The following is a 57,671-nucleotide window of genomic DNA, read 5'->3' as shown; positions in this document are numbered from 1 at the left end:
TCGGCGAAATGGCGGGCGACCTCCTCCTGCAGCCGTCCGAGCCGGCCGTCGGGGTCGGCGATAATGCCGTTCATGCGAAAGCTGCCGGCGAGGTGATAGTCGGCCAGCACGGTCTCGGCGGAGGCGAGGTCGTCCCAAGCCAGCACCGTTACTTCGAGGAGCGCGCCGTCATACCGGAACTTCCCCGGCTTGAGCGGCGCCTCCGTTTCCCCCGTCACGACCACCACGTCGACGTCGGACGACGCCGGCAGCTCGGCTTCGTCCGGCATCCCGACCGTGGAGCCGCTGAAATACGCGCCGCGGAAGCTGCTCTCCCGCGCGGCCTGAGACCTTACCCATGCGGCCGCGGCCTGCTTGGCCCTGCCTACGTTCATGCCGTCTCCCCCTTTGCGGAAATGGGCTATCGCTTTCATCCTACCAAATGTCGGGGGATTCGGGGGAGATTTCCTTCGCTTTCGGCGCTGCTTTTTGCTTTTGTTCTCTAGCCGGACTTGTTTCCGCCGGATGGATTCCCGCCCGATTGGCCTTCGCCGGACGGACTCTTGCTAGCGCTGGCGCCGCCGGTATTGCCGCCGCCCGGCTGGCTGCCAACGGACGGGTTATTGCCGGAAGGGCTCTCGCTCTGCTGGTTCACGTTCGCCTGGCTCTCGTCAGGCCGGTTCCCGCCGGATTGGCCGCCACCGAGCGGATTCCTGCCCGCCTGGTTGTCGCTCTGCTGGCTTCCGCCGGACGGACTTCCGCTTGGCTGGTTCCCGCCCGACTGGCCTTGGCCGGACTGATTACCGCCCGATTGGTTGTCGCTCTGCTGGCTTCCGCCGGACGGACTTCCGCTTGGCTGGTTCCCGCCCGCCTGGCCTTGGCCGGACGGATTCCCGCCCGCCTGGCTGTCGCTCTGCTGGCTTCCGCCGGACGGACTTCCGCTTGGCTGGTTCCCGCCCGCCTGGCCTTGGTTGGACTGATTCCCGCCCGCCTGGCTGTCGCTCTGCTGGCTTCCGCCGGACGGACTTTCGCTTGGCTGATTCCCGCCCGACTGCCCCCCGCCGGGCTGGCTTCCGCCCGAGCCGCTTCCGCCGCCAGCCGCGCCGGCGGCAAGGGGCCGGAACCACGAGACCACGAGCAGCAGGAGCGGTAAGAACAAGCCGAAGGTGGCCGAGTAGAACGGCCAGATCTCGCCGGCGAACACCCGGAAATAGACGATGTTGGGGTAGACAATAATCGACAGGACGCCGATGAGAATGCCGAAGGGCACGATCATGGGACGGTACGATTGCAGCCGGAGCACCTGGGCGAAGCCGAGCAGCGCGGCGTAGAAGCAGAGCGACAGCTTGAAGAAGATCGTCAGGAACCAAATGATGGCGACGAGCACCTCGATCCGCTGGAGGAATTCGCCGACCTGGATTTTTTTCGCCAGCGTGTAGCTGGGGAACGTGTGCCGCGAGGCGAAGTCCCAGCCGAGGACGAACACGCACAGCAGCGTAATGACGATGATGACGAGCCCGCCCAGTACGGCTCCCTTCAGGAACGGCATGCCGATCTTCGTCTTGTTGACGGAGGGGATGATCATCAGGAAGACGGTCAGTTCCAGGTACGGAATGCTGATGACCGAGAGGCTGCCGTTGATGATCGCTTTCGCCCCCGCTTCGAAGACGGGCTGAATGCGGTCGAACTGGATCTGCGGCAACAGGAACACGATCAGGAGCAGCAGCATGGTCATGATCCAAGGCAAGAAGATCTCCGCCGTGCGCGCGATGACCTCGAGGCCCAGGCTGGCGCTCATCAGAATCGCCATGATGAACAGCAGATGCACGATCTGGATCGGCGTCTCCGGCATGACGATGGTCGTGATGAAGTCCCCGACGTTCCGCAGCACTAGGGAAGCGAGCAGGAAATAAAACGAGAAAAACAAAAGACCGACCAGCTTTCCGAGCCAGGTGCCGAGGATCTGCTCGGCGAATTGCACGAGCGTTTGGCCGGGATAGCGCTTGCTGAGCGTGACGTAGAGCCCGATGAGCAGCACGCCGACGCCGACGCCGACGATGGCCGACAGCCACCCGTCCTGCTTCGCGACGGCCGTCAGGCCCGAAGGGACGATCAGAATCGAGCTGCCCAAGCTGAACAGGAGCGTCAGGATCGCCAGCTGCCGCGCGTTGATTTTGCCTTGTTCGATCATCGTTCGGACGCTCCTCTCCGCCGGGATTATTTCAGCATGGAAAAAACGGCTTTGCTCATGGGCTTATAAATGACGGTCAGCCAGTCGAGCGGGTTGGGCAGCTCGACGCGGAAGCTCTGCAGCATGCTCAGCGTAACGGCCGCGACCAGCAGGCACGCCGACACCGCCAGCTCCTTCTTCTGCCCGCTCCGCTTCAGCCGCGTGTACTGGAAACGAACGACGAGAGCCGCCATGAACAGCACGATCCAAATCAATCGGACTCCTCCTCCATCCGTTCCAGGAACGACTCCACGACCGAGCCGGTGCGGCGAATCTTCGCGTTCACGGCGATATGGACGGGGAGATCGGCGAATTCCTGCGCCCAGCGGTCCTTCATCCGGTTCCACGCGCGGTAGTCGGCGCGGTGGATAGCGGAGCCGAAGCCGAAGATATCCGACTTGTAATACTTCGCCCGCGCGACGGCGGCTTTCATCATGTTTTCGATCTGATCGCTCAGCTCCTTCTCGAACAGCTCGATCGCTTCGTTGGTCGCGATGTTCATGCCGCATTCGACTTCGCCGATGTTGCCTTCCGCCTGGACGGTCACGTCGATCCGCGGCTCGCCGTTCACGACCCGTCCTTTGATCCGGTGGTTCGTGCGAATGAGCTCCACTTCCACGTCGTCCCCGCCGGTGCACGGCATCCGTACGATCGTGCTGCTGATGTTGCCGCGGATGAAGTTGTAGCCCATGCTCTGCTTGTCGTTGAGCCAGCCGACGAGCTTGTCCTTGCGGAACACGCCGAGTCCCTGATACTGCAAGTAGGCGGGAGCGGACACCGAATTCAAGTTTCGCCGGTTCCCGCCGATTCGGGGATCGCCCACGATCCGAATGCCGGTCAGCACCGGATCTTTGCCCTGGTCGACCAGGTCGTAGATCAGCTGATGCAGGTCGACCTTCGTCGAGACGCCCCAGTTGCGCTGCGAGGTTTCGAGCGAGGTGTACATCTTGTCCGTCGGCAGCTTCTCGAGCGGCGTGAGGATCTGAAGCACCTGGTTCGCGGTCGCGCCCCGGGCGACGATGATGTAGAAGTCCGTGCGAAGCTCGTGATCCCGGGACAGCCCGTCGAGCACCTTCGCGATCCCCGCGCGGGCCAGATCTTCCCCGATGACGAGAATGCGGAGATGGGAGGAATAAATTTTCCGCGGCGCAATGGTGCCCATCTCGCGAATCGATTCGAAAATCGAGCGTTCGTTGTTCGTCCGTACGGTAAGCACGGGGACGCGGCTGCCGGTTCCCTTGCCCGAGCCGATCTCGGTGGCGTTGATGATCTGGACCGACACGCCGTACCGGTCGCCGTTCTTGTCGAAGCCGTACGCCGTCGCGATCGAAATTTCATTCAGCTCCTTGCGGTTCCAGCAGCCTGTCAGCAGGAGCGCGCACAGAGAAATCAGGACGAGTTTGAGTGCTCGCGTTGCCGTCATGCCGGGTTCATCCCTTTCTTCGCGTCCACGCGGTTAGCCGCGGGAAGGGGGCTTATGCGGCGGATCGTCCTTCTGCCGGGTCCGGTTCGCCTGGCTGATGAGCCGCGGCCGGGTCAGCATCGCCCACTGCGGAACCCGGAAGATGCTGTCCTTCTGGTCCTCCGCGATGTACGGCGCGAACGGCGTCATATACGGAACGCCGAACGAACGCAGGCCGCACAGATGCAGAATCATGATAATGGTTCCGACGAGAATGCCGTACAGGCCGAACGACGCGGCCAGCATCATCAGCACGAAGCGAATCATGCGGATGGAGATCCCCATGTTGTACGACGGAATCACGAAATTCGAGATCGCCGTGATCGCGACGACGATGACCATGGCCGGGCCGACGAGCCCGGCGTCGACCGCCGCCTGCCCGATGACGAGCGCGCCCACGATCGACACCGCCTGGCCGACCGTGCGGGGCATGCGGACGCCGGCCTCCCGCAGTATCTCGAACGTGACCTCCATCAGCAGCGCCTCGATGAACGCCGGGAACGGGATGCCCTCGCGCTGGGCGACGACGCTGATGAGCAAGGGCGTCGGGATCATTTCCTGATGGAACGTCGTGATCGCGATGTACGCGGAAGGCCCGTACATGGCGATGAACAGGCAGACGTAGCGGAGAATGCGAAGCAGGGACGCGATGTCCGCCCGCTGGTAGTAGTCCTCCGGCGTCTGCAGGAAGTGCGCGAACAGCGCGGGCACGAGCAGGACGAACGGCGTGCCGTCCACGAGAATGGCGATGCGGCCCTCCAGCAGCCCGCCGGCGATCGCGTCCGGACGTTCGGAGTTGTACATCGTCGGAAACGGCGTGTACGTCTCGTCCTGAATCAGCTCCTCGATATAGCCGCTCTCCAGGATCCCGTCGATGTCGATCCGATCCAGCCGCCGGCGGACCTCCTCGACGATCTTATCGTTCGCGATGCCTCGGATATACATGATCGCGACGTCGGTCATCGTGACCTTGCCGATCTGCCGCGTCTCCATCCATAAGTTGGAGTCCTTGATCTTCCGCCGGATGAGGGCGGAATTGGTGCGGAGGGTTTCGGTGAAGCCTTCGCGCGGACCCCGAACGACCGATTGGGAGGAAGGCTCGTCGACGCCCCTGTCCCGGCACGCGCGGGTGCTGGCGACGATGCCTTCGGCGTGGCCGTCGATGAGCACGACCGAATCGCCCGACAGGATCGCGTGATACAGCGTATCCATATCGGACAGGCCGCCGATGTCGCCGACCTTCAGGATGTATTCCCGGATCAGCTTCAGAGGGTTGGTCTTATCGTCGGGTTGCAGAAACTGCTGCGTCTCGCTGCTTTCGACGAGCAGCGATTCGAGCAAGGACCGCGGATCCGACAGGCTTTCGATGTAGACGACGGCGGCGGCGTGCGGCTGCCGGTTCGTGCGGATGACGAAGCGGCGGATGACGAGATCCGTGCTGCCGCCGAGCTGCGTTTCGATTTGGCTCAGCGTCGCGGCCAGCGACGCGGGCAGCGCGTTCACGGCGTTCGTCCCGCCCGTGCCCGGCCCTTTCGGCTTCGAGGCGGATTTCGCCTTCAATTTACGGAATGCTTGATAGAAATCGACCATGCGTCATCACCCGGATGCTGTACTTTTTACCACTATCTCCATAACCGGAGGGTTTAAACCATCGCGGGCGGGTTTCGAAGCAGGGCCGCGGACGGCGGATCGGACGCGCGGGAGAAGGGGCGCCGGAGCGATTGGCGATGGAGGAAGTTGGACATCGTAGTAGGAAAAGGAGGCGCGCGGATGAATACGTACGTGGACGTGCTGTGCCGGTCCGTCATCGCCATTCTGCTGCTCCTGCTCATCGCCAAGCTCCTCGGCAAGCAGACGGTATCCAACATGACGTTCCTCGACTTCGTCACCGGCATTACGCTGGGCTCGATCGCGGGCAATCTGGCGTTCAACCTGAAGATCAAAGCGGTCTACATGGTGCTGGCGCTCGTCTTCGCGGCGGGCACGTCGTTCCTGCTGTCCGTCGTCGCCCTGAAGAGCCGCCGGCTGCGGAAGTGGATCTCGGGCTCGCCGACCGTACTGGTCGAGGGCGGCCGCATCCTCGAGGCGAACATGCGCAAGATCCGCTATTCGCTCGACTCGCTGGATCAGGCGCTGCGGGAGCAGGGGATTTTCGACATCGGCGAGGTGGACTACGTCGTGCTGGAGGATAACGGCACGCTGTCGGTGCTGAAGAAGGGCGAATTCCAAGTCGCCGTGAAGAAGGATCTCAAGCTGAAGGTCAAGCCGCAATCCTTCCCGGTCGAGCTCGTCATGGACGGCGCGCTGCTGGATGGGAATTTCGAGGCGAACGGGCTGACGCGGGAATGGCTGGAGCGCGAGCTGGACCGGCGGGGAAAGCGGCTGGAGGACGTGTTCTACGCGGTGCGGGGCACGCACGGGCAGCTGTTCGTCGACGGCTACGAGGACCGCGTCCGGCGGCCGGTCGACAAGGAGTGACGGCCATGACCGGCTGACGCGGGCGCGGTGTTTGCCGAATAAATGGCATTTAGAGGAATTCGGACTCCGGATCGCGAATAGAGGAAACGAGACTTGTCGGCGAATCGTTCTCAATTCCATTCGGAGGTGGCTAGTAATGAAAGCGCTGTTTATCGGAGGGACCGGCATCATCAGCTCGGCGATCACGCGGCAATTGGCGGCGAACGGATGCGAGCTGTACGTGCTGAACCGGGGGAACCGCAACGCGGCTCTGCCGGACAACGTGAAGGTGCTTCAGGCGGATATCAACGACGAGGCGCATGTCGCCGAGCTGATCCGGGAGCTGGATTTCGACGTCGTGGCGGACTTCATCGCCTTCGTGCCGGCGCAGCTGGAGCGGGACTATCGGCTGTTCCAAGGCAAGACGAAGCAATTCATCTTCATCAGCTCGGCCTCGGCATACCAGAAGCCGCTGTCCGATTACCGGGTGTCCGAAAGCACGCCGCTCGCCAATCCGTACTGGGAGTATTCCCGCAACAAGATCGCGTGCGAGGACTACCTTATGAAGCAGTACCGGGAGCAGGGCTTCCCGGTCACGATCGTGCGGCCGAGCCACACCTACGACGAACGCACGATTCCGCTCGGCGTGCACGGCCGGAACGGCTCGTGGCAGGTGGCGAAACGGATGCTCGCGAACAAGCCGGTCCTCATTCACGGCGACGGCACGTCGCTGTGGACGATGACGCATAACCGCGACTTCGCCAAGGGCTTCATCGGCCTCATGGGCAACCGCCGCGCGATCGGCGAGGCGGTCCAAATCACGTCCGACGAGACGCTGACCTGGAACCAGATCTATGAAGCGATCGCGGACGCGCTCGGCGTGAAGCTGCAGGCGGTCCGCGTCTCTTCGGAATTTCTGGCCGCGTGCAGCCGCGAGGACTTCACGGGCGGGCTGATCGGGGACAAGGCGAACTCCGTCGCGTTCGACAACGCCAAGCTGAAGCGGCTCGTGCCCGAGTTCGTCGCGACGACGCGCTTCGACCAGGGCGTGCGGGAGACCGTGGCGCATATTTTGGCGCATCCCGAGCTGCAGAAGGAGGACCCCGAATTCGACGCGTGGTGCGACAAGGTGATCGATGCCGTGAACGGCGCGATCGCGGCGGTGAAGGGCTAGCCGGACGACGGGCGCGTCAGGTCGGTTGCATCGGTTTCGGAAATATCGGATTGGGGACATCGGATCGGAAACATCGGATCGGAAACATCGGATCGGGAACATCGGTCCGGAAGTATTGGATCGGAAAGCAGGCGAAAACCCTTGGCGGGGTTTTCGCCTTTTTCTCGTTCGCGTGCTCAGGCGGGGCTGATAACACCGGATTAAGCTTGCGGCGCGGCGGCTTCCCGCTGGAAGCTGGTCACTTCGAAAAGGATGCCGCCGAGCGCCGTGAAATAAAGGGTGTACCCGTTCCGGATCCTCCGCGGCCGCTGCTCGGCCGCAATCCCGGCCGCCGCGAGCTTATCGTGAAAGCCGTCGACGTCGGCGATCGTATCGACGTAGAACCCGAGGTGGAAATCCTTCGGATACCCTTCTTCGCCGGGCCGCAGGCTGCTCAGCACGAGGCTGAATCCGTCGTCGTCCGTCATGGCGGCGATGGCGTCCCCGTGCCGGCCGTTCAATTCAAAGCCGAACACGTCGCGGAAAAACGTCACCGCTTCGTTCAAATCGGGCACGCATACATTCAAATGGTTCAGTTTCATGCAGGAATCGCTCCTTGCGTTTATTCTAATACCATTAGATTAATCTAAAGGTGTTAGAATGTAAAGCGAATGGTATACTGGTCACGTAAGAGAGGTGAGCGAACGTGGCGAGACGGCGAGTGTACGCCGATAAGCCGGGCGGCGCGGCGGACGGGCCGGCCCCCGTCTACATGCCGCTTGAACGCGGACGGATTTTGGAGGCCGCCCTTAAGCTATTGGACGAGCTTGGTTTGAAGGACTTAAGCATGCGGAAGATCGCCGACGACCTGCAGGTCAAGACGGCTTCCCTTTATTATCACGTCAAGGACAAAGAGGCCTTGATGCAGCTGCTGTCCGACCGTATCTGCGGAGGCATGGAACGGATCGATCCGTCCCTCCCTTGGCGGGAGCAGCTTTCCCAATGGGCGGGCCAGTTCCGAAACGTGCTGCTCTCCCGCAGGGACGCGTTCGAGCTGTTCCATCAGACGATCGCAAACGGCGACGAGCGCCTGACCCAGATCGAACGGCTGTTTCAGTGCCTGGCGTCGGCGGGCTTCCCGGACCGCCAAGTCCCTTGGCTGGCGTCCATGGTGAAAACGTACGTGCTGGGCTTCGCGGCGGAAGAGGCGCGGTTCCGGGCGCGCGCAAGCGGCTTCGCGTCCCGCGAGGCGATGAACGAGCAGCAGGAACAAGCGTTCCGCAGGCTGCCGGAAGAACGGTTTCCGAATATGGTGCGCCTCGCGGCCGTCACGACCTCGACCGATTGGGAGCAGGAATTCCGGTTCGGGCTGAGCGTGCTGCTCGACGGCTTCGCGGCCAAGCTTCCGGCGGGGGCGAACGACGAATAAGGGAAGAACGGATAAACGGCGGCAGGCGGCCAATCGCCCTTACAATGATGTTCTTGCCGCCCGGCTGCGTTCGGGAGCCGCCGCGCGATAAGGAGGGACGGACATGGACAACCGCATCACGATCGAAGTCGCGCAAGACGGAAATATCGAGCAATGCCGCGAGCTCTGCAACGAGCTCATGGCATTTCAGAAGGCGAACGCGCAGCTGCGCCCCGAGCTGTTCGACGCCATGAATTTCGACACGCGCATGAAGCGCAGCTATGAGCGCGCGCTGGCGAGCCAAGTCCTCGTCGCGAAGGAGGACGGCGTTCCGGTCGGGTACGCGTTCTCGACGATCGACGACATTTCGCAGAGCCGGCACGCGTATCCGGATTGGGCGCCGCGAGCGGAGCAGGGGGCGTACTTGGGCTTCTACCCGGACTGGGACGACCTGCCGGACAAGGCCGGCTGCCTGAACAATCTCTACATCCGCGACGGCTACCGCCATCTGGGCTTGGGCTCGAAGCTCTTCGGGATGGCGATGGACTGGCTGGACGGCTTCCGCGACGCGGACGTCGTCTTCATCTTCGTGTCGAACGGCAACGAGGCGGCGCTGAATTTCTATCTGAGCCGCGGGTTCGCGTTCAGCCACGACGTTTTCGGAGGGTTTATCCAAGCGACGTACCGGCGGCGGACGTAACGGCGGCCGGCAAGCCGCAAAGGGGGAGTCATCATGACGCAACGCGACAGGGACGCGGGTTCCACGTGGAACAGTTTCAACTTAAACCTGCACGGCTGCCGGTCGGGCGCCCGATCCCGCGGCCGCCCGCCCTAAAGGACCTCGAAATAGGATCTTGAAAAAGGACCTCGAAAGAGAATTTCCAAAAAGGACCTCGATCGAGGTCCTTTTTTGCGTTTCCCCCGAACTTCTATACAAATCGACCAGAAATCGAAGGATTGCCCGCTACAGCGGCGGAAGCGCGTTCACTACAATAAAAACACGACGGACCTAAAGAAGGTGAACGGACATGAGCAAGGCCGATATGGCGCTCGATAGCAAGACAGCCCCGCGGGAGCGGACGGGAAACCGCCGGTGGAAGCTGGTTCGCGGCAATCTCGACATGTACGCGCTGCTGATTCCCGGGGTGATTTTCCTCCTCCTGTTCAAATACACGCCGATGTACGGCATCGTGATCGCGTTCCAGGACTTCAACATCTTCGGCGGCATCAAGGGCAGCGACTGGGTCGGGCTGGAGCAGTTCCGCAAGCTCGTCCGCTCGGACGAATTCTTGCGGGTGCTATTCAACACGCTGCTCATCAGCCTGTACAAGATCGTCATCCTGTTCCCGATCCCGATCGTGCTCGCGCTCTTCCTGAACGAGGTGCGGCGGATGGTCTTCAAGCGGACGATCCAAACGATCATCTACTTGCCCCACTTCCTGTCCTGGGTCATTATCTCCGGCCTGTTCATCAACATCCTGTCCCCGATCGGGGGACTCGTGAACGAGCTGATCCGCTCGTTCGGCGGGCAGCCGGTCTCGTTCCTGACGGAAAATCACTGGTTCCGCAGCGTCGTCGTCTTCACGGCCGGGTGGAAGGAGATCGGCTGGAACGCCATCGTCTTCATCGCCGCGATCGCGGGGATCGACCAGGAGCAGTACGAGGCGGCCGCCATCGACGGCGCGGGGCGGATCCGGCAGATGGTCTCCATCTCGCTGCCGGGCATGCTGCCGACGATCATGCTCATGCTCATCCTGCGGATCGGCAGCCTGCTCGAGGCGGGCACGGAGCAGATTCTGACGATGTACAACCCGCTCGTCTACAAGAGCGGGGACGTCATCGGCACGTACGTGTACCGCATGGGCCTCGGCCAGCAGGATTACAGCTTCAGCACGGCGGTCGGCCTGTTCAATTCCGCGGTCGGCTTCCTGCTCATCGTCATCGGCAACATGCTCAGCCGAAAATTTCTGCACCGCAGCATCTGGTAGGAGGCGATAAACACGATGCGCAGCACATCAATCCGCGATTACGCGCTGGATGCCGTGATCTATATCTCGCTCACGCTCATGGGACTCGCGACCCTGCTTCCCTTCGCGAACGTGCTCTCGAAGTCGATCAGCGAGGAATGGGCGATCGTCGCCGGCAAGGTCGGCATCGTGCCGGTCGGCTTCCAGCTCGACACGCTGCGGTTCGTCGTCACGTCCGGACAGTTCCTGCACGCGCTGTTCATATCGGCGCTGGTGGCGATCATCGGCACGCTGGCGTCGCTGCTCGTGACGGCGATGACGGCGTACCCGCTCTCGAAGCGGGAGCTGCCCGGCACGGGGCCGCTCATCGTGCTGTTCATCTTCACGATGATGTTCAACGGCGGCATCATTCCGAACTACCTGCTCATCCGGCAGCTCGACCTGATCGACAACCTGGGCGCGCTCATCCTGCCGGCGCTCGTCAGCGTGTTCAACATGCTCGTCGTCAAGAGCTATTTCGAGAGCCTCCCGGCGAGCCTGGAGGAGTCCGCGAAGCTCGAGGGGGCGCGGAATTACACGATCCTCTTCCGCATCATCCTGCCGCTCAGCGGTCCCGTGCTCGCGACGATCGGGCTGTTCTACGCGGTGTACTACTGGAACGACTACTTCAACCCGATGCTCTACATCAACAGCGCGTCCCTGAAGCCGCTCCAGCTGTACCTCCAGGACATCGTCATGAACGCCGACACGTCGTCGGCCCTGAACCGGAGCGCGGACGATCTGATGAACGTGCCGGCGGAGGGCGTGCGCTCGGCTACGGTCATCGCGTCGACGATCCCGATCCTGCTCGTCTATCCGTTTCTGCAGAAATATTTCATCAAAGGGGTGCTGATCGGCTCCGTGAAGGGCTGATCGGTTCCCGAAAAGCCGCAAGCGCATTAATTCTTGGCGGCATGCCGCGAGATTAATGATATATACTACCATACAGGAGGGTCATGCAATGAAGAAGGTTGTGAAGGTCATGCTGATGGCCGCGATGGCGGCGCTGCTGATGGCCGCGGCGGCCTGCTCGTCGAACGGCGGCGGGAATAACGCCGGCACTAATGCCGGGAATAACGCCGGTACGAACGCCGGCGCGGCGGACGCGGGGGGCGGCGCGGCGGACGATGCGGCCAAGCCGGAGCTGAAGCGGCTCGACATCTGGCAGAACGAGGATTACAACGCGTATCCGGTCGCGAAAATGCTGGAGGAGAAAACGGGCTACAAGGTGCAGTACGACATGCTCCCGCAGGATAAGTCCGCGGAGAAGCTGAACCTGATCATGTCCTCGGGCGAGCCGTACGACCTCGTCACGACCTACAGCGACATGGCGCTGTACTCGGATTACGCGCAGAAGGGCGCGCTCGTCGACCTGCTGCCGCTGATCGACAAGTACGGCCCGAACATCAAGGCCTCGATCAAGCAGGCGTCGATCGACGCGCTCAAGGTCGACGGCAAGCTGTACGCGATTCCGACGACCGTCACGTACGCGATCAACAGCAGCATCCTGATCCGCACCGACTGGCTGGATAAGCTGGGCCTGAAGATGCCGACGACGACCGACGAGCTCACCGCCGTTTTGAAAGCGTTTAAAGATCAGGATCCGGGCGGCAACGGGGATCAGGACGTGCCGCTCACGATCCGCGGCGACCTGCCGATGCTCGACAACATCGTCGGCGCGTTCGGCATGCCGAACAGCTGGAACGACGTCGGCGGCCAGCTGGTGCCGCGCGTGCTCGACCCGGCGTACACGGACTACATTACCTACATGGCCGACCTCTACAAGCAGGGCTTGCTGGACAAACAATTCGTCGTCAACAAGGACGCGACGGCCAAAGAGAAGTTCTCGAGCGGCAAGGCGGGCGCGATTATCGTGCACTGGGCGGACATCCCGACGATCTCCGACGCGCTCGCGAAGAGCGCGCCGGACGCCACATTCGCCTTCGTGCCGGCGCTCAAGGGGCCGGGCGGCAAGGCGGGCTTCGCGGCCAACGCGGGCTTCGACCGCCTGACGTTCGTGCCGAAGGCGGCGAAGCATCCGGAGGACGCGGTCAAATGGATCAACGCGAGCCTCGATCCGGCGACGTTCAAGGACCTGGCCATCGGCGAGGAAGGCAAGCACTTCAAGATGGAGAACGGCGCGTACGCGCCGATCCTGCCGATCTTCAACGACGAGCGCAACCTCGCGAACAACTACATGGCGGGCACCGACGAGACGAACTACCCGCTCTACTGGCAGGCGCGCGTCCGCAAGAGCCCGGTCATGTTCGAGGCGTTCGACTTCCTGAACAACAAGCAGCCGGACGACGTCAAGATCCCGAACAAGCTCGGCCTCGCGCCGTACATGCCGGAATACGCCAAGAACAACCTGCAGCTGGAATCCATGGTCGGCGACTACACGATCAAGCTGATCGCGGGCGCGGAGCCGCTGTCCGGGCTGGAAGCGTTCCAGGCCAAGTACAAGGCGGCCGGCGAAGAAGCGAGCGCAAAGGAAATCAACGACTGGTACGCCACGGTCAAATAACGGCCGCGTAGTAGAAGCAGAATTATCGGACGATTCGCAATCCTACCGCTTAAGGGGGCGAAGCGGCCCGCGCCGTGCCGCGAGCGTGGCGCGGGCCGCTTCGCCTCGAATCGAAAGGAGTCCTCATTCATGGCAAGCACGCAGTATTCGTTCACCCGGAACGTCGATACCCATTCGCGCACGGACGTCGTCGTGATCGGCGGCGGCCCGGCGGGCACGGCGGCCGCGATCGCCGCCGCGCGTTGCGGGAAGACGGTCGCGCTGCTGGAGAAATCCGCGCAGCTCGGCGGCATGGGCACGCTCGCGAACGTCAGCATCTTCATGCCGGTCGGCAACGTGACGGGCATCTACCGCGAGATCATCGCGGAGATGCTGGCGGCGTTTCTGCCGGACGGCCACGATCAATCCATCGCGCCGCAGTATTCGCCGTTTCTGCTTCGGCAGTATTTGAACGAGAAGATGAAGAAGGAGAACGTGCAGACGTTCTTCCACAGCGAATTCGTCGGCTCGGTGACGGAGGACCGGCGGCTGAAGGCGGTCGTCGTCTCCACGCGCGAAGGGCTGCGGGCGTTCGAGGGCGGCGTGTTCATCGACGCCACCGGCGACGCCCGCGTGGCGATCGACGCCGGCGTGCCGTACCATGCCGGCCGCGAGTCGGACGGCCTGACCCAGCCGATGACGCTCATGTTCACGATGCAGGATACCGGCAAGCCGGTGAAGCAGGTGCTGCCGGAGGGCTGCTACTTCTATCACGACGTGGCCGAGCTGCCGCAGGGCCGGCGGCTGTACTGGGAGCAGCACGGCGACGGCACGCTGCTCGTCAACATGTCGCGCGTCAAGGCGAACGGCGCCAAGCTCGCGGACGTCAATTTCGCGGAGACGGAGGCGCTGCGTCAGGTGTTCTCCATCGCGCATTACTTGCAGCGCACCGGCTTCGAGACGTACGCCATCGCGCATATCGCGCCGCAGACGGGCGTCCGCGAGACGAACCAGATCGAGGGCCTCTACACGCTGACGGAGCGGGACGTGGTCGACGGGGCGCGGTTCGCGGACGTGGTCGCGCAGACGAACTACGAGATCGACATCCACAGCCCGGACGCGCAGAAGACGACCGACGAGCGCAAGGTGGACGGCTACGACATCCCGTACCGCTGCATGGTGCCGGCCGCGTACGACAACCTGCTCGTGGCCGGCCGGGCGATCTCGGCGACGCACGTGGCGATGTCCTCGATGCGCGTGCAGGCGACCTGCTACGCGCTCGGCCAGGCCGCCGGAGCGGCGGCGGCGATCGCATTGGACGACGGGGATGCGGCGAAGGACGTGTCCATGGCGAAGCTGCACGACATCCTGGAACGGCAGGGCGTCCGCTTCCGCGTGACGACAACCTAACCAAGGCCGAAGCGCGAAGCGAGGGCGGTCTTCCGGCAATGGCGGTGCCCGTAAGGGGCGCCGCCTCGTTGCCGTTTTGCGAGCGCGGGCGGCCGTTCGCGCCGCGGAAGGAGGCCGGTGCCTTGCCGCGCCGTCGGCGCCTACATCATGAGAAGGAAGGGGACTCGGGTTCATGTACAAACTGCTGATCGTCGACGACGAGCCGACGGTGCGCGCGGGCTTGCGCGCGTATATCGATTGGTCCTCCTTCGGCATCGAAGTGATGGACGAAGCGGACGACGGGGACGCGGCGCTCGAGATCGTCGGGCGGGAGACGCCGGATCTGGTGCTGACGGACGTCCGGATGCCGAATCTGGACGGCATCGCGCTGTCGCGGGAGATTTCCGCCCGGCATCCCGGGACGAAGATCGTGTTCGTCAGCGGGCACGACGACGCCGATTACTTGAAGTCGGCGCTGAAGGTCAGCGCGGTCGACTATATTTTCAAGCCGGTGAATCTGGAGGAGCTGAGCGCGGTCATCCGGCGCGTCGTGGCGGAGCTCGACGCGGAGCGCGCCGAGCGGCGACGGAAGGAAGAGCTGGAGGTCAAGCTGAAGGAAGGCATGCCCCTGCTGCGGGAGAAGCTGCTGCTGTCGCTGGTGGAGGGCGGGGCGCCGAAGCAGGGGCTGGGCGAGCGGCTCGACTTCCTCGGCCTGCGCCTGCCGGCCGACGCGCCGTATTGGGTCGCGGTCCTCTCCGTCGACGACATGGCCGGCGTGCTGGCGAGCCGGACGGAGACCGACCGCCAGCTGCTCTGGTACGCGGTGCTGAACATCGCCCAGGAGCTGATCGACCGCCATCTGGCCGGCTACGCGTTCGAGCGCCGCGCCGGGGAGTTCGTCGGCATCCTGCGGGCGGAGCCGGCCGACGAGTACGCGTCGGACGCGGCGGAGGCGCTGTTCGCGTTCGCGGGCGACGTGCGCGGCAACCTGGAGCGCTGGCTCAAGATCGGCGTCACGATCGGCATCAGCGAGCGGGTGACGTCGCCGTACGCGCTCGCGCAGGCGTACGGGCAGGCGCGCGAGGCGGCCGACCACAAGTGGTACCTCGGCAAGAACCGCATCATCACGATGGACAGCCTGCGGGGGCCGGAGACGGAAGCGGGCGGCTATGAACGGAGCGGCCCCGCCGACCGCGAGGGGCTGATCCCGGCGCTCAAAGCCGCGGACCCGGACAAGCTGCGCGCGGGGCTCGACCGGATCTTCGCCGATTTGGCCCGCAGGCGGCGCGACGGGCTGAAGTACGGGCGCAACGTCTGCCTGCAGATCGCGCTGGCGGTCGACCAGCTGCTGCTGGAGCTGAACGTGCCCGCGGGCGGATCGGACGCGGACGCGCCGGCATCCGGCCTGTGGGAGGCGCTGTTCGAGCAGGAGACGCTCGGCGACCTGCGGCGGCTGCTGGAGTCGCGGCTGCTGGACGCGTGCGGGCGGATCCGCGAGAAGCGCACGGGCAAGACGGCGAACGTCGTGGAGCGGGTGCGCGCCATCATCGACCGGGGCTACGCGAACGGCGGGCTTACCGTGGCCGAGATCGGCAGGGAGGTGTACCTGACGCCGACGTACGTCAGCCTGCTGTTCAAGCAGGAGACGGGGCAGACGGTGAACGAGTATCTCACCCAGGTCCGGGTGGAGAAGGCGAAGGAGCTGCTGCGCGACCCGCAGTACAAGTTCTACGACATCTGCCATGCGATCGGCTACACGGACCCGAGCTACTTCACCAAGCTGTTCAAGAAAGCGACGGGCGTCACGCCGAGCGCGTACCGGGAAACCCATGCGTAACGCCGCCGCGTTCGTCTGGCGCCGGCTGGCCGCCGCCGCCGGGGCGGGCCTGCGGCTCGTTCGCCGCTTCGCGATGCCGCGCCAGTGGCTGATCGCGTACCTGCTGCTGATCGTGCTTCCGGCGGCCGTGTTCCTGTACGGCTATTACGAGCGCTCGGCGAAGATCCTGAAGGACGAGGTCGTCCGCACGATGCAGCAGACGGTGAAGCAGGCGGGCAGCAACCTGTCGTACCGGCTGGAGCACCTCGAGGATATCAGCAACGCGGCGTTCATGAACGCCAACCTGCATACGTACCTGTCCGTCGGCGCGGACGATCAGTCGATCGCCGTCCAGCTGCAGGTCGTCAAGGACCTGCGCAACCTGGTCGATACCGTGCAGACGAATTCCGACGTCTACCACGTGCGGCTGTTCGTCGACAAGTCGAAGCTGTACGCCGCGGAGCGGATCAATTTCTTCACGCTCGACAGCCTGAAGGACCGGCCGTGGTACGTGCCGATCATCGCCGCGAACGGCGGCATCGTCTGGACCGGCGACTACACGGAGCATTTCCTCGACGCGGGCGACGCGCGGATCTTCTCGCTCGCCCGCATGCTGCGCGATCCGAACCGTTACGACAAAATCTCCGGCGTGCTCATGATCGACGTCAAGGAGAGCATGGTGTCCGGCATCCTGTCGGCGCTGCAGTTCGCGCCGGGCACGCAGGTGTACCTCGCGGATCCGAACGGGACGATCGTCTACCATCCCGACCGGTCGCGAATCGGCACGAGCGTCGATCCGGCCGTGCTGGCCGTGCTGGGGCGGGGAAGCGAGGGCATCGGCGCGGTGAAGCTGAACGACGAAGTGAACGACGTCATGTACGCGACGCTCGACCCGACCGGCTGGAAGCTGGTCGCGCAGGGGACCGAGTCCCAGCTGTCGCGCCGCGCGGTGCAGCTGACGCAGCGGTCGGAGTGGACGTCGCTGCTGGAGTACATCGCCCTCTTCCTGGCGCTGCCGTTCGTGCTGATGGCCATCATCGTGCGGGGCATGAACCGCCGGGTGAAGCAGGTGATCACGGTCATCCGCCGGGAGGGCACGGAGACGAGCCTGAGCGAGCTGCCGCCGGTGAACGGCGACTTCCGGCTGCTCGAGCGGAGCGTCGACCATCTGATTCTCCGGGTGCGGACGCTCGTCGAGGAGAAGTACAAGGCGCAGCTCCTGGAACGGGAGGCGCAGCTGCAGGCGCTGCAGGCGCAGATCAATCCGCATTTCCTCTACAACACGCTCGACACGATCAACTGGATCGCGATCGGCAAGGGCGCGACGGACATCAGCCAGATGATCGACAGCCTGGCGAAATACTTCCGGCTCAGCCTCAGCAAGGGCCGGAGCATCGTCAGCGTCGAGGACGAATTCCGGCTCGCGCAGGTGTACCTGGAGATCCAGCGGAGCCGCTTCCCGGATACGTTCGATTTCGAGCTCGACATCCGGCCCGGCCTCGAGGCGTGCGCCATGCCGAAGCTCATCCTGCAGCCGATCGTCGAGAACGCGCTGCTGCACGGCATCCGCAAGGCGAAGGGCAGGCGCGGCGTCATCGCCATCGCCGCCCGCGAGGAACGCGGGGACCTGGTCCTGACCGTGGCCGACAACGGCATCGGCATGGACGAGGGGCTGGCGGCGCGGCTGCTGACGGAGGCCCCGTCCGAGGCGAAGGACGACGGCGCCGGCGGCAGCTCGTACGGGCTGTTCAACGTCAACGAGCGGGTCAAGCTGTACGCCGGCGACGCGTACGGCCTCTCCATCGCGTCGGAGCTCGGCGCCGGCACGACCGTGCTCGTCCGTCTGAAGGCGGAGCGCCCTCCGCACGATAGCAAGCAAGGCGATTCGGGATAATGACGTCCCTCGTCCGTGCTGCCGGCGCGCGGAGAGGCAGGGAAACGAACGCTCTGCAGCCGCATGCAGCGAGCAAAGTTCAACCCGGGCGCGAACGGGAAACGAAAACGCGCGAAAGCCGCTCCTTCAGGGGGCGGCTTTCGCGCGTCCTGCGGCACGATGTCCCGCACCGCGATTCAGCGATCCTAAAACTTGTGTAAAGAAGGTTGCAATCCTCGGACAGGCATGTTAAATTACGTACATGAAATTAAATTGTATTCAATTAAATTTAGTTAAATTAAAGTTAATTTAACGTAAACGTTACATTAGCTTAAATCGAAGGAGCGATCATTCATGGAAACCTTGTACACGGCAATCGCAACGGCGGAAGGCGGACGGGACGGACGCGTGACGTCCTCGGACGGCGTGCTTGACTTGAACCTGACGATGCCGAAGGAACTGGGCGGCAACGGCGCAGAAGGCACCAACCCGGAGCAGCTCTTCGCCGCAGGCTACTCGGCCTGCTTCCACAGCGCGCTCAAGCTCGTTGCCCGCATGCAGAAGGTTCAGCATGAAGGCACGGACGTCACGGCGCACGTCAGCATCGGCAAGGCGGCCGACGGCGGCTTTCAGCTCGCGGCGCAGCTGCACGTGAACATCGACGGCGTCTCGCAGGAGACGGCCGAAGAGCTCGTCAAAGCGGCGCACGGCGTCTGCCCGTACTCCCGCGCGACCCGCGGCAACATCGACGTGAAGCTCGTCGTGAACGGCGTTCACTAAGCGAAGCCGGGCCCGCGGACGGCGGGCGGGCGCCCGCCCATAACGCCGGAACGCGCGAAGCGCCAGCCGTCATCCCCGATCATCGGGGGAGACGGCCGGCGCTTTTTTCGCTTTCCCGTACCGCAACCGGCTTTCCCGCATAGCAGCGGGCTTGCCGACCGACCGCGCGAAGCGTTCAGGCGAACTGGCCGATAATGAACGAACGGAACAGTTCCGCGGCCGGCGACAGCGTGCGGCCCTTCTGCCAGGCCAGCCCGATCTCCCGGCGGCAGGCCGGCTCTTCGACCCGCAGCTTCTTGATCTTGCTCGGCGTGATCCCCCGGAAGGACGGGATGAGCGTCACCCCGATGCCCGAGGAGACGAGCACGGAGACGGTGGCGACGTCTTCGCCCTCGAAGACGACCTGCGGCGCGAAGCCGGCCTGCGCGCAGAACCGGTCCGTCAAGTCGCGCATGCCGTAGCCTTTCTTGAAGCCGATGAACGGCTCTCCGGCCAGCTCCTCGAGGCGGATCGACTCGCGGTCCGCGAGGCGGTGCTTGGCGGGAACGTACGCGAACAAGTCCTCGTCGAGGAGCTTATGCCATTCGAGCTGATTGCGGTGATCGAGCGAGCCGACGATGCTGAGGTCCGCTTCGCCGTCCTGCAGCTGGCGCGCGATGGCGGCCGTCGTGTTCTGGAACAGCTGCAGCTTGACCTGCGGATACAGCCGGTTGAACGAGCTGATGAAGTCCGGCAGGAAGCTGAGCCCGAAGGTCATCACGAACGAGAGCGATACCGTCCCCGTGTACGGGTCCCGCAGCTGCTGCAGCTCGGCCATGCCGTCCTGGATCTCCTGCAGCGCCCGCTCGACGCGCTTCAGGAACGACGCGCCGTACGCGTTCAGCTTCACCGACCGGCCGACGCGGTCGAACAGCGGCACGCCGAGCGTCTCCTCCAGATGCGTGATCGACCGGCTCAGCGCCGGCTGCGAGATGGCCAGCCGTTCGGCGGCCTGCGTGAAATGCTCGGTTCCGGCGACGACGCGGAAGTACTCCAACTGCTGCCATTCCATCCGGGCAAGCCTCCTGACGTTGAATCGAATCGATAATGAAAAGGCATCGTTCGCATACCTATAATAAATTGGACGTTATGAATTGTCGAGGCGTACACTTAGACTCAGTTCAACGAGAGAAGGAGTCCTTACGCCATGACGCATATCGCCAAAGGAAGCGCGACCTACCGGCGGACGCTGCTCGCCATGCTGCTCGGCAGCATCGTCACGTTCGCCGTTCTATACAGCCCGCAGACGCTGCTCGGCCAATTCTCGGAGGAGTTCGGGGTCTCCCCGTCCTCGGCCAGCCTGGTCATCTCGGTCTCGACGATCAGCCTGGCCGTGTGCATGATGTTCATCTCCGCTTTCTCCAACGCCTGGGGCCGCAAAAACATCATGGTCGCGTCGCTGTTCGCGACGTCGGCGCTCGCCATTCTGTCGTCCTTCGTCCACAGCTTCCAGCTGCTGCTGGCGCTGCGCCTGCTGCTCGGCATCAGCTTGTCGGGCTTCCCGGCCGTCGCGATGACGTACTTGAACGAAGAGATCGCGCCGGACAGCATCGGCAAAGCGATGGGCGTCTACGTCGGCGGCACGGCCATCGGCGGCTTCGTGGGCCGGGTCATCGTCAGCCTGCTGACGGACGCGTTCGACTGGCACGCCGGCCTGCTGACGCTCGGGGCGTTCAGCCTGATCTGCAGCGCGCTATTCTGGCTGTACCTGCCGCAGTCGCGCCGCTTCCGGCCGTCCGGCATCTCGCTGCGCATCTGGGCGGGCGGACTGAAGGCGGGACTGGCCGACAAGCGGCTGCTCCCGCTCTATGCGGCGGGCTTCCTGCTGCTCGGCGGGTACGTGACGCTGTTCAACTACATCGGCTACCTGCTCGCCAAGCCGCCGTACGGCCTCAGCCAGTCGGTCATCGGCTGCCTGTTCGTCTTCCAGCTCGTCGGCTCCTGGAGCTCGTTCTTCTTCGGCCGGATGGCCGACCGGTACTCGCGGGCCGGCTTGATCGCGGCCGGCGTCGTCCTGTCGCTCCTCGGCGCGGGACTTACGCTGGCCGGCAGCCTGACGCTCACCATCGCCGGCATCGTGCTGTTCGCGTTCGGCTTCTTCGCGGGCCATACGGTGGCGAGCGGCTGGGTCGGCAAGACGGCCGCGCCGCCGTACAAGGCGTACGCCTCTTCGCTGTATCTGCTGTTCTACTACCTGGGCTCCAGCGTCCTCGGCACGGCCGGCGGCTCGTTCCTGTCGGCCTACGGCTGGCCGGGCGTCGTCGGCATGATCGGCGTCCTGCTCGTGCTGGTCGCGATTCTCGCGGCGGCGCTCGCCGGCCGCCGGTCATCCGCCTTGCGTCACGCGCCGGCCGGCCGCCGGCAGCCGCGCTGAGGCGCGCGGCCCGGTGCCGCGGTCCCGGTTGTCAAACCGCCGCCGGAACGTATACACTAAGAAAGAACGCGATTCAGCAAAAGGAGGCGAAAGGATGAAGCGGACGAGGCAGCGCGAGCAGCGAACCGGCGTCTTCTTCTTATTTTCGTCTTTCGAAGCACTAAAGCATTCCATGCTTTAGTGCTTTTTATTTTATCGGAGGTGTGGAAGATGGCCAGATACGGAAGAGTGCTGATCAAATTAAGCGGCGGCGCGGTCGCCGGCAATTCGGAGTTCGGGTTCGAGCCGGACCGGTTGGAGCATATCGCGCGCGAAATCATGTCCGTGGTCGACCTCGGCGTCGAGGTGTCGGTCGTCATCGGCGGGGGCAACATCTTCCGCGGCAGCATGGCGGAGTCGTGGGGCATCGAACGGGCGGAGGCCGACAACATCGGCACCCTCGCCACGGTCATCAACAGCCTGATGCTGCGCGGCGTGCTGAAAGCGAGAACCGACCGGGAAGTGCGCGTCATGACGGCCATTCCGGCGACGTCGGTGGCCGAGCCGTACATCCGGCTCCGGGCCATTCACCACCTGGAGAAGGGCTACATCGTCATTTTCGCCGGCGGCAACGGACAGCCTTACGTCACGACGGATTACCCCTCCGTCCAGCGGGCAATCGAGACTAATTGCGACGCGCTGCTGGTCGCCAAGCAGGGCGTGGACGGGGTATTCAGCGCCGATCCGAAGCGCGATCCGGAAGCCCGGAAGTTCAAAACGCTCCACTACAACGACGTGCTGCAGCACGACCTGAAGGTGATGGACCAATCGGCGTTCATCCTGGCCCGGGACTACAACCTGCCGATGCACGTGTTCAATTTCGACCGGCCGGGCTGGATGAAGGAGATCTGCGAGGGCATCGACCACGGCACGTACATCAACGGCGATACGAGGCTGGCCCTGGAATAGCCGCGCGGCGGACCGCGAACCGCGAGGACAGCCAATCATGTGAAGGGCACCCGATGAGGGTGCCTTTTTTGCCGTCCGCGGCCGGCAGCGGCCGGCAGCGGGCTAGGTCTTGGGACTCTGATATTTTGACAGGCTCTGGCAGAATAGCGCGGCAAATTTCGTATCCGGAGAACAACGCCGACGGTTCCGGGAGACTTTGTCAAGATTTAATTATTCTTTAGACAGGAAAATCGTATTTATTGTAGAACTTTGTAAGGAAGTCGGTAACAAAGCGTGAATCGGGAGCGGGGTTTAATGGTGTATAAGGAACAAATGCGGTATTCGCGTCTTGCGCATCTTACAAAACTGATCAATACGAAGCTTGAATTGCGTGAAGTCCTGGAGCATGTGACCACCGCGATCTCCGAAGAGATCGTCCAATGTGATTCCGTCGGCATCTATCTGCCGCAGGAAGATGGGACCTTCAGGGGATACGTCGGCAAGCCGCAGGTGATCAACGGCTGGACGCTGGATATGCACGTCATCGACATGGAAGTGGACCTGCTGGCGAAGGAAGTCGTCGAGACGAAGAAAGCCGTGTACATCCCGGATACCTCGAAGGACACCAGGCCCGATCCGAGAGCCGTCGAAGGCTTCCAGATCAAATCGCTGCTGGTGTTACCGATTTCGTTCGAACAGGAGCTGTTCGGCCTCGTGTTTCTGTTCGACTACGGCATTCCGATGAACTTGACGCAATCCGAGATCCAGACGGTGGAGGCCTACGTCAACATGGCGGCCGTCGCGATCCAGAACGCGCGCAACCTGACGCACAAGGAGAACCTCATCGCCGAGAAGCAGCTGCTGCTCGACGTGACGAGCGATCTGGCGATGTGCTCCACGCTGCAGCAGAGCCTCGACATCTGCTTCTCCTACCTCGGCAAGGTGCTGGGCAACTACAACATCGGCGTCCATCTGCTCGATCCGCTCACGGAGAGCCAGATCAAGCCGGCCAAGCTGAGCAAGGACAGCGACTGGTCGGAGGAAGACTGGATGCGGACGCACAGCAAGATCCGGATCGACGAGAGCAACGACCCCGTCTTCCAGGAGGTTATCCGCACGAAGAAGGCCGTCCTCATTCCGGACGTGTTCGCGGACGACCGGCCCAATCACGATCTGTGCCGCACGTTCGGCATCAAGGGGCTGTTCATGCTGCCGCTCGTCACGATGGGCGAAGTGCTCGGCGTCATTCCGGTCGTCCGGCTCGAAGAGGGCAGCCTCGGCTACCCGGTCGCCAAGAAGGAGCTCGCGCAGTCGATCGTCGACGCGACGGCCGCGACCTTGTCGAACCTGATGTACATGGAGAAGCAGGAGAACATCATCCAAGAGCGGACCTCTGAGATCACGGTCAAGAACCAGGAGCTCGAGCGCGTCGTGGCGGAGCTGCAGCAGCTGAGCCGCGAGAAGGAATTGATCCTGAATTCGGCGGGGGAAGGCATATTCGGCCTGGATCTCGACCGGAGGATCACCTTCTGCAATCCCGCGGCGGCGGCCATGCTGGGCTACGACACGAAGAGCGAGCTGATCGGGCAGCCGTCCAGCATCATTTTCTACGGCGCCCACATCGGCCGCGACAGCCTGCAGTACGTCGCCACGGCCTCGGACGGGAATTGGGACAATTACGGCCAGGACGAGCGGTTCTACCGCAAGGACAACTCCAGCTTCCCGGTGGAATTCGTCATCTCCTCCATCCGGGAGGGCGACGAGATCGTCGGCGACGTCGTCACCTTCAAGGACATCACGCAGCGCAAGCAGATGGAGGCGGAGATCAAGTACCACGCGTACTTCGACAGCGTCACCGACCTGCCGAACCGGGTGCTGCTGAAGGACCGGCTGAACCAGGGGCTCGTGCAGGCGCAGATCAACGGCGAGAAGCTGGCCGTGCTCTATCTGGACCTCGACCGCTTCAAGTTCATCAACGATTCGCTCGGCCACAGCTTCGGCGACCTGCTGCTGCGCGACGTCGCGCAGCGCCTCAGCCGGTGCGTCCCGAAGGGGGCGACGGTCTCGCGGATGGGCGGGGACGAATTCACGATCTACCTGCCCAACGTCAAGAACGAGCACGAGGTGCTGAAGGTCGTGCACGCGGTCATCGACACGTTCGACGAGCCGTTCCAGCTGCTGGAGAACGAGATTTACATCAAGGCGAGCATCGGCATCAGCCTGTATCCCGACAACGGCGACACGACCGACACGCTGGTCAAGAACGCGGACACGGCGATGTACAAGTCCAAGGAAATCTCCGGCAACAGCTACCATTTCTTCAGCGAGGGAATGGACACGCGTACCTTCGAGAGCGTCAAGCTCGAGAACGCCCTGTACCGCGCGCTGGAGCTGGACGAGCTCGAGCTGTACTACCAGCCGCAGATCCATTACCAGACGAACCGGCTGGTCGGCGTCGAAGCGCTGCTGCGGTGGAACCATCCGAAGCAGGGCATGATCGCGCCGGACCAGTTCATTCCGATCGCGGAGGAGACGGCGCTCATCGTGCCGATCGGCGAATGGGTGCTGAAGCAGGCGTGCCGCCAGCTGAAGGCGTGGCAGACGGAGGGGTATCCGCCGTTCAGCGTCTCGGTCAACCTGTCGGCCCGCCAGTTCGAGCAGAACAACCTCTTCGCGATGGTCAAGAACGCGCTGGAGGAAGTCGGGCTCTGCCCGGATTACCTGCATCTGGAGCTGACGGAGAACCTGATCATCAAGAACAAGGACCTGACGTTCGAGTCGATGAAGGCGCTGAAGGGCCTCGGCATCCAGATCGCCATCGACGACTTCGGCACGGGGTATTCCTCGCTCGGCTATCTGAAGAGCCTGCCGATCGACACGCTGAAGATCGACAAGTCGTTCCTGCAGGACGTGACGGAGGACGACGCCAACGCGGCCATCATCAACACGATCATTACGCTGGCCCAGAACCTCAATCTGAGCGTCATCGCCGAGGGCGTCGAGACGCGCCAGCACGTGGATTTCCTGTCGTCGCGCGAATGCTTCCTGATGCAGGGGTATTATTTCGGCCGCCCGATGCGGGCGGCGGAGTTCGAGGCGAAGTTTCTGGCGGCGCCACGCTGATTTTTGTAGATAAGAGAGGGGATAGAAGATGAAAGCAGCCCGCGCGGTATTGGAGTTTTTGAAGAAGAGCGGCGTCCGTCATCTGTTCGGCATTCCGGCCGGCTCGGTCAACGCGTTCTTCGACGAGCTGTACGAGATGCCGGAGATCGAGACGGTCGTGGCCAAGCATGAGGGGGCGGCGTCGTACATGGCGGCGGCGTATGCCAAATACGCCGGCCAGCTGAGCGTCGCCATCGGCTGCAGCGGCCCGGGCGGCACGAATCTCGTGACCGGGGCGGCCAACGCGATGCGCGAGCATCTGCCGGTGCTGTTCCTGACGGGCGCGGTGCCCGTCGGCACGATGGGGCTGAACGCGTCGCAGGAGCTGGACGCCGTGCCGGTCTTCAAGCCCGTCACGAAATACAGCGTCCTCGTCAAGGACGCCAAGGAGCTGCTCCGCGAGGTGGTCAAGGCGAGCCAAATCGCCGTCTCCGGCGTGCCCGGCCCCGTGCACGTGGCCATCCCGATCGACGTGCAGCACGCCGAGATCGGCCAGCCGGACATTCCGGCGCTGCCGGAGCGCAAGCCGATGATTCCGGATCTCGAGACGATCCAGGCGGCCGCGAAGGCGATGGCCGAACGGCCGGACGGCTGCATCTTGGTCGGCCAGGGCGTCCGCGGCTCGGTCGAATCGCTGCTCGAGCTGGCGGAGATGCTGCGGTGGCCGATCATGACGACGCCGCAGGCCAAGGGCTACATTCCGGAGGATCACCCGCTGCTCGCCGGCGTCTTCGGCTTCGCCGGCCACGAGGCGGCGTCGAATCTGATCGCCGAGGGCGCCCGCCAGTCGCTGCTGATCGTGGGCTCCAGCCTGGGCGAGACGGCGACGAACAATTACAACGTCCAATTGGTCGGGGACCGGTACACGATTCAGCTGGATTTCGACCAGACGGTGTTCAATCGCAAGTACGAAGTCGACATTCCGGTGCTCGGCGACATTCACTTGAGCCTCCTGATGCTGATCGAGGAGCTGCGCGTGCTGGGCGCGTCGCGGGGAACGGAAGGCGGCGGCGAGGCCGGCGCGTTCGGCCGGGCGGCCGTCAAGGACGCCGGCGCCTACAACACGGCGAACGCGCTGCGGACGCTCCAGACGCATCTGCCCGTCAACACCCGCTACACCGTGGACATTGGCGAGTTCATGTCGTACGTCATTCATTACATGCACGTGCTCGATACGGATTCGTTCAACATCAACGTGCATTTCGGCGCGATGGGCAGCGGGATCGGCTCGGCGATCGGCTCGGCCCTGGCGGAGCCGGACCGTCCGGTCGCCTGCATCACGGGCGACGGCTGCTTCTTCATGCACGGCATGGAGATCCTGACCGCGAAGGAGGCGAAGCTGCCGATCCTGTTCGTCATCATGAACAACGCGCGGCTCGGCATGGTCTATCACGGGCATTCGCTGCAGTTCAAGCGCACGCACGCCTCGTTCGAGCAGGAGCCGGTCGACATCGCGCAGATGGCCGCGGCCATGGGCATTCCGAGCTACCGCGTCGAGGCGATGGACGACTTCCGCGAGGAAGCCATCGACCGGCTGCTGGCCGCGAACGGCCCGGCGGTGCTGGAGATCGCGCTCAAGGACAACAACACGCCGCCGATGGGCGACCGCGTCAAGTTCCTGTCCTCGTTCGGCAAGTAACAAGCAACGGCTGCCTAGACGTCCGCGAACGAACGGCGGATGACGTCCAGCAGCGCCGCCATGGTCCGCCCCTTGAACGCGTCGGGCACCGCTTCGCCGGCCGGATCGGCGTACGAGCAGCCGGCCGGTCCGTTGACCGCGTAGCCCAGGCGGACCAACGCCTCGGTCAGCTCGGGCGGCAGGGCTCGCGTGCCGGCGATGTCCGCGTAGCGGCCGGTCGGGTAGATGGCGACGTCCGCGTCGCCGTCGCCGGTCTGCACGACGAACAGGTCGTCGTCGGCCCGCAGCATCCACCGGCCTTTGGAATAGAGGCTGATCCGCTTGCCCTCCAGCGCGGAGAGGGCGTCGAGATTGACGCCGCACGCGGCGTTGATCGCCGCGCGGAGCGCGCTTCCGGCCGGGCGGCCGGCGTTGTCCGCCAGGCAGGCGTCGATAGCTTCGCCGAGGCGCGGGGCGTCCGGCGAAGCCGTCGCGGAGGCGAGGTCGAGGCCGTAGAGCTCCTCGACGATCGCGAAGACCGCCGCGCCCGTGACGGCGTCCAGCGCCGCGAGGCGTTTGTCCATAGTGTCTGCTTTCGTCATTCGTGGTACCTCCAGTACATGCAGGATGGGAACTCTCTCTATAGTAATCGGTTCGTTCGGCCGATAACAGCAGCAAGACCCGCAAAGCGGCGCTCGTAGCGAGCGTGCCCTGCGGGTCTTGCTGCTGCTTGTCCATGGCGTCAGAAGCTGCCGTTGCCCGTGAACGTGCCGGCGTCGAAGTCCATGACGTTGGCCTTCTCGACGTCCCCGTCCACGTTCGTGCTGTAGTATTCCAGCGTATGCGTGTCGTCCGCGTAGATCTTGAACGGCGCGGTATAATCCGTCCAGGCGCCGCCGTTGATCCGGTATGTCGTCCGGTCGACGAGGCTGTTCGCCGCGGCGGCCTTCAGCGAGACGGTGAAGCCTTCGATGTAGGCGTCGCCCTTGGCGGTCTTCGCGTAGATCGGCTCGAAGTGGTACTGCGTCGTCACGGCGGAGGCGCCGACGGGGGCTTTGCCGATCGGCACGGCGATGACGGTGCCGGGGGAGCCGTCGGGCTTCGTCGTCACGTACTTGAACAGCATCGACGCGACCCGCAGCTCGATTATCTCCGTAGGCGATGCGTCCGCGCCATGCACGAGCTGATAGTGCGTGACCAGCGCATCGGTGAAATGAATGATCATGTACGTGCGCGAATCCGCGCCGGCGGTCGTCTGGAAATACAGGTAGCCGTCCTTGATAGTCTTGCCCTTCGCGAGCGCGTCCAGCAGCGGCGCGGAGGCGGCGTCGATCGGCTTCGCGAGCGTAATGGCGCCGAAGGCCGGCTTTCCGCCGCCGGAACCGGATCCGCTGCCCGGCGGGCTGTCGTTGGCGGCGTCGAACGCGTAGGACGACACCTGGATAGCGTCCTTGAACGGCCCGCCCGAGTAGCTGCCCTTAATGCCGTCGAGCGTCAGCAGCATGGCGGGCAATTGGCCGGCGGCGGCTTGCGCGGGCGCTGGCTTCGGGACGAACAGCAGGGCGGAAGCGAGCAGGAACGCCAATAGCGTGAGCGGTATGCGTCTAGACAATCCGATCTACTCCTTTATGCCGGGCAGGCGCGGGGCGCGCGTGCCCGCGTGTCAGCTGATGAGCGGCGTGCGCTTCCAGAAATCGCCGTCCTGCACGAACTGCCATTTGTCGCCGGAAGCTTTCGTTTCTTTCACGCTCAGGACGATCAGGCTCGGCGTCGTCCAGGCTTTCTTGCCGTCCTGCGGCGGTTGGGGCTGCGGGTGATTCATGGGTCGTTCCTCCTTTATCCTTTCGGGCCAACGCCGATATCGACGGTCTGCGTCGTGACGACGCGGCCGTCCGGCCCGACCACGTTGTAGGTGAACGTCGCTTGGGCGAATTTCAGCGAGAGCGATTCCGTCGGCCGTTCGCCGTTGCTGCTCGACAGCTGCTGGGACGTGACGAAGACGGACTTCATGTCGATCGTCAGCACGGGCTTGTCGCTCGCGCCGTTATAGATGTACAGCTTGCCGCTTTTGATTGCTTTGCCCTCGGAGAGGTTCTTCAGCAGGGGCAGCGAAGCGGCATCGAGGTATTTCATGAGCGAGAGGTCGGTATACTCCGGTTTCCCGGCGCCGCCTCCTGCACCGCCGCCGGCGGAGACGGTATTAGCAGCCCCGAACGAGAAGCTCAGAATATCGATGCCGTCTTTAACCGCCTCGGCCCTGGTTTCGCCTTTAATGCCGTCCAAGACGAGGTAGATGCCTTTCGGCGCTCCGGGAGCACCGAAAGCGGTTGCAGGCAGCAGCGCGGCGAACACGGCGACGGCGAGCAGAAGGGCGAGCACTTGCAGCTTCTTGCGTGGAAACAAGACGATCAGCTCCTTGACCATTATAGTGATGATACAATTTGTATCAATACTATCATATCGATGCTAGCGTCGCCAAGCGTCTTTTTTGGCAAACGCGGCAAGGCCGCCCTGCATGCAGGGCGGCCTTGTTGCAGACGTTCGTTCGGATGGCGGATGGCGGTTAGAAGTCGAAGTTGTCCGGGTCCGGGCCGACGCGGCGATCTTCGTTCAAGGCGTCGATCGCGGTCATATCTTCCGCCGTCAGCTCGAAATCGTAAATAGCGGCATTCTCGACGATACGGTGCTCCTTCGTCGATTTCGGAATCGTGACGATGCCGTTTTGGATATCCCACCGAAGGATGACTTGGGCGACGGTCTTGCCGTATTTCGCGCCGATCGCTTTCAGCGTCCCGTTATCGAGCAGCTCGCCCTGCATCAGCGGGGACCAGGCCTCCAGCCGGATGCCCTGCGCCTGCGCGAAGCGCAGCAGCTCCTTCTGCGTCAGGCGGGGATGCAGCTCGACTTGGTTGACCATCGGCTTCACCGACGCGCTTTGCATCAGCTCCTCGAGGTGATGGATTTGGAAGTTGCTGACGCCGATCGCCTTCACGCGGCCTTCCTTGTAGAGCGTCTCCAGCGCGCGCCATGTCTCGTTGAATTTGTCCTTCACCGGCCAGTGGACCAGGTACAGGTCGAGGTAATCGAGGCCCAGCTTATTCAGGGACGCTTCATACGCCGCGATCGCCGAGTCGTAGCCTTGATCGGCGTTCCACACTTTGGAGGTCACGAACAGGTCTTCGCGGCGCAGGCCGTTCTCCCGCAGCGCTTCGCGGATCCCGCGGCCGACCCCCTGCTCGTTGCCGTAGATCGCGGCGGTATCGATGCTGCGGTAGCCGTGCTTGATAGCGGCTTTGACCGCCTCCACGAGCTCCTCGCCCTCCTGGACTTTGAAGACGCCGAGGCCGAAGCCCGGCATGCGGACGCCGTTATGCAGCGCGACGGTATCTTGCAGATGGTTCAACATGATGGAAAACTCCCTTTCGCTTATATAAGTGTCGGTTCTATCATCGGATCGCCGGTTCGTCGAAGCAGGCGCCGCTTACGCCCGCCGCAGCTCGGCTTTCGGCGCTTCGTTCTCCGCGGCCGGCCGGCGGTCCTTGCGTTCGAGCAGCTTCGCCCATGCCGTCAGCGCGACGGCCGCCGCGACCATGACGGCGCCGACCCATGTCGTGTGGATGAGCCCCGCGGAATCGGTGACCACGCCTCCCAAGTACGCGCCAAGCGCGATGCCGGCATTGAACGCGGCGATGTTGACGGCGGACGCGACGTCCTTCGCCTGCGGCGCGAACCGTTCGGCCAAGGTGACGACGTAAACCTGCAGGCCGGGCACGTTCATGAAGGCGAACAAGCCCATGAAGAAAATCGTGATCAGCCCGGCGATCTGGTAGGGCGCGGTGAACGCCAGCACGAGTAGAACGACGGCCTGAAGGGCAAACATATACAACAGCGCCCGCGCGGGATTGCGGTTGGCGGCCTTGCCGCCGATGATGTTGCCGATCGCGATGGCGATGCCGTACATCAGCAGAATGACGGCGACCGTGCTTTCCTTGAAGCCGGTCACTTCGTGCAGCAGCGGCGATAGGTACGTGAACACGACGAAGGTGCCGCCGTAACCGAGAGCCGTGATCAGGAAGACGAGCAGCAGTCTGCCCTTCGTGACGAGCTTGACCTGGTCGCCGAGCCGGATGCGGGCGCCTTTGCGCAGTCCCGAAGGCACGAGCGCCAAGTTGGCGATGAACGCGATCGCGCCGATCGCCACGATGGCGAAGAAAGCGGCGCGCCAGCCGAGCTGCTGGCCGATGAACGTGCCGATCGGCACGCCGGTCACCGTAGCGACGGTGAGTCCGGAGAACATGATGGATATCGCGCTCGCCCGGCGGTTCTCCGGCACGAGATCGGCGGCCAGCGTGGAGCCGATCGACATGAAGATGCCGTGCGCGAACGCGGCGATGACGCGGGCGACGAGCAGGACGGCAACGCCGGATGCCGTCGCCGCGAGCAGATTGCCCCCGATGAATACGATCATGATCCACAGCAGGAGCGTCTTGCGCGATACCTGCGAAGTCAAGGACGTTAATACCGGCGCGCCGACGGTAACGCCGAGCGCGTAAAGCGTGACGGTGAGCCCCGCCGCCGTGATGGATATATGCAAATCCTCTGCGATTAGCGGAAGCAAGCCGACGCTGATGAACTCCGTCGTGCCGATCGCAAAGGCGCTGATTGCGAGCGCCAGCAGAGCCAAAGTACTGTTTTTCCGTTGAGCGGTCATGCTTCTCCTCCTCCGAATTCTTGCGGCGGCCGGCCGATGAATGCTATTATACGGGCTACGGGTATAAGTGAGTAGTACGTACTTTTCGGTTATATAGTCACCGAAAAGTTACTTTTGTATGTTGAAAGGGAGGAGCAGGGATGGAAAGCGGGGAAACGCTCGGCAAGAAGAAGTACAACATCTCCGTGGAGGCGGCGCTCGAGGTCATCGGCGGCAAGTGGAAGTGCGTGATTCTGTGCTACCTGCTTCGGGGGAAGAAGCGCACGAGCGACCTGAAGCGGCTGATGCGGGGCATTACGCAGAAGATGCTGATCCAGCAGCTGCGCGAGCTCGAGGAGGACGGCATCATCAACCGCATCGTCTACAACCAGGTGCCGCCGAAGGTCGAGTACGAGCTGACCGAGTACGGCTGGAGCCTCGAGACCGTGCTGCACATGCTGTGCGACTGGGGCGAGAAGCATATCGTCAAGGAGTACGGGGACAAGGCGTCGGTGCTGGAGGACAATATCCTGAACGAGCTGGACCAGGAGCCGGTGCACGGGTAACGCGCGGGAAGGCATGGACGTTGTACGTATAGCGTTGCCTGAATAGATAAGAAGCAATGAAACCTCGCGAGGAAGCGCTGCGGCTCCCGGACGGGTTTTTTTTGCTGGTTGGCGGTCGTCATCATTGGCGGGTTCGGCATGCCCGAGGGAGCGATATCCCTGCGAGCTGCCGCGGCAAGGTGCGGTTTTATGCGAGAATTAAATGGTTGAGCGGAACAAAAATGAATTAACGTGCATAAATAGAATTGTAAACCGGAATAAAAACGCATATAATCAAACCATGGATCAGCGAAATGGATCCGCAACGATAAAGGAGCAAGGAGGGAACGCGCATGACGACGCAGGATACGTCGGGCATGTTCGCGGAAGAACGCCGCGAGCAGATTTTGGCGCTGCTCGAGCGGGAGAAGCGGGTGCTCGCCAAGGACTTGGCCGAGAAGTTTCAAATCTCCATCGATTCCATCCGCCGGGACTTGACCTGGATGCAGGAGCAGGGTCTGCTCCGCAAGACGCACGGGGGCGCCATCGCGTCGACGAAGGTGCGGCAGCAGCCTCCGCCGCCCGAGATGCGCTACGGCGAAGGATCGCCGCAGGGCAACGCCGTCGCGAAGCTGGCCGTCTCGTATTTGCGGCCGAACGATACCGTGTTCATCGGCAGCGGGTCGCTGGCGTACGTGCTGCTGAAGCATCTGCCCGACGGGCTGCCGCTCACGGTCGTGACGAACAGCATCCGGGTCGCCGACGCGCTGCGGGAACGGGAAGGCATCGAGACGTATCTGATCGGCGGGCGGGTGAAGCGGTCCGGCAACATCACGGACGTCATCGCGAACGAGTTCATCCGGCAGTTCAAATTCGACATCGGCTTCGTCACGGGCGGGGGCTTCTCGGACGAGGGCGTCTTCGTCTCGACGCCGGAGGTCGCCGCCTTCGGGCGGGCGGTCATCGCGGCCTCCCGCCGGGCGATCGGCATGACGACGCACCGCTCCCTCGGCAACGACGGCTTCGCCAAGACGGGCGGCGTCGAAGGGCTCGACCTGCTCGTGACGGACGGGGACGCCGATCCGGACGCGGTCGAGCGGATCCGCGCGCTCGGCGTCAAAGTCGTCGTGGCTCAGGCGGAAGAGCATGAACGGGACTAAACGGGCACGACCCGGAAGAACCGGGCGCGCCGAGGGAGAGGAGCGGACGCGATGCAAGAATTTCGCGGATTAGGCCTCGGCGCCGGCAGCGGCGGCCAGGGAGCGGGGGGCAACCGGTGGCGGATGCGGGAGCTGGCCGAGAGCGAGCATTTCGACTGGCCGATTTTTCGGCGCGCGCTGCGGGCGTTCGTGCCGTATTGGCCGTACACCATCGTCGTCACGATCGTCATTCTGGCGGTGTCGCTCGGCGGCGCCATTCCGGCGTGGCTGACGCAGAAGATCATCGACGAGGGCATTCAGCGGCGCGACATGTCCCTTATCGTGGAATATACGCTGGCGCTCATCGGCGTGTCGATCGGCACGGGGCTGCTCGGCGTGCTGCAGTCGTATCTCAGCAATCTGATCGCCCAGAACGTCATGGCGGATTACCGGATCGCGATCTTCCGCCATCTGCAGCGGCAGACGGTCGGCTTCTTCGCCTCCCGACAGTCGGGGGATCTCGTCTCGCGCGTCACGAACGACGTGACCGCCATCCAGAGCGTCGTCACCTCGACGCTCGTCGGCTTCGTCAGCAACCTGCTGAGCATCGCGGCGACGCTGTTCCTCATGTTCAGCATGAACTGGCGACTCGCGGTCCTGGCCGTCGTCGTGGTGCCCGGCTTCGTCATTCCGACCCAGCGCGTCGGCAAGTCCCGGCAGCAGCTGCAGGGCCAGATCCAGCAGTGGCTGTCGAAGATGACCGTCCAGCTGAGCGAGTCGCTCGGCGTGAGCGGCGCGCTGCTCATCCGCATCTTCAACCGGCAGGGGCCGGAGGAGAAGGAATTCGCCGAATCGAACCGGACCTTGCGGGACCTGCAGGTGCGCCAGGCGCTGGTCGGCCGGTGGCTGTTCATGTGGCTGAGCATGTTCTCGTCCATCGGGCCGGCGCTGCTGTGGGGCTACGGCGGCTGGCTCGTGGTGAAGGGCGACATCGGCCTCGGCGTCATCGTCGCGTTCACCGCGCTGTTGTCCCGCCTGTACGGCCCGCTCAGCCAGCTGGCGCAGCTGCACGTGAGCATCCTCTCGTCCGTCGCGCTGTTCCGGCGCATCTTCGGCATCATGGACGTGGAGCCGGAGGTCGTCGACGGGACGCGGGCCATCCCGGACAACAGCGTGCAGGGAAGCCTGCGGCTGGAAGGAGTGTCGTTCTCGTACGCGCCGAGCCCGCGGGAGACGCGGGCGGAGGGGCCGGCGGCCGCGAACGGCCGGAGCCGGCTTCCGGGCGGCGGCACGGGCGGCGGCATGGGCGAAGTCGGCGGTACGCCGGAGCGGCCTGCCGAGCGATGGGCGCTGCGCGAGATCGACCTCTCGATCGAGCCCGGCGAGACCGTCGCCCTCGTCGGGCCGAGCGGCGCCGGCAAGACGACGCTGCTCAACCTCATTCCGCGGTTCTCCGACCCGGCCGAGGGGCGGCTGCTTCTCGACGGGACGGACACGCGGACGCTGACGCTGCACGCGCTGCGCGCCCAGATGGGGCTCGTGCCGCAGGATCCGTTCTTCTTCCACGACACGGTCGCGAACAACCTGCGCCTCGCGAAGGATACGGCGACGATCGAAGAGATGGAGGCCGCGTGCCGCGCCGCCCAGATCCACGAGACGATCGCCGCGCTGCCGGAGGGCTACGACACGGTCGTCGGGGAGCGGGGCTACCGCCTCTCGGGCGGCGAGCGCCAGCGGCTCGCCATCGCGCGCGTGCTGCTGCAGGGGCCGAAGATCGTGCTGCTCGACGAGGCGACGAGCGCGCTCGACACCGTCATCGAGCGCAAAATCCAAGACGCGCTGGCCGTCCTGCTGGAAGGCCGGACCGCGCTCGTCATCGCGCACCGGCTGTCCACGATTCTGAAGGCGGACAAAATCGTCGTCATGGAGCGGGGACGCGTCGCCGCCGTCGGCACGCACGCCGAGCTGGTCGCGCGCGACCCGCTGTACAAACAGCTGTACGAGACGCAGTTCCATGTCGAAGCGGAGCTTGAGGGGCGCTAGCATATTATGCGGGGCGGCAATCGGTCATATTTCCAACGTGCCTACATAGGATGCCTTGATGGCATTATGTTGCATGGAGGGGACTATGAACGGATATCCATACCTGCCGCCGTACGCTCCGTCTAACGTACCGCCTTACGGGTATTGGCGCGGCGGGCACGAACAAGCATCCTACCAGTCGCTTCAGACGGCGCTCGAGCTGGTCAGGCAGGCCGTGCAGGGCGAACGGGAAGACGAATTGTTTTACGATTATTTGATTTCGGTAGCCCCGTCGGAGGAAGCCCGGACGATCATCGCGTCGATTCGGGACGACGAGCGCAAGCACAACCGGATGTTCCGGAAGATTTACGCCGATTTCACCGGTCAGGCCGTCGGCGCGGGACAGGAAGAGGCGTTCGAGAAGCCGGCGTCCTACGCGGATGGTTTGAGGAAGGCTTTTTTCGGCGAACTGGCGGCCGTCGAGCGTTACCGGAACATTCGCGCCGGACTGCCGGCCCGCTTTTACAGGGATATGGTGTTCGAAATTCTGACCGACGAGATGAAGCATGCGGACAAATATTTATATTTGATGCTGGCCGGTCAAGCAAAATGAACCGCCTGCCGCAGGTTTGCGGCATCGTCCATCCAAGGGGAGCTTCGCGGCGCGCGAAGGTCCTCTTTCGGTTGCGCCCAAGGGCTGACCGAGCCGCCGGCAGCGGATGACGCGGGTCATGGAGGGCATGCTAGAAACAGCCGATTCCGGCAATGAATCCATGCAGCCAAAAGTTAACGTTGACGTTAACGTTAGAATTACCTATGCTTGATAGATAAGATCGATGCGGTCTACAGGAAGGAGACGACGGGTCCATGGAAACGTTCAAAATCGACGAGGTCGCGAAGGCATGCGGGCTGACGAAGCGGACGATCCGCTACTACGAGGAGCTCGGGCTGATCCCGCCTCCGGAGCGAAGCGAGGGCGGCATCCGCTTGTATGCCCGCAAGCACATCGAGCGGCTGAAGCAGCTGATCAACGCACGCGACGTGCTCGGCTTTTCCTTGCAGGAGCTGCTCGAATTCGTCGCGGTTCACGAGAATCTGGACGAACAGAAGCAGACGTACCGGAAGACGGAGGAGCGGGAGGAGAAGCTGCGGCAGCTGCGCGGCATGCAGGCCACGATCGACCGGCAGCTCGGCATGATCGACCAGAAGCTCGCCCGGATGGCCGAATTCCGAGGCGAAATCGAAGGCCTCCGCGCGCGCGTCTCCGACGGCATCGTCAGACTATCCAACGAAAAGGAGCTCTAAGCCATATGCAATCCTCTGCAACCGGAAGTCATCGCGGCGGCGCGACCGAAGCGCCGCCCGCGAAGAAAGTCAGTATGTTCAGCCAGCCGATCGCGGTCTGGGCGGTCGTGTTCGCCAGCGTCATCGCGTTCATGGGGCTCGGCCTCGTCGACCCGATTCTGCCGGCGATCGCCGAGAAGCTGCACGCCTCCGCAAGCGACGTGACCCTGCTGTTCACGAGCTATAACGCCGTCATGGCGGTCGCGATGCTGGTCACGGGCTTCATTTCTTCCCGGCTCGGGATGAAATGGACGCTGCTCTCGGGCATCGTCGTCATCGCCGTCTTCTCCGCGCTCGGCGGCATGTCGAACGGGATTTGGAGCCTGGTCTGGCTGCGGGGCGGCTGGGGGCTCGGCAACGCCATGTTCGTGGCGACGGCGCTCGCGGCGATCGTCTCGTTGTCCAAGACGGGCGTCGGCAAATCGATCATTCTCTTCGAAGTGGCCGTCGGCCTCGGCATCTCCGTCGGGCCGCTGCTCGGCGGCGAGCTCGGCGCCATCTCCTGGCGCGGTCCGTTCTTCGGCGTCGCCGGTCTGATGGTGCTGGCGTTCCTGCTCATCCTGTCGCTCATGCCGAGCCGCCGGAAGCTCGCGCCGGCCGGGACCTCCGCGGCCGCGAAGAAGAAGACGTCGCTCGCCGATCCGTTCCGCGCGCTGAAATTCCGCGCCCTGCGCACCTTCGGCATCGCGGCGGCCCTGTATAATTTCGGCTTCTTCACCCTGCTCGTCTACGCGGCGCTCGTGCTCGGCGGCCTGGGCCTCGACGAGCACCGGCTCGGCTACGTGTTTCTCGGCTGGGGCCTGATGCTCGCCTTTACATCGGTCTTCATGGCGCCGTGGCTGCAGAAGCGCTTCGGCACGCTGGCCTCGATGGTCGCGATGCTGCTGCTGTTCGCGGTCACGCTGTTCGTGATGGCGGAGTGGACGACGGACAAGGCGGTCGTCATCGTCGCCGTCATCGTCGCCGGGGCGTTCCTCGGCAACAACAACACGCTCATCACGACCGCGGTCATGAACGCGGCGCCGGTCGAGCGCCCGACCGCTTCGGCGGCCTACAGCTTCCTGCGCTTCATCGGCGGCGCGATCGCGCCGTACTTGGCCGGCAAGCTGGCCGACTGGTTCAACCCGCACATGCCGTTCATCGTCGGCGGCGCGTTCGTCGTCATCGCGTCCCTGTACCTGCTGGTGAACGCGAAGCACCTGAAGCATGTCGACGACGTCGAGAGCGCACACTAATCACGCCCGTTCCCGCGGGCGAATACCAGGGAGGAAACCGCCATGTACAACCATATTTTGATCTCGCTCGACGAATCGGAGCTGTCCGGCAAGGCGCTCGACCATGCCGTCCGCTTGGCCGGCGCGCTCGGCGGCGGCGTCCGCTTGACGGCGCTTCACGTCAATCCGGGCGTGACGCTGAGCGAGCCGACCGTCGCGACGGGCATCGAGGAGGCGCTCAAGGAAGAGGACAAGCACGTGCTGGCGTACGCGAACGCCAAGCTGGCGGCGGCCGGCGCCGGCCACCAGGTCCTGCTCGCCGAAGGCGACCCCGCCGCGGTCATCTGCCGCACGGCGAAGGAAGCCGGCGCCGACCTGATCGTCATGGGCAGCCGCGGCGTCGGCCTCGTCTCCGAGCTGCTGCTCGGCAGCGTCAGCCACGCCGTCGCGAAGCACGCGCACTGCCCGGTGCTGCTGGTGAAGTAACCGGCCGGAAGCGGCACCGTTCCCGTCCCGTTGGTTCATGCGGATTCAGGCCGCATGGACGAACGGGATTTTTTGCGTTGGCGCGCGAAGGGCTTCGGCGGCCGAACTTCCACGCCGACCGCGCCAAACAAAACGACCGGGCAGACGGCGAATCGCCGGGCGGCACGGTCGTTTTTCGAGTTTCGGGATTGATCGAGCGCGATGAGCGGACGTCCCCGGCCTCGCGCGACATCATCAGGCTTCGTCCGCGCGCGAGGAACCTGGTGCCGCTTCGCGTTCGTCCAGCCGGGCGAGCGCCCACTCCGCCCACTGCAGGTCGGCCTTGATGGCGAACTGCCCCTTCTCCATCAGGAGCAGGATGCCGAACGACGGGGAAGGGTTGAGCTTCGTGTAGGCGTCCATCTTGGTCTGCAGCCATTGCAGCTGGTCGCGGCAATACGCGAGCCGCATCTCGAGCATGCGGCGGATATCGGCGGGGTCGCCCTGTTCCATGCAGAAGACCTTGAGCACCAGCTCGTCGCGGGTGACCGGCTCGTCCGTCGGCAGCGTCAGCCAATTGCGCAGGGCGTTCAGCCCTTTGTCGGTGATGGAGTAGACCTTCTTGTCCGGCTTGTCCGTCTGGACGACGAGCGTGTGGCGCACGTAGCCGCCGCTTTCGAGCTGGGCGAGCAGGGGATAGATCTGGCTGTGCTTGGCGGGCCAGAACGGCTGGATCTTCAGCATGAGATCGTAGCCGGAATCGGCGGTATGCGACAGGAGGCTGAGGAGGCCGTACGATAAGGTGTTCACGGGACGCTTCCCTTCATAAGTAAATTTTGACATAAGGGCGGTTCGGTTCTATAATAGGGCTGTATTCAGTATATGTAAAAAGCTACATATCAGCAAACGAACGGAGAGATGGGGAGACCATGGAACAGGGTGAGCAAGCCCAAACGAAAGCCAGCTTCTGGCCGATTATGACCGCTATATTCGTGGGGTCGTTTTTGTGCGTTCTGGCATCCAGCACGATCAACATCGCGCTGCCGATTTTGCAAGACCATTTTCAAACAAGCCTGAGCACGATCCAGTGGACGCTGACCGGCTTCATGCTGGCGATGGGGACGTTCGCGCCGATCGTCGGCTACCTGGGCGAGCGGTTCAGCTACAAGCGGCTGTTCCTGCTCGCGCTCGTCGGCTTCACGCTGTCGTCGCTCCTCTGCGCCGTCGCTTGGGACGAATATTCGCTGATCGCGTTCCGAATCCTGCAAGGGGCGTTCAGCGGCTTGATCCTTCCGGCCTCGATGGCGGTCGTCTACCAGGTCATCCCGCGGGAAAAGCAAGCCATGGCCATCGCCCTCTGGTCGCTGGCCTCGATGATGGCGCCGGCGATCGGCCCGACCTTCAGCGGCTGGCTGCTGCAGAACTTCGACTGGCAGTGGCTCTTCTGGATGAACATTCCGATCGGCTTGATCGCCATCGTGCTCGTGGCCGCCTATATTCCGTATTACCGGCTCAGCGTGCCGAAGAAATTCGACGGCATCGGCTTCGCCACCGTCCTGATCGGCAGCGCTTCGCTGCTGCTCGCGCTCGGCCAAGGCGGTACGTGGGGCTGGGGCTCCGCGAAGGTCGTCTCGCTGATCGTCGTCGGCGTCCTGCTGCTGCTCGCGTTCGTCTGGCAGGAGCTGCGGTCCAAATCGCCGCTGCTTAATCTGCGCGTCCTCGCGAACGGCCGCTACACGCTCAACCTGATCATCACCGTCATCCTGACGATCAGCCTGTACTCGGGCACGCTGCTGACGCCGCTCTTCCTGCAGCGCATCCAGCAGGTGTCGACGATGGACACGGGGCTGATCCTGCTGCCGGCGTCGCTCGTCATGGCACTCGTTATGCCTATTATCGGCAAGTTGTATACGTCGATCGGCCCGCGCTGGCTGATGGGCGTCGGCATTCCGCTGCTCGCCCTCGGCACCTTGATGCTGTGCTGGGGCAGCATCGATATCTCGCATACGTACATTCTCTGGTGGATGATCGTGCGGAACCTCGGCATCGCCATGGTCATGATGCCCGCCAGCAACGCGGCGATGGAGCGCATCCCGCGCCACCTGACGGGGCACGCGTCCTCGATCTCCAACTGGCTGCGCAACGTGTTCGGCTCGTTCGCGATCGCCGTCTTCACGACGCTGCTCGCGTCGCGATCCACGCAGCACGCCGCGGACCTGGCGAAGGCCGGGGACACGAACGAGCAGCACATCGGCATGATGGCGTTCACGATGAGCGTCAACGACGTGTACTTGATCGCCACGATCGTCGCGATCATCGCGCTGCCGCTGGCCATGTTCGTGGGCCGGGCGAAGCCGTCGGCCGCCGAAGCGGATGGCGCCGCGCAGGCCCGTCCGGCCGCGGGCGGCGAAGTCCGCACCGCCGGCGCGCCGGCGGCCGACGCGAAGGCGTAACGGCTGCCGCAGCCTGCCGGTGACGGCGCGCCCGTCGCGGCGCCGTTGCGGCGCCGTTGCGGCGAACCCGTCGCCGGCGCGCTTGCGCCGCAATCGCGCCTCTCTTCCGAACCTCGGGCGGCCTCCGGCTGCCCGAGGTTCTTCGGCGTTATGGAAGCGCCGCGCCTCCGTCCCGAGACGGACGAAGCTCCTTCCGGGGCTGTGTTACGATGGGAGGCGAGAACGGACGGCCGCCCGGACAGGCGGCCGCCCGACGAGGAGCGTGCCCCATCTTGAAGACGAAGCTAAACCGCCGGCTGCTGCTGCTGATCGCGTCGCTCGGCGTCATGATTCCGTTCGCCGCGCCGTACTTCACGTTCGACCCCGCGAACAGCCGGGTGGACATCGCGCCGGGCAGCCTGCGCTTCCCGCTGCTGATCGCCCATATCGCCTTCGCGTTCGCCGCGATGCTCGCGGGCTTCGCCCAGTTCTCCGGGCGCCTCCGCGCGCGGCGGCCCGGGCTGCACCGCATCGTTGGCCGAGTCTACGTCGCGAGCGTCGGGGCCGCCGGGCTGCTGGCGCTGCCGCTTGCCGGCTATATGGACGACTTCTCGAAGGCGACGGGCTTCCTCGCGCTGGCGCTCGCGTGGCTCTTCACGGCCTGGAAGGGCTGGCGCGGCGCCTTGCGCCGCGACTTCGACGCGCACCGGATCTGGATGCTCCGCAGCTTCGGCATCACGCTGGTCGCCGTGAGCGGGCGCCTGCTCGTGCCGGTGCTGCTGCTGACATATGGCCTGCTGCACGGCTTTACGCTGCCCGCGGGCCGGGAAGGCATGGTCGAGGCCGTGCTGAACGTGAACATTTGGGCGGGACTGGTCGCGAACTTCGCCGTGGTCGAATGGGTGCTGCTGAAGCCGAAGAAATCATAGCCGCGGGCGAATGTACGCAGCGCGGGAAGGATTCCGGGCGGACGGGCCCGAACTATGCTAGCGTACCGCGAACGCATACTCATGCCCGCGATCGGCTTGCGCGGGCCCAAGCAAAGGAGCGATCTGCCATGGCAAACCGCGGCAAGCGGATGACGACCGCCGTCCCGATCGTCATCGTCGCCGGCTTCGCGCTGGCGCTGTTCTCGCCGTCCCCGACGCCCGAATGGGCCGTCCGGAAGGACATCCTGCTGTCCTTCCATCCCGTGCTCGCGTTCGAGGCGCGCGTCACGGAGGGCACGATCAAGGACGATCCGCGGTATGGCGATCTCTATCACGCGTCCGGCTTGGAGGCGTCTTTCCTCTACGTCAAGAAATCCGGCTACGGCTGGTACGTGGCGTCGAGGGGAACCGGGCCGTAAGCGCCGCCCCGCGCTGGCCGCGCGCGAAGCCATAAACCCGCAACGACCGGCGCGCCTGCGGCACCAAGGAGGTAACCGAATGTATTCCTATATCGATCAACATTACGAAGCCGTCGATTTCGGCGGCCGCGACCTGCGGGACGGCGAGCTGATCCGCTGCACGTTCGAGCGCTGCGATTTCTCGGCCGCGTCCATGGAGGAGCTGGCGACGACCGGCTGCCGCTTCGTGGACTGCAGCTTCCGCGGCGCGCTGCTGAACGCGTCGACGCATGCGGAGTCGGCCTTTCTCAACTGCCGGTTTACCGAAGCGAATCTGTTCGTGGCGAAGTTCTCGGCCTGCAAGATGACGGGGACCGACTTCGCCCAGGCGCAGCTGGACGGCTTCACCGTCGCCGGCGGGGACTGGTCTTACGTGAATCTCCGGCATGCGCGGCTGACCAAGCAGGACCTGCGCGGCGTCTGCTTCAAGGAGGCTGATCTGTCGGGCGCCAATCTCGAGAAGGCGGACTTGCGGGGCTGCGACCTGACGCGGGTCAACCTGGCCCAGGCCAAGCTGAAGGGCGCGGACCTGCGCGGCGCCGTCATGGACGGAGTGAACTGGCCTTCCGTCGACGTGAAGGGCGTGCGGATGGACGCCGCCCAGGCCGTCCTGTTCCTGCGCGCGCACGGCGCGAAGGTGGACTGACGCGGGCTGATTTGGCGTGCCGTCCCGATTTGTCGTACACTAAGAGGGAATCCGAAGCGAAGAGAGGGACGACCAGACCATGAGTGATTTTCTGCACGCGCTGTTGGCACAGGAAGAGGAGCTGCAATTCGATTATTTCACGAACGAGGACGCTTTCGAGCTGGGCTGCATCATCGTCAAGCACGCCAAGGACGTGCTCGGCAAAGGGATCGCTGTCCATATCGAGAACGGCGAGGTTCCGCTGTTCACGCATTACATGACGGGCACGTCCAAGGACAACACGTACTGGATCAACGCGAAGAAGAACGTGGTGCGCCACTTTGGCCACAGCTCGCTCTACGTCGGCGAGAAATATAAAGCGGAAGGCACGACGTTCAAGGACGGATCCGGCCTGCCGCTCGAGGAGTATCAGGGCGAGGGCGGCTCGTTCCCGATCATCGTGCGCGGCCAGGGCGTCGTCGGCACGGTCACGGTATCCGGGCTGGCCGGCGAGGAAGACCACCAGGTCGCCGTGGACGGCCTTCGTCATTATTTGACCCGCACGTAAGCGGATAAGGAGCGGATGCGAGTGGAGGGGCAAGGAGCGAAGCGGGCCTTGCGCGTCATCGTGACGGGCGCGACGGGCATGGTCGGCGAAGGCGTGCTGCACGAGTGCCTGCTGCATCCGGACGTGGAGCGGGTGCTCGTCGTCGGCCGCCGGCCATGCGGCGTCAAGCACGGCAAGCTGAAGGAAATCGTGCACGCCGACTTGTACGACCTGTCCCCGGTCGCGTCCGAGCTCGCGGGCTACGACGCCTGCTATTATTGCCTCGGCGTCTCTTCGGTCGGCATGAGCGAAGCGGATTACGCGCGCGTGACGCACGACCTGACGCTGCACGCCGCCGAGCTGCTCGCGCGGCTCAATCCGGGGCTCGTCTTCTGCTACGTTACCGGCACGGGCACGGACAGCTCGGAGCGGGGGCGCAGCATGTGGGCACGGGTGAAGGGACGCACCGAAAACGCGCTCCTGCGCCTGCCCTTCAAGCGCGCGTACATGTTCCGGCCGGGCTACATCCACCCGACCAAGGGGCTCAAGAACACGCATAAATATTATCGCGCGTTCATGTGGCTGTACCCGGTCCTGCGCCTGCTGATGCCGGGCGGCGTCGTTACGCTGCGCGAGCTCGGACTCGCCATGATCCGCGCGGCGCGGGCGGATTTCGGGCCGGCCATACTGGGCAGCCGGGAAATCCGCGAGCTGGCGCGGCAGGGCGAATAAGCGGCGCGGGCGCATCCCGGCCGCGAGCCGCCGCGCGGGCGCTCGGCCGCGCGGAGCGGCGGCGAACCGCGCGGCCGAGCGCGTTCCGGCACGGAGCGCGCCTCGTCCATGGGCCGAGGCAGCCTAATCGCGGCCTCGGCCGCCGCGCACCGCATTAAAGCCCGGCGACGCTCGTCATGAGCGCCGCCGGGCTTTTGTTATCCCATCGCTATAGTCTGAACCGCCGTACCAGCTCGTCCATCTCGTGCGCCATGCTCCGCAGCGACTCCGCGGCCTGGAACAAGCCCTCCGTCGCGGACGCCTGCTCCGAGGAGAAGTTCGCGGCGTCGACCGAGCTCGCCCAGGCGGTCTTCGCGATGCGCTCGAGCTCGCCGGTCATGGCCGCGATGCGGTCCGACTGCGCGAAGGCGTTCTCGGCGACGCGGCGGACCTGCCCGCCGCGTTCGCCGACGTCGCGGACGGCTTCGACGATGCGCCGGAACGAGCGGCTCGCGTCCGCCATCATGTCCATGCCGGTCTCTACCTCGGCGCGGCTCTCCCGCATCGTGCCGATTGCCTGCAGCGTCTCCCGCTGCACGGAGGCGATCAGCCCGGCGATCCGGTCGGAAGCCGCCTTCGACGCGGCCGCGAGCTGCTTGACCTCGCCGGCCACGACGGCGAAACCGAGGCCGTGCTCGCCGGCGCGGGCCGCTTCGATGGAGGCGTTCAGCGCCAGCAGGTTGGTCGTCTCGGCGATCGCTCGGATGGTGCCGACGAACGCGGCGATCTCCCCGGCGCGGTCCCCCAGCCTGCGCACGAGGTCGGCGGTATGGCCGAAGGCGTCCCCGATCGCCGCCATCTGCGCGCCGTTGCGGGCGATGACGGCGTCTCCGGCCTCGGCCTCCCGGACGGCGTGCTCCGCGGAGCCGCTCACGCTCTCGGCGTAATCGGCGATTCGCCGGAACGCGAGGTTGACTTCCCGGCAGGCGGCCGCCGCTTCGGCCGCGCGGTCGACCTGCCGCTCCGAGCCGACGGAGATGGAGCGCGTCGCGTCGCCGATCTGCCGCGCCGCGCGGACCGTTTGCTCGGCGGAGCCGTTCAGCTTGTCCGCGCCGGCCGTCAGCTCCGCGGACGATTCGGCCGCCCGGCGGATGAGGCCGCGGAAATTCCGGCTCAAATGATTGACGGCCTTGGCCGTGTCGCCCCATTCGTCGCGCCGCGCGATCGCGAGCTCCTCGCCTTGCAGGTCGCCCGCCGCCATCGTCTCCACCCGGGCGACGATGCGGGCGGCCGGCTTCGAGACGAGCCGCGCGGTCCAGAGCCCGATGCCGAGGACGAGCGCGAAGCAGCCGATCGTGACGCCGAGCAGCTGCAGCTGCTCGGTCTTGAAGGCGATCTCTCCCGGCGGCCGCTCGCGGAGCTTCTCCGCGAACCCGTACCACAATTGCCCGTTCAGGCCGAGCAGCAAGGCCGCCGCCGTGAAGGCGAGCATCAGCTTCGTATGAATGGCGTATTTCATGGGCGAACCCCTCCCGTCATGCGATCCATTGCAAGGCCATGTCCACGGCTTTGATCCCGAAGAACGGAATGAAGATGCCGCCGACGCCGTAGATAAGCACGTTCCGCCGCAGCAGCCGGTCCGCGCTCATCGGCGCGAACCGCACGCCGCGCATCGCCAGCGGGATGAGCGCCGGAATGATCAGCGCGTTGAAGATCAAGGCGGACAGCACCGCCGATTCCGGCGAGTGCAGCCGCATGACGTTGAGCGCCTCCATTTGCGGCATGAAGCCTGTCAGGGCCGCGGGCAGAATCGCGAAGTACTTGGAGAAGTCGTTGGCCAGGCTGAAGGTCGTCAAGGCGCCGCGCGTCACGAGCAGCTGCTTCCCGGTGAGGACGACCGGAATCAGCTTGGCCGGATCGGAATCGAGGTTGATCATGTTGGCCGCTTCCTTGGCCGCGGTCGTGCCGCTGTTCATCGCGATGCCGACGTCGGCCTGCGCCAGCGCCGGGGCGTCGTTCGTGCCGTCGCCCGTCATGGCCACCAGCTTGCCCTGCGCCTGCTCCGCGAGCACGACGCGGATCTTCTCGTCCGGCTTGCACTCGGCGACGAATTCGTCGACGCCGGCCTCCCGGGCGATCGTCTCGGCGGTCAGCCGGTTGTCCCCCGTGCACATGATCGTCTTGATGCCCATCTCGCGCAGCTCGGCGAGCTTCTCCTTCAGCCCCGGCTTGATCGTGTCCTTCAGGTAGATGAAGCCGAGCACGCGCCGGTTGCGGCAAACCGCGAGCGGCGTGCCGCCTTCCTTGGCGATCGCCTCGTGAATCTCGTCGGCCTGCGGCGGATAGTCCCCGCCTAGCTCCAGGACATGCGCCTTGATCTCGGGCGCGGCGCCTTTGTAATACGACGCGCGCTCCAGCACGAGCCCGCTCATGCGGCTCTCCGCGGTGAAAGGCACGATTTCGCCGCCTTCGAACTCGCCGTCCTTCCAGGCGAAGCGGATGCGCTTCGCATAATCCAGCACCGAACGGCCTTCGGGCGTCTCGTCGTGCATCGACGTGCAGACGGCCGCGTGCGCGAGCTCGTTCACGTCGACCCCGGCCAGCGGGACGAAGCGGAACGCTTGGCGGTTCCCGTACGTAATCGTGCCGGTCTTGTCCAGGATGACCGTGCCGACGTCCCCGGCCGCTTCGACCGCCCGGCCCGACATGGCCACTACGTTGAAGCGCGTCACCCGGCTCATGCCGGCGATGCCGATCGCCGACAGCAGGCCGCCGATGGTCGTCGGAATGAGGCAGACGAGCAGCGCGATCAGCGTGGAGGTCTCGATCTTGACTCCGACGTAGGCCGCGATGGGGCCGAGCGTCACGACGACGATGAGGAACACGAGCGTGAAGACGACGAGCAGGGTGTTCAGCGCCACTTCGTTCGGGGACTTCTGCCGCTTGGCGCCTTCCACCAGCCGGATCATCCGGTCGAGGAAGGTTTCGCCGGGATCGGCGGTGATGCGCACCTTGACCGCGTCGCTGACGACCAAGGTGCCGCCGGTCACGGAGCTGAAGTCGCTGTTCGCCCGTTTGAGCACCGGAGTCGACTCGCCCGTTACGGCGGACTCGTCGATCACCGCCGCGCCGTCGACGATTTCGCCGTCGCCCGGGACGATGTCGCCTTGCTCGATCAGAATCACGTCCTTGCGGCGCAGCTCCGAGGCGGCCACGAGTTGTACCGTGCCGTCCTTGCGCAGCCGCTTCGCCTGCGCGGACGTCCGCGTCCGGCGCAAAGCGTCGGCGTGCGCCCGGCCGCGGCCCTCGGCGAGGGCCTCCGCGAAGTTGGCGAACAAGACGGTGAAGAGCAGAACGAGGAAGACGAACGTATTGTAGCCCTGCCGGCCCTCCGCATGGAAGACCGCGGGAAACGCGATCGTCAGCAGCACGAGCGCGGTCGCGCCTTCGACGACGAACAGCACCGGGTTGCCCGCCATGCGCACGGGATGGAGCTTCAGGACGCTGCCGAGCAGCGCCTGCCCGAGCTGTTTGCCGCTCATGCGGTAATTTCGGTCCATGGACATCTTGGATGCACCCCCGTTATCGGTCCGGCCGTCAAAATTTCTCGATATTCAGCAGCGCATAGACCAGATAGATCAAATAAGCCGCCGCGAACGCGCATAGCACGACCAACGGGATCCCCTCCTTGCCCTGCGGCTTGCATGAGCTCAATATTACGGCACGCCCGCGGGCCAGGTAAAACGCGTTTGCGGGAGCTATTCCGCGCGAAATCGAGAAAAACCGCGCTTGAAAGCGAAGCCAACCGCTCGCTTCCTTCATTCTCCAACAGATTGCTTCGGCTGGCGCGTTTTCTCGCTTCGCGCGGCCGGGTCTGGATCGCGGCCGCGCCCGCCGCAGGCGGACAGCGCGAAAAACGCCCCGGAGCGCATCGGTTTCGAACCGATGCCGCTTCCGGGGCGTTTTGCGAACGCCGAAGCTATTCCTTGACGGAGCCGAGCGTGATGCCGTGAATGAAGAAGCGCTGGATGAACGGATAGATGAGCAGGATCGGAATCATCGAGATGATGATTTTCGCCGCGTTGAACGTCCGGTTGGACACCGCCATCGCCTGCGCCAGCTGCTCCGGCGACATGCCGGTCATCGCCTGCGCGCTGAGCTGGGCGACCAGCGTCTGGATGTACGTCTGCAGCGGATAGTGGTCCTGCTTGTTCATCAGGATGAGGCCGTCGAAGAACGAGTTCCAGTGGAACACGATGCTGAACAGCGTCACAGTGGCGATCGCCGGCAGCGACAGCGGGACGAACAGGCGGATCATGATGTACCACGGTCCGGCGCCGTCCATCTCGGCCGCTTCCGACAGCTCCTTCGGCAGGTTGCGGAAGAAGTTCATGAGCAGGATGACGTTGAACACCTGCACGGCGTGGGGGAGAATGAGCGCCCACATGGAATTGAGCAGGCCGTAGGATTTGATCGTCATGAACCACGGCACGATGCCGCCGCTGAACAGCATGGTGAACACGAGGAACCACATGTACACGTTGCGCATCCGGAACTGCTTGGCGTCCTTCGAGAGCGCGTAAGCCATCATGACCGTCAGCGCGAAGTTCAGCAGGCCGCCGAACACCACCCGCTTAATCGAGATATAGAACGCATGGAAGAATAGTCCGTCGTCGAGCACCTTGGCGTAGCTGGCCGTCGTGGCGTCGATCGGCAGCAGCAGCACCCGCCCGGCGTCGGCCGCCGCCTTATCGGAGAAGGAGACGGCGAGGGTATGCAGGATCGGCACGAGGCACGCGAGCGAGAAAACGATCAGCGCGACCAGAATCGTCGTATCCAGCACCCGGTTCGATAGATTGGCTCTTCCCACCATTGGTAGTCACCCCATTCGAGTTAGAAAATGCGATAGTTCGCGAAGCGGCTCGCCAGCACGTACGATACGACGACGAGGATGAAGCTGACCACCGACTTGAACAGGCCGACCGCGGTCGCGAGGCTGTACTGCAGGTCGTTCAGGCCGACGCGGTAGACGTACGTGTCGATAATGTCGGAGGACTGGTAGACGAGCGGGTTGTACATGTTGAAGATCTGGTCGAAGTTGGCGTTCATGACGTTGCCGAGCGCCAGCGTGCCGAGCAGCACGACCGTCGTGCGCACGCCGGGCAGCGTGACGTGCCACAGCTGGCGGAAGCGGCTCGCGCCGTCGATGTTCGCCGCCTCGTAGAGCACGGGATTGATGCCGGTCAGCGCCGCCAGGTAGACGATCGCGTTGAAGCCGAATTCCTTCCAGACGTCCGTGCCGACGATGATGGCCGGGAACCACTTGTTGCTGGCGTAGAACAGGACGGGATCGATGCCGAACAGGCCGAATACCTTGTTGACGATGCCGTCGAGCGAGAAGACGTCGAAGAATATAGTCGCAAGCAGCACCCACGAGAGGAAGTGCGGCAAATAGACGATGGTTTGGATCGATTTCCGCAGGAACCGCTGCCGCACTTCGTTCAGAAGCAGGGCGAACACGAGCGGCACGATCAGGTTGGCGATGATCTTGAGCACCGCCAGGAAGATGGTGTTGAAGAAAATTTGCCTGCTGTCGGGCAGCTGGAACAGATAGGTAATATTATCGAGGCCGACCCATTCCGAGCCCCGGATGCCGCGTCCCGGCTTGAAGTTCTGGAACGCCATGACGGCGTAGAACATCGGTACGATGCTGAACAAGGCCAGAAAGACGATGCCCGGCAGGACCATGAGGTTGTAATGAAAGCCATTCTTTTTCGTGCGCATCGGTTCTCACCGCTTTTTCGGGAATTTTTTGGATAAAAAAGGGCTCCCGGGACGTCGCCCGGAAGCCCGCCGCTGCTGCTCAGGCCGTCTTACTTGTCGTTGACGATGTCCGTGACTTCCTTCGTGATCTGGTCGCCGCCGAGCTTCTTCCACTGCGCGACGAAGTCGTCGAAGGCGCTGACCGGCAGATCGCCGACGATGATCTTCAGGAACGTCTCGCTCTCGAGCTTCTCGAGCGTCGCCCACTTCGTTTCCATGGTGCGGGTCATGCCGTAGAACACGCTGTACACTTTCTCCATCGGCTGGGTCGCCAGGACCGCGCCGCCGACTTCGTACGCCTTGGCCGGCTTCCAGGCGTCCATGTTCTTCTTCGGATTTTCCTTCTCGGCCATCGTGAAGTCGTAGACCAGCTTCGTGTCGGGATCGAACGTCGACGGATCGATTTCGCCCTTGACGGCCTTCTGCACGTCGTTGTACCGCTTGACGACGGCGTCGGAGTAGTCGAGCAGCAGGTCGAACGGATAGAAGTTGCGGATGTGCACGCCGGTCTCGGCCGCGTAATCGTCCAGCTTCTTCGCTTCCTCGGTGTTCGGGTCCTGTCTGCGCTCGTAGCGGGTGAAGACGTTCAGCATCTTGACCGCCGCTTCCGGATGCTCGTAGCCCTTGCGGACGACGACGTAGCGGTCCGTGACCGGCGCCATGTGCGTCGTGAACTTGCCGTCCGCGTCCAGCGGCGCGGCGTACGCTTTCCATTCCGCCTTGGTGTCGTTCGTGACGGAGTCGGCGAGCGGCCAGTACGGCATCCACCACGGGCCGAAGAACAGGCCGGTCTTGTTCGCCACGATCGGCTCCTGCGTCTCCTTGTAGAGCGCGAACTGCTTGTCGATCAGGCCGTTCTTGTACCAGTCGGCCAGCTTCGCGAGCGCTTCCTTGTTCTCCGGCGCGATCGAGCCGTACACGACGTTGCCGCTCGCGTCCTTGATCCAGTTCTTCGGGAAGGCGTGGAACGCGCCGAAGATCGCGTCGAAGCCGTTCGGATTCGGCTTCTGGCCGTAGACGACCGACTTGTCGCCCTCGAGCCCGACCGTATCCGCCTTGCCGTTGCCGTCGGGATCCTGCTCGACGAACGCCTTGGCGATCTTCTCGAGATCGTCCATCGTCTTCGGCGGGGACAGCTTCAGCTTGTCCAGCCAATCCTGGCGCACCCAGAGGAGCGACGGGGCGTCGGCCTCGATCGCCACGTTCGGCAGGCCGTAGAGCTTGTCGTCCGACGTCGCGTCCGCGAGCGCCATGCCGTTCGTGGAGGCGTACAAGTCCTTGACCAGCTGCGAGCCGTATTTCTCGTAGGTGTCCGTCAGGTCTTCCAGCATGTCGTTGTCGATCAGCTTGCGGAGCTGGTTGCGGTCGACGACCATGGCGTCCGGCAGGTCGTTGCTCGCGATCGCCAGGTTGACCTTCTGCTTGAACGCGTCGTCGCCTTTGGCTTCCCAGGCGTGGACGACCTTGACGTTCGTCAGGCTTTCGAAGTAGCGGGAGACGATATTGTTCTCGTTCGTGTCGCCGTTCTTGAGCTTGTCGTCGGGAATCTTGAATCCGATGCTGAGCGTGACCGGCTCGGCGGATTTGCCGTAGGCCAGATCGTCGCCCGTCGCCTCGTTGCCGGCGTTCGCCGCTTGGCCGTCGTTGCCGGAGGCCTGGCTGCCGTTGCCGGCATTGCCGCTGTTGCCGCCATTACCGCCATTGCCGCCGTTGTCGCCGCAGGCGGATAAGACGAGGGACATGGCCATCGCCGTGAGCAGAAGCTTCGCTTTCATAAAAACACCCCGTTTGTGTTTGATTCGTGTTTACGCTTTCATCTTACCCGATCAGGTGCGTGCGGCCGGAGGGAAAACGGGCCGCAGATGATCCGGCGGCGTTCGCAGTTGGCGAACCGTTTTCCTACCGGCTGCCGACCGTTTTCCCCCTTTGGCTCCGGTATTCCGTCGGCAGCAGGCCCACGCGCTCCTTGAACACGCGGCTGAAATACTTGTCGTCCTCGAAGCCGGCGAGGGAGGCGATCTCGTAGACGGGCGCGTCGGATTCCAGGAGCAGCGCCTTGGCGCGCTCGATCCGCATGCCGCGGAGCGTTTCGCCGAACGACTGGCCGGCGAAGCGGGTGAAGCATTGGCTGAAATAGCTGCGGCTCATGTTGATGCGCAGGGCGACGTCGGCCTGGTTGATCTTGTCGCCCGCGTGCGCGCGCATGTAGCGGAGGGCCTGAATCAGGCTCGCCATCACTTCCCGCGACAGCGAGAGCTCGTGCATCCGGCGCTGCGCCAGGTCGGCGAAGAGGCGGAACCAGTCCCGCCACGGCGCCCAGGCCTGGCGCGGCGCGCCGTCGGCGTGCAGCCGGCGGAGCGCTTCCCCGTCCAGCAGCACGCCCGCCCATTCGCGCTCGAGCGCCCGGGCGAACGCCTCGAGCCGCTCCGGCGCCGGGCGCAGGTCCGCGACCGCCCGCTCGAACGCGTCCCATTCGGCCGCGCCGAGCGCCCACTTGACGGAGAGCCACCCGTCGAACGCGGCTTCGAGCCCGGCCGCGTCCGCGTCCGGCCGCGCCTTCGCGAGCGTCTCGTACGGGATCTCGGCCGGGCGGCCGTCCGGCGGCTCGGGCGCGTAGAAGAGATGGCGGGCCAGCCGCTCGCCGAGCGCGCGCTTCACGTCCGCCGGCGGGCGGTCCTCCAAGCCGGCGACGAGCGCCGTGCGCCACCGGCCGGCATGAAGGCCCTCGAGCTCGCGCCGCAGCTCCGGCGTCCAGCCGGGCGGGGCGAGCTGCGCCATCCGGACGCCGCCGGCCAGCTCCAGCATCGCGTGGCGCTGGGCGAACGGCAATCGGAGCAGCTCGGCGGGATCCGCGTCCGGGTCGAGCGGGACGAACGCCAGGGCGTCGCCGGAGGCGAACCGTTCGCGGTCCGCGTCCGCGCCGGGGGCGTACGCCGCGCGGCTGCTCGCTTCCCAGCGGACGCGGTCGACGATCCGGTTCATGACGTCGTCGACGTTGTCCATGTCGAGCACCGTCTTCACGATGTAGTCGATCGCGCCGAGCCGCATCGCTTCCTGCACGTAATCGAATTCGTGGTGGCAGGTCAGCACGACGGACTTCATCCGCGGGAACCGCGTCCGGACGCGGCCGAGCAACTCGAAGCCGTCCATGCCCGGCATCGTGAGGTCCGTGAACAGCAGATCGACCTCCTGCTTCTCGAGCAGCTCCAGCGCCGCCCGGCCGTCGGCGGCCTCCTGGGCGATCACGATCCCGAAGGACGCCCAGTCGATGACGGAGATGAACCCTTTGCGCACGAGCTTCTCGTCATCCACAACCATTGCCCTAATCATCGAACTCCTCCTTCGCTTTGCGCGGAATGATAATCGTAATCGTCGTGCCTTCATGGGGAACGCCGGCGATGTCGATGGACATCCGCTCCCCGTAAAACTGCTTCAGCAGCCGGTTGACGTAGGACAACCCGATGCCGAGGCCGCGCTTGGCGGCGCCGGGATCTTCATGGAGGAGCCGCCGCGCCGTCGCGGGGTCGATGCCTTCGCCGTTGTCGGCCACCTCGAGCGAGACGCGGCCGCCCTCCAGCGCCCGGATCGTGATCGCGACGCGGCCCTGGCGCTCGCCCGTGCCGTGATAGATCGCGTTCTCCACGAGCGGCTGGAGCAGGAAGCGCGGGATCGCCGCGCCGGCGACCGACTCCTCGACGTCGACCGCGTATTCGAACTCGTAGTCGTAGCGGATGCGCTGAAGCTCCATGTAGTTTTGCAGGGCGTCGATCTCGTCTTGGATCGTTACGATGATGCTCTTCTTCCCGAGGTTGTAGTGCAGCACCTTGACGAGCAGAGTCACGAGCTTGTCGATTTCCTTCTGGCCGTTCATCCGGGCGAGCCACTGGACGGTGTTCAGCGTGTTGTGCAGGAAATGCGGGTTGATCTGGCTCAGCAGCTTCTCGATCTCCAGCCGGCTCTTCTGCTGCTCGTTGTGCTCCACCTCGTTCAGCAGCCCGTTGATCTTCGTCTTCATGTCCTGGAAGTTGCCGAGCAGCAGGTCGAACTCCTCGACGCGCGTATAGGCGACCGGGGCTTCGATGTTCTCCGCCATCCGCACGATCTCGGAATTGACCTTCCGGAGCGGCCGATACACCTGCTTCCAGATGAACAGCGCGAGCAGGACGGAGAACACGAGCGTCGCGAGCGCGACGAAGAACAGCTTGTACAGCCACGCATAGATCTCGCTGTTGAACGTCGACTGCTTCACCGCGGCGATCAGCTGCCAGCCCTGCGGGCTCTTGTAGCGGAACAGGTGGTAGCCGCCGCTGACCTTGTGCGGCGCCGCGTCGTCGGTCCAGGAGACGTCGAGCGCTTCGCGGGGCATGTCTTTGTTTTCGACATACGTCATGTCGCCGTGCTCGTTGACGAGCAGATGCGTCACCTTCATGCCGTAGGAGCGCTCGCTCAGGATTTTGGCGAACAGGTTGTAGTTGGTCTCCAGGTAGATGTACACGTCCTTGGCGCCGGGCACGCGCACCACCCGCAGCGACGAGAAGACGAAGTTGTTGCTCGAGCTGTACATCGTCTTGTGCGGGCCGAAGTACGACGCGCCGTTATAGGACATGAACGGCGGCAGCTTGTCCGTGGCGAAATCGCGGCTCAGGCTGAAGTTCGTGAACAGCACCGGATCGTCCAGCCCGGGTTCCACGTAAGCGGTTACGCCGAGGACCGGATTAGTGAAGTTGACGAGGTTGATCTTCTGGTTGATGCTCGCCATGAGCTGCGACTTCTTGTACACCTGCTTCTCCTGGAGGAAGCTGCCGACCTCGTCGACGATCTGCCCGTCCAGCGCGAACTGCTTGGAGGCGAAGTCGAGGTTGTTGATCGTGTTCTCCAGGGTGGCCGCTTCCTGGTTCAGGCTGGCGCTGATGCCGCTTTGGATCTTGTTCGTCAGGATGGAGTAGATGGAGTAGTACGTCATGACGCCAAGGACGGCGAGCGGCAGCAGGCTGCCGATGACCAGGTAGATGACCAGGCTTCGTCTTAAAGACTGGGATTTGCGCGCGAAAATGCGTGGCTTCATGCCTCTGGGTGCTCCTTCCCGCGGCGGGCGCGCCGTCGTTATTCGGACGTATTATAGCATACGCAAGTTCGACGCGAGATTCCAAAATCCGTCATGATACGATGCCGGCTTAGCGAAATTTGTCCTGCCCGGCCTCGGGCATTTCCTATAACCCGGCCCGATGGAGTAAACTAAAAAGAAAACGGCAAGCTTCGGCTTGCCCGCACGGGAGCTGGAATAACGGATGAAGCGCATGACGATATTGATCGCGGACGACGAAGCGGAAATCGCCGATCTGGTCGAGCTGCACCTGGCGAGGGAGGGCTACCGCTGCATCAAGGCGACGACGGGCCTCGAGGCCGTGCAGACCGTGCAGTCGCAGACGGTCGACCTGGCGATTCTCGACATCATGATGCCGGGCATGGACGGCTACGAGGTGACGCGGCAGATCCGGGAGACGTCCGCGATGCCGATCATCTTCCTCAGCGCGAAGACGAGCGACCTCGACAAAATCACGGGGCTCGTCATCGGCGCCGACGATTACATGACCAAGCCGTTCAATCCGATGGAGCTGGTCGCGCGCGTGAACGCCCAGCTGCGGCGGGCGCTGCATTTCAACCAGCAATCGGGAGGCAGCGCCGCGCCCGTGCTGGAGGCCGGCGGCCTCGTCATCGATCCCGGCCGGCACACGGTGACGCAGTTCGGCCATCCCGTCGAGCTGACCCCGAAGGAATTCGACATCCTGTACCTGCTGGCGAGCCATCCGAAGAAGGTGTTCAGCGCGGAGCATCTGTTCCAGAGCGTCTGGGGCGAAGCGTATTACGAGAGCGGCAATACCGTCATGGTGCATATCCGCACCCTGCGCAAGAAGCTCGGCGACGACAAGAACAAGTGGATCAAGACCGTCTGGGGCGTGGGGTACACGTTCAATGGGTAAGCCCGGCATCAGCTTCCGCGTCAAAATGATCCTCTTCCTCGTGTTCAGCATGCTGCTTGCGGGACTTGCGCTCTTCCTCGCGTACAAGGCGGTGGAATCGTATTACTTGGCCGACGCGCGGTTCGCCGACGATCCGCTATTCCGGCTGCGGCACATCATCGCGAACGGCATCGGCGACTTCAAGTTCGCCATGCTGCTGATGATCCCGCTGACGATTCTGTTCTTCTACCTGTTCACGAAGCCGTACGCGGCGTACTTCAAGGCGATCTCGCGGGGCATCCACGGCTTGGCCGCCGGGGATTTCAGCAGCCGCGTCGTCATCCATTCGCAGGACGAATTCGAGCGGATCGCCGACGACATCAACCTGGCGGGCGAGAACCTGCAGCGGGCGGTGGAGCGGGGCGACTTCGCGGAGAGCAGCAAGAACCAGCTCGTGCTCAACCTGGCGCACGACCTGCGCACGCCCCTGACGTCGGTGCTCGGCTACCTGGATTTCATCCTTCGGGACGAAGGGCTGTCCAAGGAGCAGTCCGCCCATTACACGCGCATCGCCTTCACCAAGTCCAAGCGGCTCGAGAAGCTGATCGACGAGCTGTTCGAGGTGACCCGGATGAATCACGGCATGGCGCCGCTGCACCGGGCGGACCTGGACCTGAGCGAGCTGCTCGTGCAGCTGAACGAGGAGCTGTACCCGCTGTTCGAGAACAAGGAGCTGACCGTGCGCCCGGACATCGCGCCGAACGTCCGCCTCTTCGGCGACGGCGAGCTGCTGGCGCGGGTGTTCGAGAACCTGCTGACGAACGCGGCGCGCTACGGGGCGGACGGGCATTACATCGACATCGTCTGCTTCGAGGAAGGCGGCGAGGCCGTCGTGCAGGTGGCCAACTACGGCGATTCCATTCCGCCGGAGCAGCTGCCGCATCTGTTCGAGATGTTCTATACCGGCGACCAGGCGCGGACCCACCAGGGCGGCGGCACCGGGCTCGGCCTGTTCATCGTCCGCAATATCGTGGAACAGCACGGGGGGACGATCGAGGCGCGGAGCGACGTCGTGCGCACCTGCTTCGAGGTGCGGCTGCCGCTGGACGGCGGAGAGAACCCGCCGGCGGCGGAGCAGTCCGCCCTCAAGCCGCGGAGCGCCAGCCGGGGGAAATAAACGCGGCGCCCGGGCGGGCGCCCGGCTGGTCGCGGCGGGTGCAGGGCCTGCAGTCGCGCCGGTACCTGCGGCCGAGTCGCGGCGGCGCCGCCTTGTCAGGGCCGGCGGCGGGGCCGTCCGCGGATTGCGCGCCCCGGCGGGCGCCCGCGGTTGGCCGGCTGCGGAGTTCCGGCGCGGGAAGCCGCGCCCGACGGGGGCCGGGGGCGGCTCGCGGGGCGGCGGGGTGACAGCGGGGGCCCGGGGGACGGGAGGGCGCGCGGCTGGAGCCCTGGCGGCAGGACTGCCCGGGTGGCGGCCTCCGGCTGGAGAGGGGGGGGGGGGGGGGGGGGGGGGGGGGGGGGGGGGGGGGGGGGGGGGGGGGGGGGGGGGGGGGGGGGGGGGGGGGGGGGGGGGGGGGGGGGGGGGGGGGGGGGG

At 64.3% G+C, this 57,671-nt stretch carries 51 protein-coding genes and 1 pseudogene (1 of these 52 running past the window's edge); 30 read left to right on the top strand and 22 right to left on the bottom strand.

The window, feature by feature from the left end; all coding sequences use genetic code 11:
* The 5 genes from I8J29_RS21680 to I8J29_RS21660 all read right to left on the bottom strand — a co-directional run.
* Positions 1-374, bottom strand: the 5' end (the start) of a protein-coding gene (locus I8J29_RS21680) for a hypothetical protein (RefSeq protein WP_208849571.1). It extends 673 nt beyond the left edge of the window; the window shows 374 of its 1,047 coding nt (coding positions 1-374); it begins with the start codon at positions 372-374; its stop codon lies beyond the left edge, outside the window.
* Between the two features lie 107 nt (positions 375-481).
* Positions 482-2,170 (bottom strand): endospore germination permease, encoded by a 1,689-nt coding sequence (locus I8J29_RS21675; RefSeq protein ID WP_208849570.1) that lies wholly within the window; start codon positions 2,168-2,170, stop codon positions 482-484.
* A gap of 26 nt (positions 2,171-2,196) precedes the next feature.
* Entirely contained in the window at positions 2,197-2,424 is a 228-nt protein-coding gene (locus I8J29_RS21670) for a hypothetical protein (protein WP_208849569.1), read from the bottom strand.
* Positions 2,421-3,632 (bottom strand): Ger(x)C family spore germination protein, encoded by a 1,212-nt coding sequence (locus I8J29_RS21665; RefSeq protein ID WP_208849568.1) that lies wholly within the window; start codon positions 3,630-3,632, stop codon positions 2,421-2,423. The genes I8J29_RS21670 and I8J29_RS21665 overlap by 4 nt, the downstream gene beginning before the upstream one ends.
* A 33-nt stretch (positions 3,633-3,665) precedes the next feature.
* Positions 3,666-5,261, bottom strand: a complete 1,596-nt coding sequence (locus I8J29_RS21660) for a spore germination protein (protein WP_208849567.1) — start codon at positions 5,259-5,261, stop codon at positions 3,666-3,668.
* Between the two features lie 180 nt (positions 5,262-5,441).
* Here I8J29_RS21660 and I8J29_RS21655 point away from each other — a divergent pair, with 180 nt between their 5' ends.
* Both I8J29_RS21655 and I8J29_RS21650 read left to right on the top strand, forming a co-directional pair.
* Positions 5,442-6,149 carry a DUF421 domain-containing protein gene (locus tag I8J29_RS21655; RefSeq protein WP_208849566.1) on the top strand — a complete coding sequence of 236 codons (708 nt, stop codon included), beginning with the start codon at positions 5,442-5,444 and terminating at the stop codon, positions 6,147-6,149.
* Positions 6,150-6,285: 136 nt separating this feature from the next.
* Complete coding sequence (locus I8J29_RS21650; protein ID WP_208849565.1) at positions 6,286-7,302, top strand: SDR family oxidoreductase; 1,017 nt, start codon at positions 6,286-6,288, stop codon at positions 7,300-7,302.
* Positions 7,303-7,502: 200 nt separating this feature from the next.
* Here the strand turns inward: I8J29_RS21650 and I8J29_RS21645 are convergent, their stop codons facing one another.
* Positions 7,503-7,883, bottom strand: coding sequence for a VOC family protein (locus I8J29_RS21645; protein WP_208849564.1), 381 nt, complete (start codon positions 7,881-7,883; stop codon positions 7,503-7,505).
* Positions 7,884-7,987: 104 nt separating this feature from the next.
* Here I8J29_RS21645 and I8J29_RS21640 point away from each other — a divergent pair, with 104 nt between their 5' ends.
* From I8J29_RS21640 to I8J29_RS21600, 9 genes are all read left to right on the top strand, one after another.
* On the top strand, positions 7,988-8,710 hold the full coding sequence (locus I8J29_RS21640) for a TetR/AcrR family transcriptional regulator C-terminal domain-containing protein (protein WP_208849563.1): 723 nt from the start codon (positions 7,988-7,990) through the stop codon (positions 8,708-8,710).
* Positions 8,711-8,813: 103 nt separating this feature from the next.
* On the top strand, positions 8,814-9,389 hold the full coding sequence (locus I8J29_RS21635) for a GNAT family N-acetyltransferase (RefSeq protein WP_208849562.1): 576 nt from the start codon (positions 8,814-8,816) through the stop codon (positions 9,387-9,389).
* 328 nt (positions 9,390-9,717) lie between these two features.
* Entirely contained in the window at positions 9,718-10,677 is a 960-nt protein-coding gene (locus tag I8J29_RS21630; protein ID WP_240546389.1) for an ABC transporter permease, read from the top strand.
* Between the two features lie 15 nt (positions 10,678-10,692).
* Entirely contained in the window at positions 10,693-11,568 is an 876-nt protein-coding gene (locus I8J29_RS21625; protein WP_208849561.1) for a carbohydrate ABC transporter permease, read from the top strand.
* A gap of 88 nt (positions 11,569-11,656) precedes the next feature.
* Positions 11,657-13,219 carry an extracellular solute-binding protein gene (locus tag I8J29_RS21620; RefSeq protein ID WP_208849560.1) on the top strand — a complete coding sequence of 521 codons (1,563 nt, stop codon included), beginning with the start codon at positions 11,657-11,659 and terminating at the stop codon, positions 13,217-13,219.
* 129 nt (positions 13,220-13,348) lie between these two features.
* Positions 13,349-14,608, top strand: coding sequence for an FAD-dependent oxidoreductase (locus I8J29_RS21615; RefSeq protein WP_208849559.1), 1,260 nt, complete (start codon positions 13,349-13,351; stop codon positions 14,606-14,608).
* 172 nt (positions 14,609-14,780) lie between these two features.
* The gene (locus I8J29_RS21610) at positions 14,781-16,424 is read left to right on the top strand and encodes a response regulator (protein ID WP_208849558.1); all 1,644 of its coding nucleotides are present in this window, start codon (positions 14,781-14,783) and stop codon (positions 16,422-16,424) included.
* Complete coding sequence (locus I8J29_RS21605; protein WP_208849557.1) at positions 16,417-18,297, top strand: sensor histidine kinase; 1,881 nt, start codon at positions 16,417-16,419, stop codon at positions 18,295-18,297. Before I8J29_RS21610 ends, I8J29_RS21605 begins: the two co-directional genes overlap by 8 nt.
* A gap of 333 nt (positions 18,298-18,630) precedes the next feature.
* Entirely contained in the window at positions 18,631-19,056 is a 426-nt protein-coding gene (locus I8J29_RS21600) for an organic hydroperoxide resistance protein (protein ID WP_208849556.1), read from the top strand.
* 175 nt (positions 19,057-19,231) lie between these two features.
* On the opposite strand, the gene I8J29_RS21595 is transcribed toward I8J29_RS21600, so the two are convergent.
* Positions 19,232-20,107 (bottom strand): LysR family transcriptional regulator, encoded by an 876-nt coding sequence (locus tag I8J29_RS21595; RefSeq protein ID WP_208849555.1) that lies wholly within the window; start codon positions 20,105-20,107, stop codon positions 19,232-19,234.
* A 135-nt stretch (positions 20,108-20,242) separates the two neighbouring features.
* On the opposite strand from I8J29_RS21595, the gene I8J29_RS21590 reads away from it, so the two are divergent.
* The 4 genes from I8J29_RS21590 (at position 20,243) to I8J29_RS21575 (ending at position 27,197) form a co-directional block, all read left to right on the top strand.
* Positions 20,243-21,469 carry an MFS transporter gene (locus I8J29_RS21590; RefSeq protein WP_208849554.1) on the top strand — a complete coding sequence of 409 codons (1,227 nt, stop codon included), beginning with the start codon at positions 20,243-20,245 and terminating at the stop codon, positions 21,467-21,469.
* A gap of 210 nt (positions 21,470-21,679) precedes the next feature.
* On the top strand, positions 21,680-22,417 hold the full coding sequence (gene pyrH, locus I8J29_RS21585; RefSeq protein WP_208849553.1) for a UMP kinase: 738 nt from the start codon (positions 21,680-21,682) through the stop codon (positions 22,415-22,417).
* A 297-nt stretch (positions 22,418-22,714) separates the two neighbouring features.
* Positions 22,715-25,519 carry a sensor domain-containing phosphodiesterase gene (locus I8J29_RS21580; protein ID WP_208849594.1) on the top strand — a complete coding sequence of 935 codons (2,805 nt, stop codon included), beginning with the start codon at positions 22,715-22,717 and terminating at the stop codon, positions 25,517-25,519.
* A 28-nt stretch (positions 25,520-25,547) separates the two neighbouring features.
* Positions 25,548-27,197, top strand: a complete 1,650-nt coding sequence (locus tag I8J29_RS21575) for a thiamine pyrophosphate-binding protein (RefSeq protein WP_208849552.1) — start codon at positions 25,548-25,550, stop codon at positions 27,195-27,197.
* A 14-nt stretch (positions 27,198-27,211) separates the two neighbouring features.
* Here the strand turns inward: I8J29_RS21575 and I8J29_RS21570 are convergent, their stop codons facing one another.
* The 6 genes from I8J29_RS21570 to I8J29_RS21545 all read right to left on the bottom strand — a co-directional run bounded on the left by I8J29_RS21570 (position 27,212) and on the right by I8J29_RS21545 (position 31,887).
* Positions 27,212-27,778: a hypothetical protein gene (locus I8J29_RS21570; protein WP_208849551.1), complete on the bottom strand. Its 567-nt coding sequence runs from the start codon at positions 27,776-27,778 to the stop codon at positions 27,212-27,214.
* Positions 27,779-27,918: 140 nt separating this feature from the next.
* Entirely contained in the window at positions 27,919-28,788 is an 870-nt protein-coding gene (locus I8J29_RS21565) for a type VI secretion system tube protein Hcp (protein ID WP_208849550.1), read from the bottom strand.
* Positions 28,789-28,839: 51 nt separating this feature from the next.
* On the bottom strand, positions 28,840-28,998 hold the full coding sequence (locus I8J29_RS21560; protein ID WP_208849549.1) for a hypothetical protein: 159 nt from the start codon (positions 28,996-28,998) through the stop codon (positions 28,840-28,842).
* A 14-nt stretch (positions 28,999-29,012) separates the two neighbouring features.
* Entirely contained in the window at positions 29,013-29,579 is a 567-nt protein-coding gene (locus I8J29_RS21555; protein WP_208849548.1) for an Hcp family type VI secretion system effector, read from the bottom strand.
* A 160-nt stretch (positions 29,580-29,739) separates the two neighbouring features.
* Positions 29,740-30,582 (bottom strand): aldo/keto reductase, encoded by an 843-nt coding sequence (locus I8J29_RS21550; protein WP_208849547.1) that lies wholly within the window; start codon positions 30,580-30,582, stop codon positions 29,740-29,742.
* A gap of 75 nt (positions 30,583-30,657) precedes the next feature.
* Positions 30,658-31,887: an MFS transporter gene (locus I8J29_RS21545; protein WP_208849546.1), complete on the bottom strand. Its 1,230-nt coding sequence runs from the start codon at positions 31,885-31,887 to the stop codon at positions 30,658-30,660.
* A gap of 140 nt (positions 31,888-32,027) precedes the next feature.
* On the opposite strand from I8J29_RS21545, the gene I8J29_RS21540 reads away from it, so the two are divergent.
* The 7 genes from I8J29_RS21540 (at position 32,028) to I8J29_RS21510 (ending at position 38,616) form a co-directional block, all read left to right on the top strand.
* Positions 32,028-32,432 (top strand): winged helix-turn-helix transcriptional regulator, encoded by a 405-nt coding sequence (locus I8J29_RS21540; RefSeq protein WP_208849545.1) that lies wholly within the window; start codon positions 32,028-32,030, stop codon positions 32,430-32,432.
* 332 nt (positions 32,433-32,764) lie between these two features.
* Positions 32,765-33,571: a DeoR/GlpR family DNA-binding transcription regulator gene (locus I8J29_RS21535; protein ID WP_208849544.1), complete on the top strand. Its 807-nt coding sequence runs from the start codon at positions 32,765-32,767 to the stop codon at positions 33,569-33,571.
* Positions 33,572-33,622: 51 nt separating this feature from the next.
* A complete protein-coding gene (locus I8J29_RS21530) occupies positions 33,623-35,593 on the top strand; it encodes an ABC transporter ATP-binding protein (protein ID WP_208849543.1) in 1,971 nt (656 codons plus the stop codon).
* A gap of 85 nt (positions 35,594-35,678) precedes the next feature.
* Positions 35,679-36,185 carry a ferritin family protein gene (locus I8J29_RS21525; protein ID WP_208849542.1) on the top strand — a complete coding sequence of 169 codons (507 nt, stop codon included), beginning with the start codon at positions 35,679-35,681 and terminating at the stop codon, positions 36,183-36,185.
* Between the two features lie 254 nt (positions 36,186-36,439).
* Positions 36,440-36,877: a MerR family transcriptional regulator gene (locus tag I8J29_RS21520; RefSeq protein ID WP_208849541.1), complete on the top strand. Its 438-nt coding sequence runs from the start codon at positions 36,440-36,442 to the stop codon at positions 36,875-36,877.
* Between the two features lie 5 nt (positions 36,878-36,882).
* The gene (locus tag I8J29_RS21515) at positions 36,883-38,151 is read left to right on the top strand and encodes an MFS transporter (protein WP_208849540.1); all 1,269 of its coding nucleotides are present in this window, start codon (positions 36,883-36,885) and stop codon (positions 38,149-38,151) included.
* Between the two features lie 42 nt (positions 38,152-38,193).
* A complete protein-coding gene (locus tag I8J29_RS21510) occupies positions 38,194-38,616 on the top strand; it encodes a universal stress protein (protein ID WP_208849539.1) in 423 nt (140 codons plus the stop codon).
* 234 nt (positions 38,617-38,850) lie between these two features.
* Here I8J29_RS21510 and I8J29_RS21505 read toward each other — a convergent pair whose 3' ends face one another.
* The gene (locus I8J29_RS21505) at positions 38,851-39,405 is read right to left on the bottom strand and encodes a PadR family transcriptional regulator (RefSeq protein ID WP_208849538.1); all 555 of its coding nucleotides are present in this window, start codon (positions 39,403-39,405) and stop codon (positions 38,851-38,853) included.
* Between the two features lie 119 nt (positions 39,406-39,524).
* On the opposite strand from I8J29_RS21505, the gene I8J29_RS21500 reads away from it, so the two are divergent.
* The 6 genes from I8J29_RS21500 (at position 39,525) to I8J29_RS21475 (ending at position 44,318) form a co-directional block, all read left to right on the top strand.
* Complete coding sequence (locus I8J29_RS21500; protein ID WP_240546387.1) at positions 39,525-41,048, top strand: MDR family MFS transporter; 1,524 nt, start codon at positions 39,525-39,527, stop codon at positions 41,046-41,048.
* A gap of 272 nt (positions 41,049-41,320) precedes the next feature.
* Positions 41,321-41,956 (top strand): DUF2306 domain-containing protein, encoded by a 636-nt coding sequence (locus tag I8J29_RS21495; RefSeq protein ID WP_240546386.1) that lies wholly within the window; start codon positions 41,321-41,323, stop codon positions 41,954-41,956.
* Between the two features lie 128 nt (positions 41,957-42,084).
* Positions 42,085-42,375, top strand: a complete 291-nt coding sequence (locus tag I8J29_RS21490) for a hypothetical protein (protein WP_208849536.1) — start codon at positions 42,085-42,087, stop codon at positions 42,373-42,375.
* A gap of 79 nt (positions 42,376-42,454) precedes the next feature.
* Positions 42,455-43,060: a pentapeptide repeat-containing protein gene (locus I8J29_RS21485; RefSeq protein ID WP_208849535.1), complete on the top strand. Its 606-nt coding sequence runs from the start codon at positions 42,455-42,457 to the stop codon at positions 43,058-43,060.
* 79 nt (positions 43,061-43,139) lie between these two features.
* Positions 43,140-43,607: a heme-degrading domain-containing protein gene (locus I8J29_RS21480; protein ID WP_208849534.1), complete on the top strand. Its 468-nt coding sequence runs from the start codon at positions 43,140-43,142 to the stop codon at positions 43,605-43,607.
* Between the two features lie 21 nt (positions 43,608-43,628).
* Positions 43,629-44,318, top strand: coding sequence for an NAD-dependent epimerase/dehydratase family protein (locus tag I8J29_RS21475; protein ID WP_338113259.1), 690 nt, complete (start codon positions 43,629-43,631; stop codon positions 44,316-44,318).
* 208 nt (positions 44,319-44,526) lie between these two features.
* On the opposite strand, the gene I8J29_RS21470 is transcribed toward I8J29_RS21475, so the two are convergent.
* The 7 genes from I8J29_RS21470 to I8J29_RS21440 form a co-directional block, all read right to left on the bottom strand.
* Complete coding sequence (locus I8J29_RS21470) at positions 44,527-45,816, bottom strand: methyl-accepting chemotaxis protein (protein ID WP_208849533.1); 1,290 nt, start codon at positions 45,814-45,816, stop codon at positions 44,527-44,529.
* Between the two features lie 16 nt (positions 45,817-45,832).
* Positions 45,833-47,863 (bottom strand): potassium-transporting ATPase subunit KdpB, encoded by a 2,031-nt coding sequence (gene kdpB / locus I8J29_RS21465; protein WP_208849532.1) that lies wholly within the window; start codon positions 47,861-47,863, stop codon positions 45,833-45,835.
* 413 nt (positions 47,864-48,276) lie between these two features.
* Complete coding sequence (locus I8J29_RS21460) at positions 48,277-49,170, bottom strand: carbohydrate ABC transporter permease (protein WP_208849531.1); 894 nt, start codon at positions 49,168-49,170, stop codon at positions 48,277-48,279.
* 20 nt (positions 49,171-49,190) lie between these two features.
* The gene (locus I8J29_RS21455) at positions 49,191-50,081 is read right to left on the bottom strand and encodes an ABC transporter permease (RefSeq protein ID WP_090642295.1); all 891 of its coding nucleotides are present in this window, start codon (positions 50,079-50,081) and stop codon (positions 49,191-49,193) included.
* Positions 50,082-50,170: 89 nt separating this feature from the next.
* Positions 50,171-51,895, bottom strand: a complete 1,725-nt coding sequence (locus I8J29_RS21450; RefSeq protein WP_208849530.1) for an extracellular solute-binding protein — start codon at positions 51,893-51,895, stop codon at positions 50,171-50,173.
* 124 nt (positions 51,896-52,019) lie between these two features.
* Positions 52,020-53,450, bottom strand: coding sequence for a response regulator (locus I8J29_RS21445; protein WP_208849529.1), 1,431 nt, complete (start codon positions 53,448-53,450; stop codon positions 52,020-52,022).
* Positions 53,443-55,185 carry a sensor histidine kinase gene (locus I8J29_RS21440; protein WP_208849528.1) on the bottom strand — a complete coding sequence of 581 codons (1,743 nt, stop codon included), beginning with the start codon at positions 55,183-55,185 and terminating at the stop codon, positions 53,443-53,445. Before I8J29_RS21440 ends, I8J29_RS21445 begins: the two co-directional genes overlap by 8 nt.
* A gap of 223 nt (positions 55,186-55,408) precedes the next feature.
* Here I8J29_RS21440 and I8J29_RS21435 point away from each other — a divergent pair, with 223 nt between their 5' ends.
* Positions 55,409-56,101, top strand: a complete 693-nt coding sequence (locus I8J29_RS21435) for a response regulator transcription factor (RefSeq protein ID WP_090642301.1) — start codon at positions 55,409-55,411, stop codon at positions 56,099-56,101.
* On the top strand, positions 56,094-57,257 hold the full coding sequence (locus I8J29_RS21430) for a sensor histidine kinase (protein WP_208849527.1): 1,164 nt from the start codon (positions 56,094-56,096) through the stop codon (positions 57,255-57,257). The genes I8J29_RS21435 and I8J29_RS21430 overlap by 8 nt, the downstream gene beginning before the upstream one ends.
* On the opposite strand, the pseudogene I8J29_RS21425 reads toward I8J29_RS21430, so the two are convergent.
* A pseudogene (locus tag I8J29_RS21425) lies at positions 57,226-57,671 on the bottom strand (hypothetical protein); the annotation flags it as partial. The gene I8J29_RS21430 and the pseudogene I8J29_RS21425 sit on opposite strands and share 32 nt — an antisense overlap.

This window comes from Paenibacillus artemisiicola, assembly GCF_017652985.1.
Classification (GTDB): Bacteria; Bacillota; Bacilli; order Paenibacillales; family Paenibacillaceae; genus Paenibacillus_Z; species Paenibacillus_Z artemisiicola.
Note: the sequence above shows the minus strand (reverse complement) of the source record. Positions and strands in the feature narration are given on the sequence as shown.

Bases quoted from the DNA above. Each gene is read 5' to 3' on its own strand.
- I8J29_RS21675 (WP_208849570.1), bottom strand. From the start codon at position 2,170: ATGATCGAACAAGGCAAAATCAACGCGCGGCAGCTGGCGATCCTGACG.
- I8J29_RS21665 (WP_208849568.1), bottom strand. From the start codon at position 3,632: ATGACGGCAACGCGAGCACTCAAACTCGTCCTGATTTCTCTGTGCGCG.
- I8J29_RS21660 (WP_208849567.1), bottom strand. From the start codon at position 5,261: ATGGTCGATTTCTATCAAGCATTCCGTAAATTGAAGGCGAAATCCGCC.
- I8J29_RS21655 (WP_208849566.1), top strand. From the start codon at position 5,442: ATGAATACGTACGTGGACGTGCTGTGCCGGTCCGTCATCGCCATTCTG.
- I8J29_RS21650 (WP_208849565.1), top strand. From the start codon at position 6,286: ATGAAAGCGCTGTTTATCGGAGGGACCGGCATCATCAGCTCGGCGATC.
- I8J29_RS21645 (WP_208849564.1), bottom strand. From the start codon at position 7,883: ATGAAACTGAACCATTTGAATGTATGCGTGCCCGATTTGAACGAAGCG.
- I8J29_RS21635 (WP_208849562.1), top strand. From the start codon at position 8,814: ATGGACAACCGCATCACGATCGAAGTCGCGCAAGACGGAAATATCGAG.
- I8J29_RS21630 (WP_240546389.1), top strand. From the start codon at position 9,718: ATGAGCAAGGCCGATATGGCGCTCGATAGCAAGACAGCCCCGCGGGAG.
- I8J29_RS21625 (WP_208849561.1), top strand. From the start codon at position 10,693: ATGCGCAGCACATCAATCCGCGATTACGCGCTGGATGCCGTGATCTAT.
- I8J29_RS21620 (WP_208849560.1), top strand. From the start codon at position 11,657: ATGAAGAAGGTTGTGAAGGTCATGCTGATGGCCGCGATGGCGGCGCTG.
- I8J29_RS21615 (WP_208849559.1), top strand. From the start codon at position 13,349: ATGGCAAGCACGCAGTATTCGTTCACCCGGAACGTCGATACCCATTCG.
- I8J29_RS21610 (WP_208849558.1), top strand. From the start codon at position 14,781: ATGTACAAACTGCTGATCGTCGACGACGAGCCGACGGTGCGCGCGGGC.
- I8J29_RS21605 (WP_208849557.1), top strand. From the start codon at position 16,417: ATGCGTAACGCCGCCGCGTTCGTCTGGCGCCGGCTGGCCGCCGCCGCC.
- I8J29_RS21600 (WP_208849556.1), top strand. From the start codon at position 18,631: ATGGAAACCTTGTACACGGCAATCGCAACGGCGGAAGGCGGACGGGAC.
- I8J29_RS21595 (WP_208849555.1), bottom strand. From the start codon at position 20,107: ATGGAATGGCAGCAGTTGGAGTACTTCCGCGTCGTCGCCGGAACCGAG.
- I8J29_RS21590 (WP_208849554.1), top strand. From the start codon at position 20,243: ATGACGCATATCGCCAAAGGAAGCGCGACCTACCGGCGGACGCTGCTC.
- pyrH (WP_208849553.1), top strand. From the start codon at position 21,680: ATGGCCAGATACGGAAGAGTGCTGATCAAATTAAGCGGCGGCGCGGTC.
- I8J29_RS21575 (WP_208849552.1), top strand. From the start codon at position 25,548: ATGAAAGCAGCCCGCGCGGTATTGGAGTTTTTGAAGAAGAGCGGCGTC.
- I8J29_RS21570 (WP_208849551.1), bottom strand. From the start codon at position 27,778: ATGACGAAAGCAGACACTATGGACAAACGCCTCGCGGCGCTGGACGCC.
- I8J29_RS21560 (WP_208849549.1), bottom strand. From the start codon at position 28,998: ATGAATCACCCGCAGCCCCAACCGCCGCAGGACGGCAAGAAAGCCTGG.
- I8J29_RS21550 (WP_208849547.1), bottom strand. From the start codon at position 30,582: ATGTTGAACCATCTGCAAGATACCGTCGCGCTGCATAACGGCGTCCGC.
- I8J29_RS21545 (WP_208849546.1), bottom strand. From the start codon at position 31,887: ATGACCGCTCAACGGAAAAACAGTACTTTGGCTCTGCTGGCGCTCGCA.
- I8J29_RS21540 (WP_208849545.1), top strand. From the start codon at position 32,028: ATGGAAAGCGGGGAAACGCTCGGCAAGAAGAAGTACAACATCTCCGTG.
- I8J29_RS21535 (WP_208849544.1), top strand. From the start codon at position 32,765: ATGACGACGCAGGATACGTCGGGCATGTTCGCGGAAGAACGCCGCGAG.
- I8J29_RS21530 (WP_208849543.1), top strand. From the start codon at position 33,623: ATGCAAGAATTTCGCGGATTAGGCCTCGGCGCCGGCAGCGGCGGCCAG.
- I8J29_RS21525 (WP_208849542.1), top strand. From the start codon at position 35,679: ATGAACGGATATCCATACCTGCCGCCGTACGCTCCGTCTAACGTACCG.
- I8J29_RS21520 (WP_208849541.1), top strand. From the start codon at position 36,440: ATGGAAACGTTCAAAATCGACGAGGTCGCGAAGGCATGCGGGCTGACG.
- I8J29_RS21515 (WP_208849540.1), top strand. From the start codon at position 36,883: ATGCAATCCTCTGCAACCGGAAGTCATCGCGGCGGCGCGACCGAAGCG.
- I8J29_RS21510 (WP_208849539.1), top strand. From the start codon at position 38,194: ATGTACAACCATATTTTGATCTCGCTCGACGAATCGGAGCTGTCCGGC.
- I8J29_RS21500 (WP_240546387.1), top strand. From the start codon at position 39,525: ATGGAACAGGGTGAGCAAGCCCAAACGAAAGCCAGCTTCTGGCCGATT.
- I8J29_RS21490 (WP_208849536.1), top strand. From the start codon at position 42,085: ATGGCAAACCGCGGCAAGCGGATGACGACCGCCGTCCCGATCGTCATC.
- I8J29_RS21485 (WP_208849535.1), top strand. From the start codon at position 42,455: ATGTATTCCTATATCGATCAACATTACGAAGCCGTCGATTTCGGCGGC.
- I8J29_RS21480 (WP_208849534.1), top strand. From the start codon at position 43,140: ATGAGTGATTTTCTGCACGCGCTGTTGGCACAGGAAGAGGAGCTGCAA.
- I8J29_RS21470 (WP_208849533.1), bottom strand. From the start codon at position 45,816: ATGAAATACGCCATTCATACGAAGCTGATGCTCGCCTTCACGGCGGCG.
- kdpB (WP_208849532.1), bottom strand. From the start codon at position 47,863: ATGTCCATGGACCGAAATTACCGCATGAGCGGCAAACAGCTCGGGCAG.
- I8J29_RS21460 (WP_208849531.1), bottom strand. From the start codon at position 49,170: ATGGTGGGAAGAGCCAATCTATCGAACCGGGTGCTGGATACGACGATT.
- I8J29_RS21455 (WP_090642295.1), bottom strand. From the start codon at position 50,081: ATGCGCACGAAAAAGAATGGCTTTCATTACAACCTCATGGTCCTGCCG.
- I8J29_RS21450 (WP_208849530.1), bottom strand. From the start codon at position 51,895: ATGAAAGCGAAGCTTCTGCTCACGGCGATGGCCATGTCCCTCGTCTTA.
- I8J29_RS21445 (WP_208849529.1), bottom strand. From the start codon at position 53,450: ATGATTAGGGCAATGGTTGTGGATGACGAGAAGCTCGTGCGCAAAGGG.
- I8J29_RS21440 (WP_208849528.1), bottom strand. From the start codon at position 55,185: ATGAAGCCACGCATTTTCGCGCGCAAATCCCAGTCTTTAAGACGAAGC.
- I8J29_RS21435 (WP_090642301.1), top strand. From the start codon at position 55,409: ATGAAGCGCATGACGATATTGATCGCGGACGACGAAGCGGAAATCGCC.
- I8J29_RS21430 (WP_208849527.1), top strand. From the start codon at position 56,094: ATGGGTAAGCCCGGCATCAGCTTCCGCGTCAAAATGATCCTCTTCCTC.